Consider the following 55,699-nt stretch of genomic DNA (forward strand, 5'->3'; position numbering starts at 1 on the left):
AGTCCGGCACCTTGAAGCCGTCCGCGACCCACTTGCGCAGGTCGGCGACGAGGGCGCGGTGGTACGCGGCGGCGTGCGGCAGCAGCGGGGACAGCGTCTGAACGGCGTCGACGGCCCGCTCCACGGCGGCCTCGACATCGACGGGGGCGGGGGCTCCGGCCGCCTCGAAGTCGATCGAACCGTCCTTGGACTGCCAGGGGCGGATCTCCTCCACGGCGGCCTTGAGCGCGGGCCACGCAGGGTGGTCGACCACCCGCGTCCCAGCGGTTATCACGGCACCGCCGGCACCCGGCACAAGAGTTTCCGTCATGTCACTTCCTCCACAGGAGAACCTCACGTCAAGACAGCGTATGCATGTGAGGCTCTCCCACTCAAGAGGGAATGCGGGAAATTATCCTGCCCGACCCCCTTCTCCACCGAAATTCTTCCCGTTCGTATGGGTGGAGGCCACCACTCCGCCTAGGGACTCCAGGGCTCGAAGGGGCATCCAGGGCTCCTGGAGCGCCGCCGGTCGAATACCTCACACACCCCAGACGGAGGGGCCCCGGGCGCCCGTTTTGCCCGTGAAGTGCGGGATCACCTTCTCCCCCCACTGCCGGATGGTCTCCAGACAGGCCTCCTGCGGCACCGTGCCCATCTGGATCAGGCACATCACCTCGTCGGCGCCCGCCCGCCTCAGCCGCTCGACGTACGCGATGGCCCCGTCGGCGCTTCCGTAGGCGTGTTCGGCGTTGAAGGTGGCGGTGGCGTTGGGCCGGACCGGGATGTCCAGCTCGTGCAGCCGGGCGACGACCTGCTCGGCGGCCCCGCGCATCCGGGCCTCCTCGTCACCACCCTCCTCCACCGCCTCGTCCGGGACGCCGGCGCCCCCGTACCAGTGGCCGATGGACTGGGCGAAGAAGCGCTGGCCCCGCACCCCGATCCGCCGGGCCTCCTCGGGGTCGTCGAGCACGATCGTCGGGCAGAGCACGGAGAAGTGGTCGTTGACGACGGTCGAGACGAACGCACTGCCGTCCCGGGCCTCGCGCGCCCCGTCGTACACGGCCCGCATCCCCGCGACGGCCTCCGGCCCGGCGAAGCCCATCACCAGCGCCCCGACCCCCAGCTCGGCGGCCCGCACCAGGGTCTCGCCCCGGCTGCACGCGAGGAAGAGCGGCGGGTGCGGCCTCTGGGCCGGGCGCGGCAGGATCGGGTGCGGGTCGATGTCCACGAGCGGGCCGTGGTACTCCAGCTCCTCCTCCTGCCAGGCCCTGCCGATGATCCGCAGCGCCTCTTCCACCTCGGCCGTGGTGCGCAGCGGGTCGACCCCGCAGAGCGAGGTCTCCTGCGCCGTGCCACCGCGCCCGGCACCAAGGTCCAGGCGGCCTCCGGAGAGCAGGTCGAGCATGGCGGCGCGCTCGGCGACCCGGACCGGATGGTTGAAGTTGAAGGGCATGCACACGACGCCGTGCCCGATGCGTATGGTGTGCGTCCGGGCCGCGACGAAACTCAGGAAGACCTCCGGGGCGGACAGGTGGGAGTACCACTTCAAGGAGTGGTGCTCGACGGCCCAGATCCGGTCGAATCCCATGCGTTCGGCGAGCACCGCCTGCTCGACGCAGTCGCGGATCACCTGGTGCTCCCGTTCCACGGTCGGGTCGGCGAGCTGAGCTTCGAAGATGACGGAGAAAATCACGGTGCCTCCAGGATCGCGTCCACTGCCCGGACTCACTTCTATTCGAAATATGACTAGTAGTCAGACCTCGAACAAGCAAGAGCTCCCGCCGACCGCGTGGGCCGTCCTCGGCCTGCTGTCCTTCCCCGGGGAGCGCACCGGGTACGAGCTGAAGAAGTGGGCGGACTCCTCCCTGCGCTTCTTCTACTGGTCGCCGGCCATCAGCCAGATCTACGCGGAACTGCGGCGGCTCGAGGAGCTCGGCTACGCGGCCTCCGCGCGCTCGGGACCCGAGGAGGCCCGCGCCAAGCGCCGCTACGCCATCACCGACGCGGGGCGCGCCGCCCTGGCCGGCTGGGCCTCGGACACGGCCGAGGCCGGCCCGCCGGTGCTCAAGCACGGGCTGCTGCTGCGCGTCTGGCTCGGGCACCTGGCGGAGCCGGAGCGGCTGCGCGCGATGGTGGAGGAGCACATGGACCGGACGCTGGCCGAGCTGGCCGCCGTACGGGAGGCCATGGGGCACGCGGCCGAGGTTCCGGAGTGGGCCTTCCCCGCGCTGGCCCTGCGCTGGAGCGAGCGCCAGCACCTGGCCGAACTGGAACTGGCCGAGGCCCTGCTGGCGGACCTCGCGCAGGCCCGGCCCGTCGGCTTGGCGGCCGGGGCCCCCGCGGACCCCGTCCGTCAAGCCGGTGAGGACTCGCCCACGCCCGGGTGACGCGGCGGCGGCTCCCCGGCGCCGCCCGGCGCGCACGGCCCTGTCGGGAAGCGGCCGGAGGGCTTCCGCGAGGCCGTGCACGGCCGGTCCCCTCGTGACCGCGGCGCACTAGCATGCGACCTCACCGCGCGCGGCCGGAAGGGACACCGTGAACGCGCGCCGAGCCGCCGTCGACGGAAGCGAGAGAACCTTGACTTTCCTCACCATCGGTCACCGCGGGGTCATGGGCGTCGAACCGGAGAACACCGTGCGGTCGTTCGTCCGTGCGGAACGCTGCGGGATGGACGTGATCGCGCTGGACGTCCGTCTCAGCAAGGACGGCGCCCTCGTCGTCCTGCACGACGCCGAGGTCGACCGCACCACCGACGGCTCGGGCGCCGTCGCCGACCTGACCCTGGCCGAACTGCGCGGGCTGGACGCCGGCGACGGCGAACGCGTACCGGTCCTCGAAGAGGTGCTCGACACCGTGCGGCCCCCGCTCCTGGTGGCGGTGCACGACCGGGGCTCCGCCCGGGCGCTCGCGGAGCTGCTCGTGCGCCGGGACCTGACCTCGCGGGTGGAGGTGGCCTCCGCCGACGGTGGCCTCCTCGCCTCGGTCGCCGACCGGGCCCCGGGCGTCCGCACCGTCCTGCGGGTCGCCGGGCACCGCGAGGGCGTCGTGGACCTGGGCCGGGCGGCGGGGGCGCGCACCCTCGCGCTCGACATCCGCCGGATCTGCCTGGAGACGGTCGAGGCGGCGCACACGGCCGGACTGCGGGTGACGGGCTGGACGGTCAACACGCTGGACCAGCTGCGGCTGGCGCGGGCCCTGCAACTGGACGGCGCCGCCACCGACTTCCCGGAGATCCGCAGCACGGGCCGCTTCACCGCGTGAGCGGCCGGAAGCGCCGCGACGCCGGAGCGGTCCCGGCGCTGGTCCTCAGAGGGCCTTGACGAGCAGCTCGAAGGCCAGGTCGTCGCGGAGCGGCACGCCGAAGCGCTCGTCGCCGTAGGGGAAGGGGCTCAGTTCGCCGGTGCGCTCGTAGCCGCGGCGCACGTAGTAGGCGATGAGCTCCTCCCGTACGTTGACCACCGTCATCCGCATCTCCTTGGCGTCCCACGTGTCGCGGGCGCGGCGCTCGGCCTCCGCCATGATCTCCTTGCCGAGGCCTGCGCCCTGGAGACCCGGGCGGACGGCGAACATGCCGAAGTAGACGTGGTCACCACGGTGTTCGAGCTGGCAGCAGGCGATCAGCTCGCCGGCCCGCTCGACGACGAGGAGGACGGCGTCCGGCTGGGCGATGACCGCGCGGACCCCCTCGGGGTCGGTGCGCTGCCCGTCGAGGAAGTCGGCCTCGGTGGTCCAGCCGGCCCGGCTCGCGTCCCCCCGGTAGGCGGACTCGACGAGAGCCACCAGCTCCGGTACGTCGGCGTCCACGGCGCTGCGGAAGCTCAGGGCTGCGGAGGGGGCGGTCGGCATCGGGAGGGCTCCGTTCGGTACGGCGGCGCGCGCGGGCGCCGGGTGCGGCAGGGAGAGCCTAACGCGGGGCGTCGTGAGCGCGGCGTGAGAGGGCCGCCGGGCGGGCATCCCTTCCGGTGACGCCGACGAACCGGGAGGTTCCGCCGTGCACGGTCCCGCGATGCCCCTCTCCCCCTTCTCCGCCCCCGCCGTCTGCGCCTGGCTGCTGGTCCTGCTGTGCGCCGCGAGCGGTACGTACTGTCTGCTGCGGGCGCGCAGAGCGGAGCGGCGGGCGCGCGGGGCGGCCGGCGGCGAGGCGGTGATGGGCCTGGGGATGGCGGTGATGGCCGTGCCCGTGGGGACCGGCCCCTGGGGGCCGCCGCTGCTGCTCGCGGTCTTCTGCGCGGCCTCGGTCCACGCCCTGTGGCTGCTGCGCGACGGGGTGCACCACGCGCACCACCTGGTGGGCTCGCTGGCCATGGCCTACATGGCGCTGACGATCGGCGGCGGGCCGGAGCACGGGCACGGCCGGGCGGGGCTGCCGCTGGTGACGGGTGCGCTGCTCGTCTACTACGCCGGGTACGTGCTGCTCGGCGGGGCCCGGCTGGTGACGGCGGGCGGCGGCGCGCTGCCGGCCGCGGCGGGGAGCGCGGCGAAGGCGGGGGCCGCGACGGGCGGGGGCGGGGGTGCGGGAAGCGGCGTGGACGACCTCACGCGGGCCTGCCGACTCGCCATGGGGACGGGGATGTTGGCGATGCTGCTGATCATGTGACGCCCCGCCGGAGCGGGAGCCGGACGTGTCCTGCGTCACCAATGACCCGGGACCGTACCCGCGGGAAGTGCGCCGCTCATAGGCTGGCGGACATGATGGTCCCCGCCGCCCTTCTGCTGCTCGGCGCTCTGACCGCGTTCCTCGCGCCCCGCCTGCTGGCCCGGGCCCGATGGCCCGAGCGTGAACCCGTCGTCGCGCTGTGGGCGTGGCAGTGCGTGGTGGGTGCCACCCTGTTGTGCCTGGCCCTGTCGATGCTGCTCAGCGCGGCCGCCGCCTGGCAGGCGGTGCGCGGCCGGCTCTTCGCGGCGGCGCCCCACGGGGTGGTCGACGCGTACGGGCTGGGGGCCGAGGGCGGGCCGTGGGCCACCGGGACCGCCCTGGCGCTGGCCTGCGGAGGGCTGTGGACCGGGGCGATGCTGGCCCGGGAGGTGCTGCGGGCGCGGACCCTGCGGCGCACGAGCGGGGCCGAACTGGAGCTGCGTGCCCCGCTGTTGCCCGGCGAGGACCCCGCGGCGACGAAGCTGGTGGTCCTGGAGGGCCCGCGTCCGGAGGCCTGGTGGCAGCCGGGAGCCGCCCCCCGGCTGGTGGTGACCACCGCGGCGCTGGGCCGGCTCAAGGGCAGCCAGCTGGACGCGGTGCTCGCGCACGAGCAGGGTCACGTGACGGCGCGGCACGACTGGCTGCTGCACTGCTCGCGGGCGCTGTCGCAGGGGTTCCCGCAGGTGCCGGTGTTCGCGGCGTTCGAGGCGGAGATGCACCGGCTGGTGGAGCTGGCCGCCGACGACATGGCCTCGCGGCGTTACGGGCGCCTGACGGTGGCCCTGGCCCTGGTCGGACTGAACGAGGACCGGGGCGTCTTCGGCCCCTGCCCGACCCAGGCCCACGTACCGCAGCGGGTGCGCCGGCTGCTGACGCCCGTCCCCCGTCTCTCGGCGGGCCGCCGGCTGCGGCTGACGGCCCTGGCCACCCTGGTGCCCGCGGTGCCGCTGCTGGTGGCCTTCGTACCGGGGCTCAGCGCGCTGGCGTAGGACGGGGCCCGGGGGCGGCCGGGGTCAGACCTGCTCGGTGGGACGCACCAGCAGCTCGGCCACGGCCACGTGCCGGGGGCGGGTGACGACGTAGCCGATCGTGTCGGCGACGTCCCGGGCCCGGAGCCGTTCGATCGCGCCGAACCGGCGCGTGAGCGCCTCCTGGACCTCCGGGCTGTTGTGGTCGCGCAGCTCGGTGTCCACACTGCCCGGCTCCACGACGGACACCCTGACGTGATGGCCGGCGGTCTCCTGGCGCAGGGCCTCGCTGAAGGCGACGACCCCGTACTTGGTGGCGCAGTAGGCGCTGCTGCCGGCGAAGGCGACGCGGCCGGCGACCGAGGACACGTTGACGACGTCGGCGACCCGTCGGGAGCCGTCGGCGGCGGCCGCGGCCAGGTGGGGCAGGGCCGCATGGGTGGTGTTCATCAGTCCGGTCAGGTTGATGTCGACCATGCGCCGCCACTCGTCGGTCGTGGCGGCGGCGGCCGGCCCGAGGATCATCAGGCCGGCGTTGTTGACGAGGGTGTCGAGCCGTCCCAGTTCCGTGACCGTCCGCTCGACGGCCTCGCGCACCTGCGCCTCGAACGCCATGTCGGCGGCGATGACGAGCGCGGTCCCTCCGGCGGCGCGCAGGCGAGCGGCCAGTTCGTCCAGCCGGTCGGCGCGCCGGGCGACGAGCGCCACGGCCGCGCCGTGGCCCGCCAGGACCTCGGCGGTGGCGGCGCCGATGCCGCTGGAGGCGCCCGTGACCAGGGCGACCGTTCCTTCGAGTACCGCGTCCACGGCGCTTTCCTCCTCCGGCTCGGGAGACCGCTCCACCTGGCCAGAATGCGCCCGTGCGCGGTCGCCCGCCCGGCGGGGGGCGGCACGGCGGGCGGCGGCACGGCGGCAGGGCGTCGTGGAAGAAGGGGTTCCGCTGGAGCCGTGGTGGAGGACGGCCGGAGCGCGCGGAGGAAGGGGAACGCAGAAAGAGGGGGAAGGGGTGCCTGCCCGGGGTGATCCCCCGCGTCACCCCGGGCAGACGGTCCCGCGCGCTGAGTATATTGGCTCGGAGCCAGTCAACGCAGGAGTAAGCATGTCCCCGCGCAGCGCATCGGTCAATGAAGAATTGCGCAGACGTTCCCGGGAGCGGCTGCTGCAGGCCACGGTCGAACTGGTCGCCGAACGCGGCTACGAGGCGACCAAACTCGGCGACATCGCCGACCGGGCGGGCGCGGCCCGCGGCCTGGTCTCGTACTACTTCCCCGGCAAGCGCCAGCTGCTGCAGTCGGCCGTGCACCGGCTGATGCACCTGACGCTGGAGGCGGGGCTGGAGCGCGAGCCGCGCAGCGACGACGGCCGCGAGCGGCTCGCCCGTGCCGTCGACGCGATCCTGGGGCTGGCCCGTGACCAGCCGCGGCTGATGCGCACGCACATGGCGGGGATCCTCCAGGCGGACGGGTTCATCCAGTGCCCCGAGCAGCAGCGGCTCGCGGCACTGCTGCGGGACACCGTCGTCCGGTACGGCTCGCGGGACGTGGACACGGACTATCCGCTGCTGCGGGCGCTGCTGATGGGGGCCGTGGTGGCGGTGCTGCTGCCGGGGGCGCCGATGCCCGCGTCCCGGCTGCGGGCGGAGCTGTTCCAGCGGTACGGGCTGGACTGGGAGCTGGGCGTCCCGCCGGACGGCGGACCGCCCGGCGGAACCTTCCCCGGGTAGTTCCGGGCGGGGCCCGTCAGTGGTACTCGGGCTGGCTCTGCACGTTGAGCCGGTCCATCCGGACCCACTTGGCGCTGTCGGTGCGCCAGTCGTCGATCCGCAGCACGTCGAGCCCCTTGGCGATGTCGTTCGAGTAGATGTGGCCGTTGTAGTAGTAGGCCGACCAGGAGCCGCCGAGGCCGAGCTTGTCGGTGGTCAGCGGGCCGCGCTCGAAGTAGCCGATCTCCTTGGGACTGGTGGAGTCGGTGAAGTCCCACACGGACACACCGCCCTGGTACCAGGCCTGGACCATGATGTCGCGGTCTCCGCCGACCGGGATCAGCGAGCCGTTGTGGGCCACGCAGTTCTCGGTGTCCGCCTGGGCGCGCGGAATCTTGAAGTAGCCCTTGAAGACCAGTTTGCGCTGGTCGCCGCGGCCGGTGATGTCGTAGATGCCGTCGGCGCCCCGGTTGGGCCCGATGGCGTCGTTGCAGGTGGCGCCGCCCCCGCCGCCCAGCTCGTCGGTGAACACCACCTTGTCCGCGCGCTCGTTGAAGGTCGCGGAGTGCCAGAACGAGAAGTTGACGTTGTCCTGTACCCGGTCGATGACGCGGGGCCGCTCGGGCTCGCTGATGTCGAAGAGGATGCCGTCGCCCATGCAGGCACCGGCGGCCAGGTCCTCGGAGGGCAGCACGGTGATGTCGTGGCAGCCGGTGGTCTTGGTGACTCCGGGGTTGGTGGGCGCGCCGGGGTTGCCGCCGTCCGGGAAGAGCACCGGGAAGGCGACGACGGCGGCCTTGGTCGGTGCCTTCTTCGGGACCTTGACGACCGAGATGCCGTCGTGCGGCGGCTGGCAGTCCGGGAAGGCCTCACTGGGCGAGTAGGAGGCGACGTAGAGGTAGATGTCGCGGCCCCCCGGCACCAGGGTGTGGGTGTGGGAACCGCAGGCGGTCTCGACGGACTTGATGTACTTGGGGTTCTTCTTGTCCTTGATGTCGAAGATCTTGATGCCCTCCCACGAGGACTTCTCCGTGGCGGGCTGCGAGACGCTGTTGCACGAGTCGTCGCTGCGCGAGGAGTCGGTGGAGAGGAAGAGCAGGTCACCGGAGACGGAGACGTCGTTCTGGCCGCCGGGGCACAGGACCCGGGTGACCACCTTCGGGGACTTGGGATCGGCGATGTCGTAGATCGTGAAGCCGTCGTAGTTGCCGGCGTACGCGTAGTTCCCCTGGAACGCCAGGTCGGAGTTGATGGTGTTGGGGTTGGCGCTGGGGATGTTGGCCAGGGGCTTGATGTTGCGGCTGTGCACGATCTCGTCCTTGCCGGGGATCTCTCCGGGTGCGAGTTCGCGGTCCTGCGCGGGGCCGGCGCTCTGCCGGGAACCCGTTCCCGGCGCGAGGTCTCCGGGGTCGGGGGTGGCGGCCGCCGGTCCGGCGGTGGCCAGGAGCGTAGTGAGGAGTCCGGCGGCGGCCAGGGCCACCCCCAGACTCCGGTGGCGCACTCGGACGGTGTGCAACGTGGTCACTGTGCCTCCCGTGGGGGCCCGTACGTTTCGCTCCTCCTGGGAACGGAACCTGGACCCCGGCAGTATCTTCCTCTCCATGGACATGGCAAACGCATTACTCGGCCGATTCCTGGGGGCGGCTCTGGCCGCCGCACTCCTCCTCACACTGACCGGCTGCCAGGACGACGACGGCGGCGGCGGACGGGCCGCCGAAGGCTCCGCGGTGGTCGTCGCCCCCGGCAAACCGGGCGAGAAGTCCCGCACCCTCACCCCCGAACAGGCCGCGAAGGAACGTCCCGACGACACCCCCAACGCCGCCGACCAGACCTACGTGCGGCACATGACGGAACACCACCGCCAGGCCCTGACGATGAGCGCCCTCGCCCCCGACCGGGCCTCCTCCGACGCCGTCAAACGCCTCGCCGAGCGCATCACGGCCGCGCAGCGGCCCGAGATCGGGGCCATGGAGAAGTGGCTCTCCCGCTACCCCTCGCCCGGCTCCGACGTGGCACCCCACGACCACGGCGCGATGCCCGGCATGGCCACGGAGCAGCAGATCGAGGAGCTGACCGGGGCGAGGGGCAGCGACTTCGACCGGCTCTTCCTGAAGCTGATGACCGCCCACCACGAGGGCGCCGTGAAGATGGCCGGCGAGGCGCTGGCCGGGGGCAACAACGGGGCCGTCGAGGAGATGGCCAACGAGGTGGTGGCCACCCAGACAGCCGAGATCCACCGGATGCGCGCGATGGGCTGACGGGCCGGGGCCCCGGTGTCATGCTGGGAGCACCTGCGGGAGGAGCTCCGCCGTGCTTCGTGTCGCCGTCGTCGGTTCGGGTCCCAGTGGGGTCTACGCCGCTCAGGCACTGGTCCAGCAGCGGGAGGTACCGGGCGTCCGCGTCGACGTGCTGGACCGGCTGCCGGCGCCGTACGGCCTCGTACGGTACGGGGTGGCCCCCGACCACGAGAAGATCAAGTCGCTGACCGGAAGCCTGCGGTCGGTGCTGGAGGACGAGCGGATCCGCTTCCTCGGGAACGTGGAGGTCGGCAGCGAACTCCTGTCCACCGCCGGGCTGTTGGAGCTGTACCACGCGGTGGTGTACTGCGTGGGCGCGGCGCGCGACCGGACGCTGGGCATCCCCGGCGAGGAACTGGCCGGGGTGCACTCCGCGACGGAGTTCGTGTCCTGGTACAGCGGGCACCCCGACGCCCGGCCCTTCGACCTGGCCGGGGTGCGCTCGGCCGTGGTGGTCGGGGCCGGGAACGTCGCGGTGGACGTGACCCGGATCCTGGCCCGGGGCGTGCCCGAGCTGCGGCCGACCGACATGCCGCAGCCGGCCCTGGGCGCGCTGGCGGAGAGCGGCCTGCGGACCGTGACGATGGTGGCCCGGCGCGGCCCGTCGCAGGGCAGGTTCACCACCAAGGAGCTCCGCGAACTGGGCACGCTGGCGGAGGTGGACACCCGGGTGGACCCCGCCGAGCTGGCCCTCGACCCGGCCTGCGCCGAGCCCGGCGACCCGGCCGCGGCGGCCGCCCTGCCCGCGGTGGCCCGGCGGAACGTGGAGGTGCTGCGCGGGTGGGCGCGGGCGGCTCCGGACCCCGGGGCACGGCGGTCGATCTCGCTGCGCTTCTACCTGCGCCCGGTCGAGCTGCTCGGCGGCCCGGAGGGCCGGGTGCGCGGGGTCCGCTTCGAGCGGACCGCCCCGGACGGCCGCGGCGGGGTGCGGGGTACGGGCGCGTACGAGGACCTCGACGCCGAACTGGTACTGCGCTCGGTGGGCTACCTGGGCGTGCCGCCGGCCGGGCTGCCCTTCGACGCCTCCACCGGGACGGTGCCGCACGCGGCGGGCCGGGTGCTGCGCGCGGGCCGGGCCTCGGTCGGCGAGTACGTGGCGGGCTGGATCAAGCGGGGTCCGACCGGGGTCATCGGCACCAACCGGCCGTGTGCCAAGGAGACGGTGTCCTCGTTGCTGCAGGACGCGGGCCCGCTGGCCCGGCGCGAGCTGCCGGCCGATCCGCTCACCGCCCTGCGCGCGGCCGGTCTGCGTCCCGTGGAGTGGCCGGGCTGGCTGGCCATCGAGGCGGCCGAGGAGGACCTGGGCCGCTCGCTGGGCCGCCGCTCGGTCAAGATCCCCGACTGGCCGGGCCTGCGCGCCGCGGCGGGCATCGCCTGAACCGTCCGTCCCCGAGGGACTCCCCCGCCTCGAACGCCCCCTACGCCACGGACGCGCCGGGGGCATCGGAGGCGTCGAGGGTGGAGCCGCGGGCGCCGAGCCGGGCCTCTTCGGCGGCGGCGGCACGCAGGACGCCGTCCAGGAGACCGGGGAAGAGCGCGTGGAGTTCCGTGCGGCGCAGACCGTTCATCTTGGCCGTGCCGCGGTAGGTCTGGCGCACGACCCCGCTCTCGCGCAGGACGCGGAAGTGGTGGGTGGTCGTGGACTTGGTGACCGGCAGGTCGAAGTGCGAGCAGGAGAGCTCGGCTCCGGTGGCCGCGAGATCGCGCACGATGGACAGCCGCACCGGGTCGGACAGGGCGTGCAGGACGCCTTCGAGGCGGATCTCGTCCGGCTCGGGGTGGGCCAGGGTGCGGGCGGTGTCCCGTTCCGTCATGTCCGGCTCCTCTCGTTCGGATCGGCCTCCGCCGGGCGGCGGCGGACCCCATCGTACGAGAACCGTCGTAGGACGGGTGGGGGTGCGGCGCGGGCGTGGGGAACTCCCGCGCCGCACCCGGTTCACCAGGAGCGGTGGTACTGGGCGGGCATGCGCAGTTCCCCGCCGAGTTCGGCGGCGGCGCGGCGGGCCCAGTAGGGGTCGCGCAGCAGCTCGCGGCCGAGGAGGACGGCGTCCGCCTCACCGTTGGCCAGGATCTTCTCGGCCTGCTCAGGCTCGGTGATCAGCCCGACGGCGGCCACGGGGAGCGCCGTCTCCTTCTTGACGCGGGCCGCGAAGGGCACCTGGTAGTCGGGGCCGACGGGGATCTTCGCGTGCGGGGCGAGGCCGCCGGTGGAGACGTCGAGCAGGTCCACTCCGTGCTCCAGGAGCAGGGCGGACAGCCGGACGGTGTCGTCGGCGGTCCAGCCGTCCTCGTCCAGCCAGTCGGTGGCGGAGATCCGGAAGAGCAGCGGCAGCTCCTCGGGCCACACCTCCCGTACGGCGTCGACGACTTCGAGGGCGAAGCGGGTGCGGTTCTCGAAGGAGCCGCCGTAGGAGTCGGTGCGCCGGTTGGTGTACGGGGAGAGGAACTGGCCGATCAGGTACCCGTGGGCGCCGTGGATCTCCAGGACCTGGTACCCGGCGGCCAGCGCGCGCCCGGCGGCGGCGGCGAACTGCCCGGTGACCTCCCGGATCTCCTCCACGGTGAGGGCCCGCGGCTCCGGGTCGCCCTCGGCGAACGGCACGGCGCTCGGCGCGACCGGGGTCCAGCCGTGCGCTTCGGGTCCGACGGAGCGGCCGCCCTTCCAGGGCCGCTCGGTGGACGCCTTGCGGCCGGCGTGACCGATCTGGATCCCGGGAACGGCGCCCTGGGACTTCACGAAGTCGGTGATCCGGCGCAGGGCCGCGACCTGGGTGTCGTTCCAGATGCCCAGGTCGTAGGGGCTGATGCGGCCCTCGGGGGAGATGGCCGTGGCCTCCTGGACGATCAGTCCGGTGCCGCCGGTGGCGCGGGCCGCGTAGTGCGTGAAGTGCCAGTCGTGCGCCACGCCCGCGTCGGGGCCGGCGGGCTCGGCGCTGTACTGGCACATCGGCGCCATCCAGATGCGGTTCGGCACGGTCACCGACCGCAGGGTGTAGGGCTGGAAAAGGGCGGCGAAGGCGGCGGGTGCAGCACTCATGGGGCTCTCCAGATGTCACCGGACGCGCGCCGGGACCGGCGCTAAGTACGAGGAACACCGTACTACGAAATCTCTCGTAGTACGAGACCTCCCGTACAAGCGGTCCGCCGGGGCGCCGCGCGCCGCCCGGCCGACGTCGGCGGCCGGGTGCAGACTGGCCGAAAGCCACCAGGGTGGGCGAGGGCGTCCGGAGGTGCCGGCCATGACCGACGTGCTGTTGCTCGCGGGAACGCGCAAGGGGCTGTTCATCGGCCGCCGCCGGGACGCCGGCCCCTGGGAGCTCGAAGGACCCCTCTTCAACGCCCAGGCCGTGTCCGCCGTGGCCATCGACGGACGGGGGCCCGCACCCCGGCTGCTGGCCGGCGGCGACAGCTCGCACTGGGGGCCGTCCGTCTTCACCTCCGACGACCTGGGAGCCACCTGGCGGGAACCGGCCGCGCCCGCCGTGCGGTTCCCCAAGGACACGGGCGCCTCCCTGGAGCGGATCTGGCAGCTGCAGCCCGCGGGCCCCGAGGCCCCGGACGTGGTCTACGCCGGGACCGAGCCGGCCGCCCTGTTCCGCTCCACCGACCGCGGTGCCTCCTTCGAGCTGGTGCGGCCGCTGTGGGAGCACCCGACCCGCTCCGCCTGGGTTCCGGGCGGCGGGGGCGAGGGCCTGCACACCGTGATCACCGACCCGGCCGATCCGGCGGCGGTGACGGTGGCCGTCTCCACCGCCGGGGTCTTCCGCACCCGCGACGGCGGGGCCCGCTGGGAACCGTCCAACCACGGTGTGTCGGCGGTGTTCCTGCCCGACCCGCACCCCGAGTTCGGCCAGTGCGTCCACAAGATCGCCCGGGACGCCGGGACCTCCGGCCGGCTCTACCTCCAGAACCACTGGGGCGTGTACCGCAGCGACGACGCCGGCACCGAGTGGACCGACATCGGCGCCGGACTGCCCTCCGACTTCGGCTTCGCCGTGGCCGCCCACCCCCACCGCCCCGACACCGCCTACGTCTTCCCGCTCAACGCCGACTCGGACCGGGTCCCGGCGCAGCACCGCTGCCGGGTCTTCCGCACCCGGGACGCGGGAGCCCACTGGGAGCCGCTCTCGAAGGGGCTGCCTTCCGGGGACCACTACGGCACGGTGCTGCGCGACGCCCTGTGCACCGACGACGCGGACCCGGCCGGCATCTACTTCGGCAACCGCAACGGCGAGCTGTACGCCAGCCACGACGACGGCGACAGCTGGCAGCAGCTGGCGGCCCACCTCCCTGACGTCCTGTGCGTCCGGGCCGCCGTACTGCGCTGAACGGGACCGGCTGTCGGTGTGGGCCAGTAGAGTGATCACCCATGGCAGCAAGACCGTTGAACGAGATCGTCGAGCCGGGCTGGGCCCGGGCCCTGGAGCCGGTGGCGGGGCAGATCGCCGCGATGGGCGACTTCCTGCGCGGGGAGATCGCGGCCGGGAGGACGTACGTCCCCTCCGGCGCGAACGTCCTGCGCGCCTTCCAGCAGCCCTTCGACGAGGTGAAGGTGCTCATCGTCGGGCAGGACCCCTATCCCACCCCGGGACACGCGATGGGCCTGTCCTTCTCCGTGGCGCCCGAGGTGAGCCCGTGGCCGCCCAGCCTGGACAACATCTTCCGCGAACTGCACGCGGACCTCGGCACCGGCCGGCCGCTGAACGGCGACCTGACCCCGTGGACCCGGCAGGGCGTCCTGCTGCTGAACCGCGCGCTCACCACCGCGCCCCGCAAGACCGGCGGCCACCGCGGCAAGGGCTGGGAGGCGGTCACCGAGCAGGCGATCCGAGCCCTGGCGGCGCGCGGAAAGCCGCTGGTGTCGGTGCTGTGGGGGCGCGACGCGCGCAACCTGCGGCCGCTGCTGGGCGAGCTGCCCGCCGTGGAGTCGGTCCACCCGTCCCCGATGTCCGCGGCCAACGGCTTCTTCGGCTCGCGGCCCTTCAGCAAGACCAATGAGCTGCTGGTCCGCCAGGGTGCGGAGCCCGTCGACTGGCGCCTTCCGGCGGTCAGTTGAACCTTATATGACATTGAGCTACGACATTCCATGGATAAATACGGACAGAAGCCGCCCGAACAGGCCCTGCCCGAACACCTCGTTCCGATGAACCAGTAGCATGCGGCGCCATGAGCTCCCCCACTGGGCCCGCCAACGGCCTGCCCGTACGAATGCCGCGACCCCGCCAGACCGGGCGGCACCGCCGGCCCGAGCCCGCGGTGGCGCCCGAGGGCGCGCCCGCGCTGGTGCTCGCCGTGCCCGGTGCCCCCTCCGCCGCCTCGCGCGGCCTCGCGGAAGAGATCATCAGCATCGGCCGCTCCGAGCTGCCCGGCCTGGACGCCCGGATCGGGTACCTCGAAGGTGACGACGCCGAGGGGGCCGAGTTCCCCTCGCTCTCCGGCGTGCTGACCGCCGTCGCGAACGAGCGGACCGCGCGCGCCGAGTTCGCGCGCGCCGCCGGGCACGAGGTGCCCGCGCCGACCGGCCCCGACGCCGTGGTCGTGCCCCTGCTGGCCGGCCCCGACGGCGACCTGCTGCGCCGGGTCCGCCAGGCGCTGATGGACTCCTCCGCCGCCGCCGAGCTGGCCGACGTACTCGGTCCGCACCCGCTGCTCGCCGAGGGCCTGCACGTGCGGCTCTCCGAGGCCGGTCTGGCCCGCGCCGACCGGGCCCGGCTGTTCACCGTGGCCACCGCGGCCGACGGCATCATCCTGGCCACCACCGGCGGTGAGGAGGCCGTCCAGGCCGCCGGGATCACCGGCATGCTGCTGGCCGCCCGCCTCGCGGTGCCCGTGATCGCCGCCGCCCTGGACCAGGAGGGCTCGGTGGCCGCCGTCGCCGCCGAGCTCCGCGGCTCCGGCTCCGCACAGCTGGCCCTGGCGCCCTACCTGATCGGCCCCGAGGCCGCCGAGGGGCTGCTGGACACCGCCTGCAAGGAGGCCGACTGCGCCGCCGCCGAGGTGCTCGGTGCCTACCCGGCGCTCGGCAAGCTCGCCGTCGCCCAGTACAGCGCCGCCCTCGGGATCACGCTGGGCGCCGCCGCGCACTGAGGTCCCGTACGACACCGCGAGGGCCCGCCCCGGATCCGGGGCGGGCCCTCGCGGTGTCCGTGGACCGTCGCCGGGCCCACGGCTCCGGGGTCAGCCGAAGACCACGCAGGAGGCCGCCGGTACGGCCACGGAACCGGCGCGGCGCGGATGCCCGGTCAGCGGGTCGACCTCGAACCAGGTGACGTCGCCGGAGCGCTCGTTGGCCGCGTAGAGCCGGCGCCCCGAAGGATCGGCCGCGAGATCGCGCGGCCAGTGGCCGCCGCAGGCGACCGTGCCGGTGAGCTGCGGCTTCTCCGGGCCTCCGGCGAGCGAGAAGGTCACGAGGGTGTCGGCGCCGCGGACGGCGGCCCACACGAAGCGCCCGTCGGACGAGGCCACGATCGCGGAGGGGTAGGCCCGCGCGGCCCCCGGAGCGCCCGCTGAGGCGACCGGAACCTCGCCGACCGGTTCCAGGTGCCCGGAGAGCGCGTTCCAGCGGCAGACGGTCAGCTGCGGCTCCAGCTCGTGCAGTACGTAGACCACCTCGCCCGACGGGTGGAAGGCGAGGTGGCGCGGCCCGGTGCCGGCGCGCAGCACGGCCTCCCCGTGCACGCGCAGCGCGCCGGCGGCCGGGTCGAGCGCGCAGATCCGTACCGAGTCGGTGCCCAGGTCCACGCTCAGCACCCACCGGCCGGTGGGGTCGGGCAGCACCTGGTGGGCGTGGGGCGCCTCCTGCCGGTCGGTGTCGGGGCCGGTGCCCCGGTGGGTGAGGACGGAGGCGGGCCCGTGGAGGGCGCCGTCCGGGCCGAGCGGCAGACTGCTGACGCTGCCCGAGCCGTAGTTGGCGGTGAGCAGCCGGCGCCCGGCCGGGGCGAGGTGGGTGGGCCCGGAACCGCCGACCCGGACGGGCGCCCCCAGGGGGGCCAGCCCCCCGGCCACGGGGCGGAACGCCGCCGCCAGGCCCCGTTCGGTCTCGCCGACCGCGTAGAGCACGCCGGTGCCCCGGTCGAGCGCGAGGTAGGAGGGGTCCGGCAGGGAGCGCTCGGCCGCCAGCGGGGTCAGCGCCCCGGTGGCCGGATCCACGGCCGCGGTGGTGATGCCGCGGCCGCCCCCCGAGGTGAACGAGCCGATGTAGGCCCGGTGTCCGCCGCTGTGGTCCGTGCTGTCCGCGTCGTCCACGGGTGCCCCTTCTCCGCCGTTCCGGATCCGTACGGGCCGACCGTAACAGAAGGTCTAGACCAAATCCTCGCCCCTGGCGCGTTCCTGGGCACCGGCGTGGTGCACGTACGCGGTGGCGCTCGGCCGGTCCTCGTAGGTCCGGTGGAAGACCGGGGTCGCCGCACCGGAGATCGGCGGGACGATCCAGGACCAGTCCGCGCCCACCTCGCGCCCCTTGCGCTCCTCCCGTTCCAGGTGGGAGAGGAACCGCCGGGACTCGGTGTGGTGGTCGGCGATGGTGACCCCCGCCTCGTCGAAGGAGTGCAGCACGGCCCGGTTGAGCTCGACCAGGGCGCGGTCCTTCCACAGCGAGCGGTCGCTGGTGGTGGCCAGGCCGAGCCTGCGGGCCACGGCCGGCAGGAGGTTGTAGCGGTCGGTGTCGGCCAGGTTGCGGGCGCCTATCTCGGTGCCCATGTACCAGCCGTTGAAGGGGGCGGCCGGATAGTGCACCCCGCCGATCTCCAGGCACATGTTGGAGATGGCGGGAACGGCGTGCCAGCGCAGGTCCCAGTCGCCCCAGTCGTCGTGGCGGTCCGGATGCCGGATCGGCACCTCCAGCACGGCGTCGGCGGGGGTGTCGAACCAGCGGGGCTTGTCGTCGACGCCCTGGACCACGAGCGGGAGGAGGTCGAAGGGGGTGCCGGCACCGCCCGCCCAGCCGTGCCGCAGCAGGGCCTCGGTCAGCGGGGCGTTGCGGGCGTCCCCGACGGTGATGGAGTGGTGGTCGCCGTAGCCCGCGTAGCGCACCAGCTGCTCGTTCCAGATCAGCGGGCCGGGGCGGTCCGGGGCGTCCGGGGCGAAGACCGTGATCGTGGGGCGGATCCGGCCGCCGTTGGTGGCCTCGCGCAGGTGCTCGAAGCACTCGTCGGCTATGTCCTCGGCCTCGGTGAGCGCGCGGCGGTCGCGCACGCGCAGCGAGTTCCAGTAGAGCCTGCCTATGCAGCGGTTGCTGTTGCGCCAGGCCACGCGGGCACCGTGGACCAGTTCCAGGGGGGTGTGCCGGTAGGTGCCGGTGTCCGCGAGCTCCGCCCGTACCTCGGCGAGGCGGGCCCGCGGATCGCCCGCCTCCGGATTCTCCCGGTGGAAGAGCCGGATGAACTCCTCGGCTTCTTCCCACACCTGCGCGGCGCTCGCGTACTGCTGGAGAATTTCCATTCCGACCGGTTACCCCCTGTCCGACCAGATCCACCCTGTACGTGCCGGATGAATGGGCAATAAACAATCACCCGTTGTACATGTCGCAGGTCAGTGCAGTGAGCGGAGCAGGCAGGGAACACTCGTCCGAGTGGTCTTCGCCCGTTGGCCTGCGGTGGGGCTCCGGCGGTCGTACTATCCGCCGCAGCCTCAGTCGCAGGGACGGGTCATGAACAGGGCGCGCTCCCCCGCCGCGGGCGTGCCGTCATAGAGGGCCGTGTCCAGGCCGCAGAGGGTGAATCCCATGCGCCGGTAGGCGTGGACGGCGGGCGTGTTGACGCTGCTGACCTCCAGCCAGAGGTGCGCGGCACCCCGTTCGCGGGCGAACCCGGCGGCGAGGTCCATGAGGGCCCGGCCGATCCCCCGGCCCCGATGGCCGGGGGCGACCTCGATGTCCTCGACCGTGAGCCGCCGGTTCCAGGAGGCGTAGCCGACGGCGGCGAAACCGCACAGGACCCCGCCGTCCAGGGCGACGAAGGTCCGGGCGTCCTCGTCCCCGTCCCCGCTGTCGCCGTCGCCGTCGCCGTCGCCGTCGGGGAGGTCCGCGTCGCCCTCGTCGGGCGGGAACACCTTGTGCAGCGGCGGATCGACGGGGACCTCCCGGACGGCGAAACCGTCCTCGGAACCGATCACCTCGAACACGGTGTCCGTGTGGAAGGACCCGTCGAGGGCCTCCATCGCCTTCCGGTCCCCGGGCCTGGCGGTGCGGTACTGGAGCGTCATGCCCCGACGGTAGCCAGCGGGGCGCGCGGGTCGGTGCGCAGGGGCGCGGCGAGGGCCGTCAGGGCCTCCTCCAGGCCGTGGAGGTGGGCCAGCGCGGGCTCTGCCGCGGCCGGGCGGGGCGCGGTCCGCGGGGCGGCCGGACCGGCGGTGCCCTGCGGGGCGGTGAGCGCCTCGACGGCCGCCTCCACGCGCCAGCAGGCGGCGGCGAGCCGGGCGTCGTGCGAGGCCTGCGGGTCGGCGGCGACGGCCACGAGCCCGCGCACCTCGCGGGCGCAGTCGTCGAGCAGCGCCAGCACCTGCCGGGCGCGGGCCTTGCGGGCGCGCAGCGGGCTCAGCGGATGGACCAGCGGCGCGAGGGCCATCCGCACCCGGCCCAGCAGCAGCTCCAGCTCGGCGGCGTGGGGGGCGGGATCGGCGTCCGGGTCGCCCGCGAGCCGGTCGAGGGAGGCCGCGGTGGACGCCCGTACGCAGTGCAGCGCGCGCTGGATCCAGGCGTCGTTGGCCGCGTGCGTGGTGACCGGGAGGACCAGGACCACGGCGAGCGACGCGCCCAGGGCGCCGACGGCCGTCTCCTGGAAGCGGAGCAGCAGCAGGCCGGGGTGCAGGACGCCGAGGAGCCCGTAGAGCAGACCGGCCATGACGGTGACGAAGAACATCATCCAGGAGTACGAGGGCGCGGCCGTGTAGAAGATGCCGAAGACGCAGACCGCGACCAGGGCGGCGGTGGGCGCGGGCGCTCCGTGCAGCGGTACGGCGATCAGGAGCCCGGCCGCGATGCCGATGACGGTTCCCAGCACCCGGCGGAACCCGCGCACCAGGGTCTCGCCGCGCGAGGCGGTGTTGACGAAGATCCACCAGGCGGTGCCGACGGCCCAGTACCAGCGGTCCTCGGACAGCGCCTGGCCGACGGCGAGGGCGAAGCCGCAGGCGGCGGTGGCCTGGAAGGCCTGCCGGGTGGTGGGGCGGGCCAGGCCGGTGCCGGGCAGGCCCGGCGGGGCGGCCGGGGGCGGGGTGCGGCGCTCGATGGGCCACAGGACGAAGCGCGCGGCCCCTGCGGACAGCAGCGCCAGTCCGACGGCCGCGAACAGCTCCGGGAGCTGGGCGGGCACGGCGTGCAGGAACTGGGTGACGAAGAACATCATGAAGGCGAAGACGCCGAGGGCGTGGCCGCGCGGTCCCCAGCGGCGGGCGTACACCCCGGCGAAGACCACGGCGAGGAAGCCCGCGTCCCGGGCCTGCGGCATCCCGTGCAGGGTGGTGGCCAGCGCCAGGACCGGGAATCCGGCGGCGGGCAGCAGGGCGGTGGTCACCCGCTGGGCGCGCACGTCCGCGTCGAGGACGGTGAACAGGGCCAGCAGGGCGGCGAGTCCACCGGTGATGGAGGCGGTCAGGGAGAGCCCCGCCAGTTCGGCCGCGACGACGGCGAGTCCCACGCCGACGACCGCGCGCAGTGAGTTCCTGAGTCTGGTGCGCCCCGGGTCCGGAGCCACGAACATTCTCTTCACGGCGGTGTGCCGCCCCCCTTGCGATGGAGCACGCCGGGCCGCCTGCCGCCCGGGGGTGGTGGGCGGTGTGGGGGCACGGCGAAGGCGCCACGGTCCGGACCGGCCTCGTTGCCGTCCGGCGCTGCGTGGCGCCGTAAGTACATGGATACGCCACAGATAACCATCCGGAGGCCCACTGGCTCAAGCGGGCCCCCCGCCACTGGGCCATTGGCACAGCCCGAGCGGCCGGAAATCGACCGGGATGCGGCCGGCGGACCAGGACGGCCCGAGGGCGGGTACGTTCGGCCGTACGGGGTGCGGCTCTGGCCACAGAGGCTGCGACGGGGGCCGTGCCCCGGCGGGCCGCGCGCGGGCGTCGGACGGGGCTGTCGGTCGGGGCTGTCGGTCGGGGGCGTCAGCCGGTGTTGGGCACCACGGCGGTGAAGAGGGCTCCGTCGGGGTCGCGCAGGGTGACCGAGCGGCTGGTGCCCGTGGTGTGGACCGGGGAGGCGACGGTCCCGCCGAGGGCCGTCGCCCGCTCGACGGCGGCTTCGAGGTCGGGGACGTGGAAGTGGGTGTGCCAGCGGGGGCGGACGTGCGGGTCGGGGTCCGCCTCGACCGCGCCGCCGGTGATCCGGGCGACGGTGTCCCGGCCGTGCCGCAGGACCACGCGGTCGTGCTCGTAGGAGACGGTGCAGCAGCCGGGACTGTCGTCGGCCCAGTCCAGGACCTGTCCGTAGAAGATCGCGGCGGCGAAGGCGTCGCGGGTGCGCAGTTCGAGCCAGGCGGGGGCGGAGCCCCGTCCCACGCTCCAGTCGGGGATGACCCCGCCCTGCCAGAAGCCGAAGACGGCGCCGTCGGGGTCGGCCGCCAGGGCGGCGCGGCCCGTACCGAAGGGGAGCGGGCCGACGGCCACGGTCGCGCCGCGTTCGCGCACGCGCGCGGCGGTCACGTCGGCGTCGTCGACGGCGAAGTACGGGGTCCAGCCCACGGGGAGACCGGGCGAGGGGGCCGGCGCGCCGATGCCCGCGACGGGGGTCCCGTCCCGGAAGGCGACCGAGAGGCCGTCCCCGGTGTCGCGGAACTCCCACCCCATCACCGAGGCGTAGAAATCCTGGCCCGCGGGGAGGTCCCGGGTCATCAGGCTGACCCAGCAGGGCACGCCCGCGAGCTCATGGCTGGATGTCGACACCGGTCCCACGTCTCCTCTGCCGCGCGGCGTACGGAACCGGCCCACCGTAGCCCTGCCGGGCCGTGGGGACGGTGAGGCTCGGCAGCGCCCGCCCGATCGGACGCAGCGCGCCGGGCGGGTGGCCGGGGGCGGCGGAGCGGGCCGGGTGGGGGGAGTCGGGGCGGCGTGGGGGTGCCGACCGGTTTCGAGGCGGGCATACCTTTCATACGTGCGGACATGTGCGCGCTCGGCCTTGGGTTGAAGGGATCATCCGGTGGCGTTTCCTCACATTCCTCAGATCGGCGGACGCGAAGCCTCCGCCCCGTGCGCGACCGCGTGGGCGGTGGGCGTGGTGATGGTGGTGACTCCTTGTCCGGCACGGGAGGCGCACCGAGTACTGGCCGCCGCGGCCGCGGCGGCGCACATCGGCGTCGAGGGGCTGGCGGCGGCGATGGCCGCCGCGGCGTGGGGCGTGAAGGCGCCCAAGGGGGTGGAGCGGGCCCTGCGGCGGGCCGTCGAGGCGGCCCGGACGGCGGGGGCCGACGGCGCCGGGGCGGGGACCGCTCCGGCCCGGCCGCTGGTACCGAGCCGGGAGCGGACGCGGGAGGCCCTCGGCCGCTTCCGGGGATGCCGGGCATGGCTGTGGGCCGACCCGGCGGACGCGGACGCCCGCCGGGCGATGGACGACGCCATGTACACGCTGTGCGTCCTGATGGGCCGCCCCACGGCGCACGAGGCGCTCCGCGCCGCGGAACTCCGCCTCGCGGACGGCGCCCACCACGCTCCGCGGGGACGGGACGAGACCGGCCTCGCCGTCTGACCCGCCGGTCCGGGTCGCCGGTCCGGGTCGCCGGTCCGGGGCCGCAGACGGGGACGCCCCGGACCGGACGCCCCGGACCTCCGTCAAACCTCCCGAGCGGCGGATTCCCCCGGTCGGCCGAAGTCCGGTGGCCGCTCGGCCGATCGGGGGCTCTCATGGGACAGCGGGCGGTTTTCCGCCCACCCACGCAAGCGCGGAAAGGCGTCCTCATGTACGAAATGCGCGCTGAATCCCCGGACGGCCGGGGTGAACTCCTGTGGCACGTCCTCGCCAAGGATCCTTCCTCCGGCACCCTCTGCGGCCGGCTCGCCCCGCCACCGCCCGCCGTCCCCGCCATATCCGTCGAGACGACCGGCGAACGCTACTGCGCGCCCTGCATGACGGCCTTCCGCTCCGCGGTGCAGGCCCATGCCGACAACGCCCTGAGCCCCGAAGCCGCGTAGCCGGCCGCCCGGCGCGTCCGCCGCACCCGGCGCGCGCCGCACCCGTCGAGCCCCCACGGGCCCGGACACCGGAGGTCCCCGGTGTCCGGGCCCCCTGCGTGCGCCGTCGTCCCCGGTTCAGGCGTCGTCGGGGACGTGGAGGTGCAGTACGCAGATGTCGTCGCGGTGGCGCGGCCGCAGGGCGGCGAGGGTCCGGGCGAGGGTTTCGCCCCGGCCCTCGCGCACGAGGCGCAGGGCGGTGTCGGCGAGCCGGGCGAGGCCGGTCCCGATGTCCTCCCCCGGGTCCTCCACGAGGCCGTCGGTGTACAGCAGCAGGTGGTCCCCGGGCAGCAGATCGGTCGCGGACTGCCCGTACCGCGACCCGAAGGCGGCGCCGAGCAGGGCGCCCTTCGGCTGCGGGAGGTAGTCCGCCCCGTCGCCGCGGATCAGCAGGGGCGGCAGGTGCCCGGCCCGTACCCAGGTCAGGCGCCGGTCCGAGGGCCGGTAGCGGCCCATCACCATGGTGGCGGTGGCCGTGCTGCTCCCGGATTGGTCGGCGGCGGTGTGGAGCAGCAGCCGGTTGAGCCGGTCCAGGACGTCGGGCAGCGCCGACCCCGTCACGGTCATCCCCTTGGCGGTGAACCGCAGCTGGGCCATGGTGCCGACGGCCGGCAGCCCGTGGCCCGCGACGTCCCCGACGACGAACAGGGCGCTGTGGTCGGGGAGTTCGATGGCGCTGTACCAGTCCCCGCCGACGTTGATCCCGCTGTCGGCGGGCGCGTAGGCGACGTCGACGCAGAGGCCGGCGAGTTCCAGGGACTGTTCGGGGATGGGCAGCAGGGTGTTCTGGAGGCTGGCGGCGAGCGCACGCTCCGCTTCGAACCTGCCGCGCTGGACGAGGACGTCGCGTTCGCTCTCCAGCAGGGCGAGCTCGGCGTCCTGCCGGGCGGTGACGTCCTGGAGGAGTCCGTGGACCTCGACCGGGTGGCCGTCGGCGTCCGTCTGTGCCTCGGCGACCATCCTGACGTGACGCACTCCGCGGGGGGTGTTGATGCGGAAGGCCTCGTCGACGGACTCGCCCCGGCCCAGCAGCCGGGCGACGGCCGCGCTCACGGCGGGCCGGTCCGCCGTCGGCAGGTGGTGGGGCAGGTCCTCCAGCCGGACCGGCCCCAGGGCGGGGTCGCGGTCGAAGATCGCGTAGACCTGCTCGGACCAGACGGCGGTCCGCGCCACCGGGTTCCAGCCCGCCCAGCCGAGGTTGCCCAGCCGCTGCATGTCCGCCAGGCGGCGGACCTCCCGCTCGTCGCCGTCGTGGCGGAGCCAGGAGACGACCAGGTGCTCCCCCAGCACGGTCGCCCGGACCGAGTACACGGACCGCTTCGGGACGCCCGCGAGCACCTCCTCGTAGGTGAACGGCTCGCCCTCGTACGGCCTCCCCGTCGTCAGCGCGTCCAGGTAGCCCTCCCACACGGCGGTGCCCGCCACCGTCGGATACGTCTCCAGCACGCGCAGGCCCACGAGCTCCCGGCCCCGGCGTCCGGCCACGTCGGCCGAGTCCGGGGCGGCCGCGTCGATCCGGTAGTCCTCCACTTCGCCGTCGGCCCCGCGCAGTGGGGTGAGGAGGACCGCGGGGCCGGACAGGGCGTCGAGGATCCCCTGGACGGCGTCCGGCCCGGCGGGGGCCCCTCCGGGCTCCGCCCCGTCGCCGGGCGGGGTGGGACCGGGGCGGCGTTCGAACGTGCGCAGCAGGCCCCCGCAGAGCCGTACGGCGCGCCGCAGCAGGTCCCTGGCGGGCGGGTCGAAGGGCTCCGGCCCGGTCCGCAGGAAGCCGATGACGGCCCCGGGCGCACCGTCGCGGGACATGGGCAGCCAGGCGCGCGCGGGCCAACGGCCCGGTGGGCCGATCAGCGGGTGGCGCCGGGCGTCGCGGACCGGATCCTCCAGCCACACCGGCTCGCCGTCGGCGAGGGCCTGGAGGGCGGCGAGCCCGCCGAACGGCGGGACGCGGCGCCACTGGCCGGCCACCACCTCGCCCACACCGGCGTGGCCCACCAGCTCCAGGGCGCCGCCGGAGGTGGCCACGTAGATCATCACGCCGTCGAGGTCCGGGACCTCCGTCGGGGCCAGCTCCCCGCGGAGCAGCTCGGCGACGTCGTCGCCGGTGCGCGCGCCCACCAGCCCTTCGGCCAGCCGGGCCAGGACCGTGGCGGCGGCCGCCGGACCGGGGGTCCCACGGGTACGGACGGACGGCGTGGCCGGCGTCGGCGGGGGCGCATCCGATCCGGACGGCGGCGGGGTGCCCGCGCCCGCCCGGCCCAGGGTGATCCAGCACTCTTCCAGGACGCTCCGGCCCCGCCGTGCGGCGCGCTCCAGGAGCAGTTCGTGGGCGGCCTCGGCCGAGATCCCCAGCCGGCCCATGAGCACGCCTTCGGCCCGCTCCACCACGACCGCGGTCGCGATGACGCCCTTCAGGTCCACGATCTCCGCGCGCAGCCTGGCAACGGTCCTGGCCAGCGCGAGGACCTCGGGTGCCGTGCCCTCGCCGACGGAGTCGGCATCGCCGTCCATGCCACGAGCATGGCACGGGGCGCCCGGCGGTGGCCCGCCGGTCAGGCGGGCCGGCGCCGACCGCCGAGCCCGTACGGGGGGGTACGGGCTCCGGTCGCCGGGGTCCGGAGCGGCGGCGACCATGAAAGGGTGCACGGCGCATCGGTGGACGTTCTGGTCGCGGGCGCGGGCCCGGTGGGGCTGACCGCGGCGATCGAGCTGCGTCGGCGCGGGGTCGGCTGCCGGCTCGTGGACCGGCTGCCGGAGCGGATGCCGTATGCGAAGGCGGTGGGCATCCAGCCGCGCACGCTTGAACTGTGGGACCGGATGGGGCTGGTGCGGGCCGTGCTGGACGCCGCGATTCCGATGCGCGGGCAGCTGGTGTACGTCGACGGCCGGGAGCGGGACCGGTTGGAGCTGGCGCTGCCGCCCGACGTCCCCTACGGTTTCGCCGCGCTGCCGCAGAACGAGACCGAGCGGCTCCTGGAGGAGTTCCTCGCCCGTTTCGACACCCGGATCGAGCGGCGCACCGAACTGGCGTCCTTCGCGCAGGACACCGACGGGGTGACCTGCCGGCTCGTCGGACCGGACGGCGAGGAGGAGGTGCGCGCCCGGTTCCTGGTGGGGTGCGACGGGGCCCACAGCACGGTCCGCAAGGGGCTCGGCCTCACCTTCGAGGGCGGGGCGTTCCCCGAGGAGTACATGCTGGCCGACGTGGTGGTGGACTGGGACCTGCCCCACGCGTACGGGGTCCGGTCCCTGCACCACGATGCCAGCGGCGCCCTGGACGACCTGCTGGTGTGCATTCCCCTGCCGGGTCCGGGCCGGTACCGGGCATCGATGCTGGTGCCGCCGGAGCTGTCCTCCCCGTCGGTCGGCGAGGACGGGGTGGCACACGGCCTGGAGGGCGGCCGGGCTCCCGGGCTGTCCCATGTGCAGGCGGTCCTGGACCGTCTGTCGCCGCAGCCGGTGACCGCCTCCGACCTGCGCTGGTCCTCGGTCTTCCGGATCAGCCACCGGATCGTCGACCGGTACGGGGACGGGCGGGTCTTCGTCGCCGGGGACGCGGCGCACATCCATCCCCCGACCGGCGCGCAGGGCATGAACACCGGGATCCAGGACGCCTGGAACCTGGCGTGGAAGCTGGCCCTGGCCGTCGGGGGGACCGCGCACCCGCGGTTGACGGCCAGTTACGACGCCGAGCGCCGGCCGGTCGGCGAGGAGGTCGTCGGGCGGACCGTGCGGCACGCCAACCAGGGGGTGCCGGCCCTTGCCGGGGACCTGACCACCGTACTGATGCGCGAGGCGCAGCTGCTCGTCGGCTATCCGGACAGCCCGCTCGTGCGCCCTGCGGATCCGGACGGCACCGGCCCCGCTCCGCGCCCCGGCGATCGCGCTCCCGACTGTGACGGGCTGGTCGGGCGCATCGAGAACCGGCCCGTCCGCCTGTACGAGCTGTTGCGGGGCAGCGAGCACGTGCTGCTGCTCTGCGCCGACGGCCCGCAGGCCCCTTGCGTCCCCGAACTCGCCGCTCTGACCGGCGGGTTGCCCGCGGGACGGCTCACGGCGTACGCGGTCCTCACCGAGGGCGGGACCGCGCCCGCCTGGGCCCCGATGCCGGTGTACCTCGACGGGCTCGGCGAGTTCCGCCGGGTGTACGGGGTCCGGGAGCCGACCGCCTTCGTGGTCCGGCCGGACGGCCACCTCGGGGCCCGGCTGTGCCCGCCGGCGGCCGGGGAGCTGTCGGCGTACCTGTCGGGGGTGTTCGGAAGCTGAGCCACCGGGGCCGGGCCACCGGGGCCGGGTCACCGGGTCGCGGTCCTAGGGACTCTCCGCGACGGCGGCCGGGGCCGGAACCCGGCGGACGACGGCGGCCATCCCCGCGGCGCCCAGCACCGCCAGCAGGGCGGCCGCGCGCAGGACGGTCTCGATGGCGGAGCCGTCCGAGGCGGCCCCCGCGACGGAACCGCTGATCACCTCCAGGACGGTGGAGGCGACGGCCACCGCGACGGCCCCCAGCAGGACGAGGGAGGTCAGCACGAGACCGGAGGCCGCCGCGAGGCGGCCGGGCGGGACGTAGGACTGGGTGGCCACGTTGGTCAGTGCCCAGCCGAGGCCGACGCCGACGCCGACCACCGCGAACACGGCGGTGTAGACGACGAGCGAGTTCACCAGCGTCAGGACGAACAGGCTGACTCCGCTCAGCAGCATCCCGGCGGCCATCAGCCGCTCGGGGCGCACGCGCAGGGCGAGGTGGCCGGACCAGTAGCTGGCGGCTCCGGCGCCGACCGACAGGGCCAGGAAGATCAGCCCGGAGTCGAGGGGCGAGAGCCCGCGCGCCTGCTGGAGGTAGAGGGCCGAGAACACGGCGACGAGGCAGTACACGACGTTGGACAGGGATCCGGCGAGGGTGACGGCGACGAAGGGGCCGTTGTGCAGGAGTTCGAGGTCCAGCAGGGGCTGCGGGCTGCGCCGCTCGATCAGGACGAACACGGTCAGCAGGACCGCGCCGCCGACGAAGCAGCCCAGGGTCGCCGCGGAGCCCCACCCCCAGTTCGCGCCCTGGTCCACGCCGGTCATCACGGCCGTCAGGCCGCCCGCGAGGGTCACCACGCCGGGCAGGTCCAGGCCGCGTCCGGCCTCCTCGTCCCGGGTCTCGGGGACGTAGCGCAGCAGGAGCAGGGCCGCGGCGAGGGCGAAGGGCACGTTGAGCAGGAACACGGCGCGCCAGCTGACGTGTTCGGCGAAGGCCCCGCCGACGAAGGGTCCCAGGGCGGTCCCGATGGCGCTGAAGGCGAGGACGGTGCCGACGGCGCGGCCCTGCCGTTCGTCCCGGAAGTACGCGGTGACCACGGCGACGGACACGGGAAGGACCAGTGCGGCGGTACACCCCTGGACGAAGCGTCCGGCGGTGAGCCAGGCCGTGTTCTGCGCGGCGGCGCACACCACCGAGACGAGGGCGAAGCCGGTGAGCCCGCAGACGAGGATCCGCCGTCTGCCGAAGAGGTCGGCAGCCCGGCCGCCGGTGACCATCAGGGCGCCCAGGGTCAGCATGTAACCGCTGACCAGCCACTGGAGGTTGGTGGTGGGGGTGTCGAACTCGCGCCCGATGACGGGGAGCATCAGGTTGAGGGCGAACCAGTCCATCTGGACCAGGAGCATCGAGATCGCGGCGGCCGCGATCACCGCCCGGTCCCGGCCGTGGAACAGCCCGCGCCCGCCGCCCGTCCCGTTCGCCTTCGCCATGCCGTCCTCCCCCGCCCTACGTCTCGTCCGCGGTCGGCACGCAGAGCACCGGGACGGGCGAGAGGTGCAGCAGCTTGTGCGGGGTGGAGCCGAGGAGGGCGCCGCGGATCGGGCTGTCGCCCCAGGTGCCGACGATGATGACGCGGGCGTCGTGGCGTTCGGCGGCGTCCAGCAGCGCCTGGGCGGGTTTGTCGTCGACCACCTCCACGGTGGAGGGGACCCCGGCCTCGTCGGCGGCCCCGACGGCCCGCGCGAGGGCGCTGCGGCCGGCCTGGAGGACGGCCTCGCGGTGGGCCCGGTACTCCTCGCCGGTGGCTCCGGGCGCGGCGGCTCCGTAGACGAGGACCAGCGGTTCCCCGAAGGCGGTGGCGACCTCCAGCGCCACGTGCAGGGCGCGTTCGGCGCCGGGGGACTCGTCGTAACCCAGGACCACGGACATCCGGCCTCCTCAGGACTTCCTGCCGCGTACGAGGGCCGGGTCGACCACGCTCCGGCGCTCCTGCCAGAACCTGCCGTCCCGGATCCGCCAGAAGCACATGAGGAGGAAGCCGGCGACGGCGATCCCGATGCCGATGACGAGGGGCGGGCCGAGGCCGAACCAGGAGATCCCGCCCGCGGAGTTCGCCGGGTTGGACATGTCGCCCACGGACTCCACGAGCAGCCAGGTCAGCAGGCCCGCGCCGACCAGCGGGCCGAGGCCGATGAGGAGGAAGTTGTGCGCGCTCTCCAGCAGGTGGCGGCGGTAGTAGACGGCGCAGGCCACGCCGGTGAGGGCGTAGTAGAAGGCGATGAGCAGGGAGAGCGCGGTGAGGGAGTCCAGGAGGGCGTTCTCGCTGATCTGGTTGACGGCCAGGTACCAGGCGATGGCGATGGCGGCGACCCACCAGGTGCTCACGTCGGGCGTGCGGAAGCGGGGGTGGATGTGCGCGAGGTGGTGCGGCAGGGCGTGCCGGCGGGCCATCGACAGGGCGGTCCGGGAGGCGGGGATGATCGTCGTCTGGGTGGAGGCGAGGGCGGAGGTGCAGACGGCGAGGAGCACCATCCAGTCCCAGCCGCCCATCACCTCGTGCGCGAGGACGGCGAAGAGGGCCTCTTCCTCGCCGGCGTTCTCGGCGAGGAACTGCGTACCGGCGTAGGCGACGACGGCGTAGCCGACGGACAGGTAGGTCACCAGGAGGACGATGGTGGACCAGATGCCCGCCTTGCCGGGCGCGGTGGCGGAGTCCTCGACCTCCTCGGTGAGGTTAACGGCCGACTCCCAGCCCCAGTAGATGAAGACGCCGAGCAGCAGTCCCCCGGTGAGCGCGGCGCCGCCGGCGCCGAAGGGGTTGAGCCAGCTCAGGGAGGGCGGGATGCCTCCGAGGGTGCTGGTGCCGGCGTAGACGCGGTAGAGGGCGACCACGGCGAACGCGAGCAGGAAGAAGACCTGGGCGAGGATCAGGACGTCCTGGAGCCGGGCGGACATCTCGGTGCCGATGACGCAGACGGCGGTCATCGCGAGGATCACCAGGACGCTCAGGCCCTGCCGGACCAGCTGGTTGGCGGCCAGGCCGTCGAGCCCGGCGGCGAGCAGGCCGAAGTGGACGGCGACGTCCGCGAGGGAGCCGATGACGAGTACGCCGGTCATGGTGATGGCCCAGCCGCCGAGCCAGCCCGCCCAGGGGCCCATGGCGCGGGTCACCCAGGAGAAGGTGGTGCCGCAGTCCTGGTCGACCTTGTTGAGGTAGTAGAAGGCGGCGGCGATCAGCAGCATGGGGACGAAGGACGCGAGCATCACGCCCGGCGCGTAGACGCCGACGAGAGCCACGATCGGTCCGATGACGGCGGCCAGGGAGTAGGCCGGCGAGGTGGAGTTCAGACCGATGACGAGGGCGTCGAGGAAGCCGATGGCGTTGGCCTTCAGGCTCGCGTCGGCGTCGGGGAGGGTGCTGCCCGGTGCGCCGTGGTCGCCGTCGTCCATGTACGCATCGTCACGCACCCGGCCCGGCCGCGCGAGGCGGACGGGCCCGGCCGGGGGCGTGCGGTGCCGCGGTTCAGGGGCGGGTGTTCCACCCGGCCACGACCGGAAGTCCGTGTTCCGTGGACAGCACGCTGACCGTGCCGGTGCGCAGCAGGAAGAGCCGGCCGTCCTCGGGGGGCAGGCCGAGGTAGCGGGCGGTCAGGACGCGCAGGAAGTGTCCGTGGGCGACGAGCACCACGTCGCCCCGGTCCTCGCGCAGCGTCGCGGCGGCCCGCGCCAGCACGCGGTCCGCGCGGGCGCCTACCTGGGCGGCGCTCTCCCCGGGGTGCTCGGCGTCGCCCTGCGGGACCCCGTCGGTCCACAACGACCAGTGGGGCACGGTCCGTTGGATCTCGACGGTGGTGACGCCCTCGTAGCCCCCGTAGTCCCATTCGTGGAGGTCCGGGTCGGGGACCCCGTCGGGGAGTCCGGCGAGATGGGCGGTGGCCACGGCCCGGCTCAGCGGGCTGGTCAGCACCAGGGCGGGTTTCCGGTCGTGGAAGAAGGGGGCCAGCGAGATGGCCTCCTCCACCCCGCGCGCGGTCAGCGGCACGTCGGTGAGGCCCGTGTGCCGCCCGTTCGCGCTCCAGGCCGTCTCCCCGTGGCGCACCAGCAGAAGATCACTCATGCTCCGGACCCTAGCTCGATCTCCGGCTCCGTCACAGGCTCACGGCCCGGCGGGCAGGGGCCGGGCCGCCCGCCCGGGGCCGGTCGAACTTCCCCGTCCGCTCCCGCATGTCGCCTTCCGCCGGACCGGGGGCCGTGTCAGTGTCGGGCGTCATGGACGTGAACACCCTCAGCCCCCTCCCGCGTGCCGCACGGGCCGGGGGCTGAGGGGTGGACGCGCGGGCGCTGCGGCCTTCCCTGACGGCGCTCATGCTCGCCCTGACCGCGGTCACCGGCCTGATCGAGGCGGTGAGCCTGCTCGCCCTGGGGCCGGTGTTCACGGCGATGCAGACCGGCAACGTCCTCTTCCTGGCCTTCGGGGCGGCCCATCAGGGGAACCTGCCCTCGCTGCCGGCCGCCGTCTCACTGGTGGCCTTCGCGCTGGGTGCGGTGTGCGGGGCCCGGATGGAGTCGGCCGCGGAGGGCCGGGGCTGGCGCTGGATGTGCCTGGGTCTGTACGCCGAGACGGCGTTGATCCTCGCCGCGGCCGTCGGCGGGTGGCGGGTGACCCCGCGGTTCGGCGACCCGGGGACGCCGCACCTGGTGGAGGCGGCGCTGCTGTCGATGGCCATGGGCATCCGCAACGTGACGAGCATGCGGGTGAACGTGCCCGGTGTGCCGACCACGCTGGTCACCCGGTCCATGACCGGCCTGCTGGCCGGCTCGGCGCTCGGGCGCGACAGTGCCTTCGGCTACGGGAGCGGAGCCTGGGCGCGGCGGGGACTGGCGGTGCTGGCCATGTTCACGGGCGGCCTGACGGGGGCGCTGCTGGTCCGGGCCGGGTGGAGCGTGGGCGAGGTGCTGCTCCCGGCGGCGGTGGTGGTGGCGGGGGTGACGGTGGTGCACCGGACCCTGTTGCCGCTGCTGCACACCCGGTAGCCCGGCGGGCACCCGGCAGCCCGGCGGGCACTCCCCCTCCGGTCATTCGCTGCGAAAACGCTGCAACTTTCCTCCGCCCCCGGCGGTGGCGACGCTCGTGTCATGGACGACCCTCCCCGCACCACCGACCGGGACACCGCCCTCTCCGCCGGGTTCGCGGCGGGGGACGAGGGCGCCGTGGAGGCGGTCTACCGGCGCTGGCGGCCCCTGGTGCACTCCCTCGCCCGGCGTTCCCTGGGCGACGACCGCGAGGCCGAGGACGTGACCCAGCAGGTGTTCCTCGCCGCCTGGCGCGGCCGTGACGGCTACCGGCCCGGTCCGGGCGGGCTCGGCGCCTGGCTCACCGGGATCACCCGGCACAAGGTGGCCGACGCGCTGGAGGCCCGCGCCCGGCGGGCCCGTGCGGTGGCGGCCGCCGCCGTCGCCCTCGCCGGCGGCCCGCACCCGCTCGGCCCGCACCCCGGCACCCACGGCTCGGCCGGATGGCCCGGCCCGGAACAGGCCCTGGACCGGCTGCTGGTGACCGGGGAGCTGGCCCGGCTGCCGTCGGCGCAACGGCACGTGCTGTGGCTGGCGTTCTACGCCGACCTCAGCCAGAGCCAGATCGCCGCCCGCACCGGCCTCCCGCTGGGCACCGTCAAGAGCCACATGCGGCGGGCGCTGCGCGTCCTGCGGCGGGCACTGGACCCCGACCGGCCCCCTGCCCCGGTCCCGGCCCGGCTGCCAGCGCAGCGATGACGGCGACGCCCGACCGCAGCCCGAACAGCCGCTCGGTGCGCGGTTGCGGATGCGGCCCGTCCCAGCCGGGTCCGGCCAGCAGCAGCGCCGACTGGCCGCGCGCCCCCGGCGGCCCCCACGCGATGTCGGCCACCGAACGGACCAGGGCCCGGTCCGCCGTCGTACGGGACTGCGACCAGAGCACGGCCGCACAGGGCCCCGTACGCCGTACCGCGTCCCGCAACGCCTCGGCGGGCAGGGCCGGGCCGAACATCCGTACCGGCACGCCCAGTTCCCCGAGCGCGGCGGCCAGTGCCTCGATCGGCAGGCTGTGCAGTTCCCCGGGCGCGCAGGCGAGGAGCACCGGGGGCGTGTGCGACCGCTCGGGGGCGGGACGCACCCGGTGCAGGGCGGCGGAGACGTGCCAGGACAGCAGGTGCTCCACCTCGATGTAGCGCTCCCCCGCCGAGGCCCATTTGCGGCCCACGGCGTGCAGGGTCGGCGCGATGATCTCCTCCCACGCGGTGACCGGGCCGTGTTCCGCGACGGCGGCGTCCAGCAGGTCCGCCACCGCCGGCGCGTCCAGGCGTACGGCGGCCCGCGCGAGCCCCCTGGCCTCCGGCCGCACCTCCCCGAGGGGGAGGGCCCCGGGCCCGCCCGGCGTCACGGCAGCCGCCCCCTCCCCCGCGCGGGCGGCGGGTGCTTCGCCGAGCGCGGCCCGCGCCGCCTCGGACGGGGGCACGCCCCGCGCGGTGAGCCGGCACATCTCGTCGAGGCGGGCGATGTCCTCGGGGGTCCAGCGGCGGTGCCGGCCGTCCTCGCGGCGGGCCGGGCCGATGGCGTAGCGGCGTTCCCAGGAACGCAGGGTGGTCGGCGAAACCCCCAGGCGGCGGGCGACGGCGCCCGTGCTCAGGGCGGGTTCGGGGGGCGGCGGCACGGGGGCCGGCACGGGGTCCACCCGGCTCACGATACGGTGCCGGGCCGCCCCTCGCGGAAGCGGCCGAGGCCGTCGGCGAGGTCCACGACGGGGTCCGGGTAGTCGAAGCGGGCCCGTTCCAGGCCGGGCAGCCGCCAGGGCTCGTGGACGCGGGGCGCGGGCAGGTCGGCGAGTTCGGGCACCCAGCGGTGGACGTAGCGGCCCTCGGGGTCGTAGCGCAGGCCCTGCCGGACGGGGTTGAGGACCCGGTTGGGGCGGGTGTCGGTGCCGGTGCCGGCCACCCACTGCCAGTTGAGCTGGTTGTTGGCCACGTCCCCGTCGACGAGGAGGTCCATGAAGTGGCGGGCGCCGGTGCGCCAGTCCACGTAGAGGGTCTTGGCGAGGAAGCTGGCGGCCAGCAGGCGGCCCCGGTTGTGCATCCAGCCCTCGTGGCGCAGCTGGCGCATGGCCGCGTCCACGACCGGGTAGCCGGTGCGGCCGTCCTTCCAGGCCTGGAGCTCCTCCTCCGCGTCGGGGCCGGTGCGCCAGCGGTCCTGGCGGGCCCGGTAGTCCTCGGCCGCGGTCTCGGGGCGGGCGGCGAGGACCTGGTGGTGGAAGTCGCGCCAGCACAGCTGGCGGACGAAGGCCTCGGCTCCGGGGCCGCCGGCGGCGCGGGCGCGGTGGACGGCCTCGGTGGGCGAGAGGGTGCCGAAGTGCAGGTGGGGAGAGAGCTTCGAGGTGGCGTCTCCGGCGAGGTCGTCGTGGGTGTCCTCGTAGCGGGTGATGCCCGAGCGCAGCCAGTTGGTCAGCAGCCGGCGGGCCTCGGTCTCGCCGCCGCGGGCGAGGCCCGGGGAGGTGCCGGTGACGGCGGAGCGGCGGGGCAGCGGCTCGGAGCCGAGGTCTTCGGGGACCCGTACGGTGCGGGGCGCGGGCTCCGCCTGCCTGAGGGGCAGTTCCGTCCAGCGGCGCAGGTAGGGCGTGAAGACGGCGAAGTGGTCGGCTCCGGAGCCGGAGGGCAGCACCGCCCCCGGGGCCACCGCGGTGACCACGGTGTCGTGGACGTAGAGCCGTCGGCCCTGGGCTTCGAGGGCCTCGCGCAGGCGTTCCTCGCGGGCGTGGGCGTAGCCGCTGACCCCGGCGGCCATGTGCACCTCGTCGGCGTCGGCCTCCTGGACCAGGGCGCAGACCTCGGCGACGACGTCCCCGGAGCGCAGCAGGAGGCGGCCTCCGCGCTCGCGCAGGGCGGCGTCGAGGTCGGCGAGGCAGTCCGCGAGGAAGGCGAGCCGGTTGGGCGCGGCGAAGGCGGAGTCCTCGATGGCGCGGTCGCGGACGAAGAGCGGGACGACCCGGTCGCCGGAGGAGAGGGCCGCCCGCAGGGGTGGATGGTCGTGCAGGCGCAGGTCGGAGGTGTACAGGACCACGGCGGTGTTCATGCGCTCGGCTCCGCGTCAGGGCTGTGGGCGTCGGTTGTCGGGGGTTCTTCGGCGCGGGGGCCCGTTCCGGATGCGGCGGCGGGGGGCGGAGTGGACCCGGGGGCGGGGGACGGCGCGGGCCCCGATTCCGAAGCGGCCCGTTCGGCGGCGCCGGCGATGTTGCGGGCCATGCCGCCGAAGACGACGGCGTGGAAGGGGGACACGCTCCACCAGTACAGGTGTCCGAGCAGCCCGTGCGGGTGGAACAGGGCCCGCTGCCGGTACCGGGCGCGCGGCGGGCCGGGGTCCGGGGCGGTACCGGACGCGCCGCGCGGGTCGGGGTCCGCGGCGGAGCCGGGCGCGCGGGGGTCGGGGTCCGCGGCGGAGCCGGGCGCGCGGGGGTCGGCGTACAGCTCCAGCCAGGCCAGCCCCGGCAGCCGCATCTCGGCGCGCAGGCGCAGCAGGCGGCCCGCTTCGATCTCCTCGACCCGCCAGAAGTCGAGGGAGTCGCCCACCCGCAGCCGGGCGGCGTCGCGGCGCCCGCGCCGGATGCCGACCCCTCCGACGAGCCGGTCCAGCCAGCCCCGTACGGCCCAGGCCAGGGGGAAGGAGTACCAGCCGTTCTCCCCGCCGATGCCCTCCACCACCCGCCACAGCGCGTCCGGCGGGGCGTCGACGGGCAGTTCCCGCTCGTCGGTGTAGAGGCTGCCGCCCGCCCAGTCGGGGTCGGTGGGCAGCGGGTCGCTGGGCGCGCCGGGCAGGGAGGCGGAGGACCAGCGGGTGGTGACCTTGGCCTCGCGCACCCGTTGGAGGGCCAGCGCGAGGGCCCGGTCGAAGCCGATCGGGGAGCCGGGCGGGTCGGGAACGTACGCGGCGATGTCGTGCTCGTCGCAGACCACCTCGTGGCGCAGGGATTCGGCGAGCGGCCGGGCGAGCGCGCGCGGGACGGGGGTGACGAGGCCGATCCAGTGGCTGGAGAGCCGCGGCGTGAGCATGGGGACGCGCACGATGAGCCGTCGGGGCAGCCGCGCCACGGCGGCGTAGCGGCGCATCATCTCCTCGTACGTGACCACGTCCGGTCCGCCGATGTCGAAGGAGCGGCTGACCTCGGGGGGCATGGCGGCGCTACCGACGAGGTAGCGCAGGACGTCGCGGACGGCGATGGGCTGGATGCGGGTGCCGACCCAGCTGGGGGTGACCATGACGGGCAGCCGCTCGGTGAGGTAGCGCAGCATCTCGAAGGACGCGGAGCCCGAGCCGATGATGACGGCGGCGCGCAGGACGGTGGTGGGCACCCCGGAGGCGAGGAGGATCTCACCGACCTCGGCGCGCGAGCGCAGGTGCGGGGAGAGCGCTTCGCGGGGGACGTCCGCGGGGACGAGGCCGCCGAGGTAGACGATCCGGCGGACTCCGGCCGCGCGGGCCTCTTCGGCGAAGGTCCGGGCGGCGGCGCGGTCGCGGTCCTCGAAGCCGTGGCCGGTGCCGAGGGCGTGGACGAGGTAGTAGGCGACGTCGATGCCGCGCAGGGCCGCCGCCAGCGAGGCGGGGTCGGTGACGTCCCCGCGCACCACTTCGGCGCGGCCCGCCCAGGGGTGGTCGCGCAGCCGCTCCGGGGAGCGGGCCAGGCAGCGGACGCGGTGTCCGGTGTCGAGGAGTTCGGGCACCAGGCGGCCGCCGATGTAGCCGGTGGCCCCGGTGACCAGGCAGTGCGGGCCGGTCATGGGCTGTCTCCGCTCGTCGTTCCCCCGCCGTCGGCCGCCCCCGGGCCCCTCACGGGCCCGTAGGGGATTCGGGGGGACCGGCGCTTTCGGATGCGGCGGGGCCCGGACCCGGCGGGGCCCTCCCGGACGGTGACGCCTCACCGTGACGCCTCACGGTGACGCGTCGGTGACGTTTCGGCGCCCCGGCGGGCGGCGTGTACGGGACCCAGCCTGCCTTCCCCCGTACGGTTTCGCCCCACGACACATCCGACACCCCCTCCGGCTCCGAAGTGAGCGTGAAGGAGGGAGCGAGATGACCGAGCGAGGACGACCGCGCACGGCCGTGATCGGCGGGGGCGTGTCCGGGCTGACGGCGGCGTACGTGCTGGCCAGGAGCCATGCGGTGACCCTGTACGAGGCGGACGACCGGCTGGGCGGGCATGCCCACACCCATGCGGTGAAGGGCCCCGACGGCCTGGTCCGGGGTGTCGATTCCGGTTTCATCGTCCACAACGACCGCACCTACCCGCACCTGCTGCGGCTCTTCGGGGAGCTGGGGGTGGCCACCCGCCCCACGACCATGAGCCTTTCGGTGCACTGCGAGGGCTGTGGGCTGGAGTACGCGGGGGCGCGCGGGCCGAGGGGGTTGTTCGCCCGGCCCGGGAGCGCGCTGCGGCCCGCCTACCTGCGGATGCTCGCCCAGGTGCCGGTCTTCCACCGGCGGGCCCGGCGGCTGCTGGCCACGCCGCCCGGGGCCGGACCGGAGCCGACCCTGGGCGAGTTCCTGGAGCGGGGCGGCTTCGGGGCGTACTTCACCGGGCACTTCGCGATCCCGCTGGTGGCCTCGGTGTGGTCCTGCCCGCCGGGCGGGGCGCTCGCGCATCCGGCCCGCTACCTGTTCCGGTTCCTCTCCCACCACGGCATGCTGTCGGTCGGCGGCTCGCCGCGCTGGCGTACGGTCGAGGGCGGTTCGGCGCGGTACGTGGAGCGGGTCCGCGAGGCGCTGGGTCCGGGCGCGGTCCGCAGCGGCGTCCGGGTGCGGTCCCTGGCCCGCACCCCGGGCGGGGTCTGGCTCACCACCGCCGACGGGGCGTCGGCCGCGTACGACTCGGTGGTGGTCGCCGTCCACGCCGACCAGGCGCTGCGCATGCTGGCCGATCCCACCGACGCCGAGCTGGCGGTGCTCGGGGCCTTCCGCTATTCCCGCAACCGCACGGTGCTGCACACCGACGACTCCGTGCTGCCGCGCGCGGCGGGGGCGCGGGGCTGCTGGAACTACCGGCTGTCCGGGTGCCGGCCGGCCGGGGAGGTTCCGGTGCAGGTCAGCTACGACATGGACCGGCTCCAGGGGCTGGCGGCTCCGGAACCGTACGTGGTCACGCTGAACGCCGGGACCGGGCGGGTGCGGCCGGAGCGGGTGGTGGCGGAGATGGACTACGAACACCCGCTGTACACGCCGGATTCGGTGGCGGCGCAGCGGCGGCTGCCCGAGCTGTCGGGGCCGGTGACGGCCTTCGCGGGGGCCTACCACGGCTGGGGCTTCCACGAGGACGGCTGCCGTTCGGGCGTGGCGGCCGCCGCCGCGCTGGGGGTGGACTGGTGAGCGGCGGGCCGCGCGCGCCCCGGGCGGCGGGCGGCGCGCTGTACGAGGCCGACATCCGGCACGTGCGCACCGGCGGGCACCGTTACGCCCTGCGCCACCGCACCTTCCTGTGGCTCGTGGACCTGGACGCGCTGCCCGTGCTGCCCCCGCCGCTGCGGGGGCTGGCCCGGTTCGACGCGCGGGACCACTTCGGCGGCGGCCTCCCCTCGATCCGGGCCGGCCTGGACGGCTTCCTCGCGGCGCGCGGGGCCGCTCTGCCGCCGGGGTCGAGGGTGCTGATGCTGGCCCACGCCCGGGTGTTCGGGTACGTCTTCAACCCGCTCTCGGTGTACTGGTGCCACGGCCCGGACGGGGCGCTGCGGCAGATCGTCGCCGAGGTGCACAACACGTACGGGGAGCGGCACTGCTACCTCCTCGGCCCGGAGGCCGCCCGGGAGGCCCGCGTCCCCAAGGAGTTCCACGTCTCCCCCTTCCTGGAGGTGGACGGGGACTACCGGATGCGGCTGCCCGAGCCGGGTGAACGCCTCGACCTGACCGTCCGGCTGGCGGGCGGGGCCGACGGCACCCGGCTGACGGCGACCGTGCGCGGCCGGCGCCGCCGCGCGGGTGCGCGCGGCCTGCTGCGCGCCCTGGTGCGCCGCCCCTGGCCCACGGCCGCGGTGGCGGTGGGCATCCGATTCCACGGCGTCCGGCTGTGGCTGCGCGGGCTGCCCGTGCTGCCGCGGCCCCGCCACGTACCCCAGGAGGGTGTGAAGTGACACTGACGACGCTTCCGGACGTGCCGCCCTGTTCCCGGACGAGGGCGGCCGTGGGCCGGCTGATCATCCGCCGGGCGCTGGACCGGCTCCCGCTCCAGGTGAACATGGGCCCCGAGGGACGCCTGGGGCAGGGTGGCCCGGCGATGGCGGTCCACGACCCGGCCGCCTTCGAGCGTCGGATCACCGCGGAGGGGCTGATCGGGTTCGGCGAGTCGTACGTCGCCGGGGAGTGGGACGCCCGCGATCCGGTGGCGGTGCTGACCGTCCTGGCGGGGCACGTCTCCGCGCTGGTCCCGGCGCCGCTCCAGCGGCTGCGGGGGCTGTGGGCGGCCCGGCAGCCGGTGGAGCGGCGCAACACGCGGGCCGGTTCCCGTACCAACGTCGAGTGGCACTACGACCTGTCCAACGAGCTGTTCGCCCAGTTCCTCGACCCCACGATGACGTACTCCTCGGCGGTGTTCCGCGCCCTGCCCGCCACGGTGGCCGAGCTCCCCGCCGCCCAGCACCGGAAGATCGACATGCTGCTGGACCTGGCCGGTGTGGGCCCGGACACCCGGCTGCTGGAGATCGGCACGGGCTGGGGCGAACTCGCGGTCCGGGCGGCCCGGCGCGGGGCCCGCGTGGTGACCCTGACGCTCTCGGGGGAGCAGCGGGAGCTGGCGCTGCGGCGGATCGCGGCGGCGGGTGTGGCGGACCGGGTGGAGGTGCGGCTGTGCGACTACCGGGACGCGCACGGCTGGTACGACGCGATCGTCAGTGTGGAGATGATCGAGGCGGTCGGCGCCGAGTACTGGCCGGTGTACTTCCGCGCGCTGGACCGGCTGCTGGAGCCGGGCGGGCGGGTGGCGCTCCAGGCGATCACCATGCCGCACGAACGGATGCTGGCCACGAAGGACACGTACACCTGGATCCAGAAGTACATCTTCCCCGGCGGGCTGCTGCCCTCGGTGCGGGCGGTGGAGGAGATGGCGCGGGAGCACACCGGGCTGCGGGTCGTGCGTTGCGAGGGCTACGGGGCCCACTACGCGCAGACCCTGCGGCTGTGGCGGGAACGGTTCGCGGAGCGGTCCGATCGGGTGGCGGAGCTCGGCTTCGACGAGCGGTTCCGGCGGATGTGGACCTTCTACCTCGCCTACTGCGAGGCCGGGTTCGCCTCCGGGTACCTGGACGTCCACCAGTTCCTGCTCACGGGCGGCGAAGGCGGCGGACGGTGAACTGGGGTCCCTTCGGGGTCAACCTGGCCGTGGCGGCGGGCGTGGCCCTGGCCGTCATGCTCCTCGCGTTCGCGGTGGGGGTGCGCAGGGGCACCCACCGGGTGGTGGACGTGGCCTGGGGCCTGGGCTTCGCGGCCGTCGCGGTGGCCACGTACGGGATGTCGGGCGGGGGCGGCGGGCGCGGACTGCTGCTGACCGTGCTCACGGTGGTGTGGGGGCTGCGGCTGGCCGGGCACATCGCGTGGCGGGGACGGGGGCGCGGGGAGGACCCCCGGTACGAGCGGATGCTGGCGCGGGCCCCGGGGAGCCGGAACCTGTACGCGCTCCGGATGGTGTACCTGCTTCAGGCGGCGCTGGTGTGGCTGGTGTCGCTGCCGGTGCAGGCGGGTGCGTACGTCGACCACGGGTGGGGCGCGGGCGGCGACGCGGTCGGCCTCGCGGTGGCGGGGAGCGCGCTGTGGTCGTGCGGGATCGTCTTCGAGGCGGTGGGCGACCACCAGCTGGCCCGGTTCACCGCGGATCCCGCGAACCGGGGCGGGATCATGGACCGGGGGCTGTGGTCGTGGACCCGGCATCCGAACTACTTCGGCGACTTCTGCGTCTGGTGGGGTCTCTTCCTGATCGCGTGCGGGTCTCCGCAGGCGGCCGCGGTGTCCGTCGTGTCCCCGCTGGTGATGTCGTACCTGCTGATCGCGGGGAGCGGGAAGCGGCTGCTGGAGCGGCACATGGCCGACCGGCCGGGCTATGCCGCGTACCGGGCCCGGACGAGCGGGTTCCTGCCGTGGCCGCCGAAGCGGGGCGACGTCCTGGGGCACGGTCGCGCCGGAAAGGGGTGATCCCGGGCCATTGGTACATTTCTGCCATGGCGGTGGACGAACTCGACACCCTGATCCTGCGCCTGCTGATCGAGCAGCCGCGCACCAGCGTCCGCGAGTACGCCCGGATCCTCGGGGTGGCCCGCGGCACCCTCCAGGCCCGGCTGGACCGGCTGGAGCGGACCGGGGTGATCACCGGAACGGGCCCCGTGCTCTCGCCCGCCGCACTGGGCCATCCCGTCCTGGCCTTCGTGCACATCGAGGTCACCCAGGGGCACCTGGACGAGGTCGGCGACGCGCTCGCCGCCGTCCCGGAGATCATCGAGGCCTTCTCGATCACCGGCGGCGGGGACCTGCTGACCCGCGTGGCGGCCCGGGACAACGCCCATCTGGAGGACGTGATCCAGCGGCTGATCCGGCTGCCGGGGGTGGTCCGCACCCGTACCGAGGTGGCCCTGCGCGAGCGGGTGGCCCACCGGCTGCTTCCGCTGGTCGAGTCCGTGGGCCGGGAGGCGGCGGGACGAGCGGTCCGCAAACCCTGACAGGATGGCGTGGACAGGCACCCGACGGACAGGACGGGCAGAGCGCATGATCTCCGTCATATTCGATCTCGATGGCACCCTCGTGGACAGCGAGCCGAACTACTACGAGTCGGGCCGCCTCACCCTGGAGCGTCACGGGGTCCCCGATTTCACCTGGGAGCAGCACGCCCGCTTCATCGGCATCGGCACCCTGGAGACACTGGAGATCCTCAAGGAGCGCCACGGGCTCGACGCCCCGGTGGAGCAGCTGCTCGCGGAGCAGAACGCCGCCTACCTGGAGCTGGCCCGCGCCCGCACCGAGGCCTTCCCGCAGATGCGCAGGTTCGTGGAGCTGCTGCACGCGCGGGGCGTACCGATGGCGGTGGCCTCCGGCTCCTCGCGCGAGGCGATCGACGCGGTACTGGCGGGCACCGGGCTGGACGCGCTGCTGACCACGGTGGTCTCGGCCGAGGAGGTCGCGCGGGGCAAGCCCGCCCCGGACGTGTTCCTGGAGGCGGCCCGCCGGCTCGGCGCCGCGCCGGCCGACTGCGTGGTCGTGGAGGACGCGGCGCCGGGCGCCCTGGCCGCGCACGCCGCCGGCATGGCCTGCCTGGCGATCCCCTACGTTCCGGACACCGCCGGCGATCCGGCCTTCGCCGGCGCGGGCCTGCTCTTCGCGGGCGGGCAGCGGGAGTTCAGCGCGGAGAAGGCCCACGCGTGGCTGTTCTCCCGCACGTCCGACTGAGCCCCTCGCCCGCCCTTCCGGACCCCGCAGCGGGGGTCGAAAAACGGCCTGAACTGCCCCCGGGAACTGCCCCCTCGGCCCGCCCGCCGCTCCTACGCTCGGGCCCTCGGCGGCGGGAGAGCGCGCCGCCCGGACCAGGAGAGGGCTCCATGGACATGAACCGGAACAAACTGGCGGCCGGCGGCGCCGCGGTCGTGATGGCGGCGGGGATCGCGATGACCGCGGTCGGCACGGCGAACGCGGCTCCGGGCGGCGCGCGCATCACCTCGGTGGAGCAGCTGCACCAGAACCTCGCGCGGGCGGTGGAGCACGAGCAGGCCCTCGGGCTCCAAGGAACCCTCGGCGACCCCGTCGGCCGCGAGGTCCTGGCGTCGAGCGACGCCGTCGACGGCTGACGGGCCGGGTGAGCACCGTGGGTAGCGAGCAGACGGCGACGGCACCGGCGGCACCGGCGACCTGGTGCCCGAGCGGCGAGGCCCGGGCCCCCGAGTCCGTGGTCCTCGGCGTGCGTTCGGCGGCCGACGGCCGGGTGGTCTACCTCGCCGATCCGGTCCCGGCGTCCGAGGTTCTCGGCACCCTCCCCGAGGGGATCGAGCCGACCCGGGTCCTGCGCTTCGCCTCGCACTGCGTCTCCGCCTGCGCCAACCGGCGGGGCGACGACTGCTCCCTGGTGGAGCGGGTCCTGACCCTGCCCTCGGCCACGGCGGACACCCGTGCCGTCCCGCGGTGCCACCTGCGTACGCGGTGCCAGTGGTGGCAGCAGTCGGGGGTGGCCGCCTGCCACCGCTGCCCGGCCGTCACCACGGCCACCTTCCGGGAGGACGAACTCGCCACCCTGGTGGCGGACCCGTCCACGACACCGGAGCAACTGGCCGCCTGGATAGCGGATTCCGCCTGACCTCCGGCACACCCCGAACGGCACGGCGGCGCACCGCGCGTGACCTGATGCGAAGCCCCCGTGCGGCGACGTTCCCCCGCCGCCGCACGGGGGCTTCGCTGCCGGGCCGGCGGGAGGGGAAGAGCGGCGGGCCGCCCCGAGTTAGTAGAACCGTGAACGAAATGGTGCGGGGCGCGGCAGAGGTGGACGTGGTGGTCGTCGGGGCCGGACAGGCGGGCCTGTCCGGCGCGTACCACCTGGCCAGGGCGGGGATCGAGCACGTGGTCCTGGACCACGCCCCGCGGCCGGGCGGCGCCTGGCAGTTCCGCTGGCCCTCGCTCACCTACGGCAAGGTCCACGGCATGCACGCGCTGCCCGGCATGGAGCTGGTCGACGCCGATCCGCTGCGGCCCTCGTCCGAGGTGATCGGCGCGTACTTCGCGTCGTACGAGGAGCGCTTCGGCCTGCGCGTCCGCCGGCCCGTGGACGTGAAGGCGGTGCGCGACGCCGGCGACGGGCCGGCCGGCCGGCTGCTCGTCGAATCGACGGCGGGCACCTGGTCGGCGCGGGCGCTGGTCAACGCGACCGGCACCTGGGACCGGCCGTTCTGGCCGCGCTACCCGGGCCAGGAACTGTTCCGGGGCCGACAGCTGCACACGGCGGACTACCCCGGGCCGCAGGAGTTCGCCGGGGCCCGCGTCATCGTGGTCGGCGGCGGCACCTCGGCGGTGCAGCACCTGCTGGAGATCGCCGAGGTCGCTGCGGAGACCACGTGGGTCACGCGCCGGCCCCCCGTGTTCCGCGAGGGGACGTTCGGGGAGGCCGAGGGCCGGGCGGCGGTGGCGCTGGTGGAGGAACGGGTCCGGGGCGGGCTGCCCCCGCAGAGCGTGGTCAGCGTGACCGGCCTGCCCCTCAACGACGCCGTCCGGGCGGGGCTCGCCTCCGGGGTCCTGGAGCGACGGCCCGCCTTCGACCACCTGACCGCTTCCGGGGCCGCGTGGTCGGACGGCAGCCGGGTGGAGGCCGACGTGATCCTCTGGGCCACCGGCTTCCGGGCCGCCGTCGACCATCTGGCCCCGCTGCGGCTGCGCGAGCCGGGCGGCGGCATCCGGGTCGAGGGCACCAGGGCCGTCCGGGACGAGCGCGTCCACCTGGTCGGCTACGGCCCGTCGGCCTCGACGATCGGCGCCAACCGCGCGGGCGCCACCGCCGTCCGCGAGATCCGTCGCCTGCTGGACCGGGAGCCGGCCGCCCCACGGGTCGGCGGCGCCGGGTGAGGACCAGCCCGGATACACGGGACGTCCGCCGGGCCGGGGCACCGGCACCGGCCGTGGCCCTGGCCCTGGCCCTGGCCCTGACCCTGGGGGCTCAGGATGCCCGGGGCGCGGGCGCTCCCGCCGCAGCCCGGAGGCGGTTGAACTCCGCCACGTGCTTCTTGTGCTCCTCGTAGGTGGCCGAGAAGCGGGTGTCGCCCGGTTTCACCGTGACGAAGAACAGCCAGTCGCCCGGGGTCGGCGCGACGGCCGCCGCCATGGCGCGCAGCCCGGGGCTGTCGATCGGGGTGGGGGGCAGGCCCTGGCGTTCGTAGGTGTTGAACGGGTGGTCGATCCGGGTGTCACTCAGCCTGGTGTCGAGGGTGCTGCGGTTGAGCGCGTAGTTGAGGGTGGAGTCCATCTGGAGCGGCATCGACTTCGCCAGCCGGTTGTGCACGACGCGCGCGACCTTGCCCATGTCCGCCGGGGTCTGGACCTCCGCCTCGATGATGCTGGCGAGGGTGGCCGTCTGGTACGGGGTCATCCCGTGCGCCTTGCCACCGTCGGCGACGGCCTTCGTGGCGAGGTTCCGGTTCGCCGTCTCCACCATGTGCGCGAGCAGCGCGGTCGGGGTGGACTTCGAGGTCACCGGGTACGTGGCCGGGAAGAGGTAGCCCTCCGGGTTGCCCTTGGCCTCCGCCGGCAGGGCCAGTGCGGTCGTGGCGACGGCCTTCTTCGTGGCGCCGGCCGGGAGCCGGAGCTCATGGTCGATGGCTGCGTAGACCTGCGGGGCCCGCCAGCCTTCGGGGATCAGCAACCGGCGCGGCTTCTCGGGCGGTTCCTCGCGCGGCAGCAGCGGGATCAGGACGGCCGCCCCGAGCCCGAGCAGCATGCCGAGGAAGAGCGCCAGGCGGCCCCGGCGGGTCAGCCGGGAACGGCGCGGCGGCGGCCGGTACTCATCATGCATACGGGCACGCTAGCCCGCATACCGCCCTCTTTACGGCATTACCCACCCAATCAAGTCATATGATCACACGTTCACCGGAGCCGGCATCGGCTCCCCCGGCATCCCCCGGCCCACGCCTTCGGCCGCACCCGCGGCCGCGCTTTCGGCCACGCTTTCGGTCGCGACTTCCGACCTGCCCGTGGTCGTGCCCGCGGTCGTGCCCGCGGTGTCGTTTGTGGTCGTGCCCGTGCTCTTGCCCGCGGCAGGCTCGCGCACTCCGGGCGCCGCCTGTGCCGCGTCACGGTCCCTGCGGACCAGCGCGGCGTAGCGGCCTCCGGCCCCAAGCAGTTCCTCGTGGGTGCCGCGCTCGGCGATCCTGCCCGCGTCCAGGACCACGATCTGGTCGGCGTCCCGGACGGTGGACAGCCGGTGCGCGATGGTGATGGTGGTGCGGCCCCGGGAGAGGTTGTCGATGGCCCGCTGCACGGCGTGCTCGGTGCGGGTGTCGAGGGCGCTGGTCGCCTCGTCGAGGATGAGCACCGGCGGATCGCGCAGGATCGTACGGGCGATGGCCAGCCGCTGCTTCTCGCCCCCGGAGAAGCGGTAGCCGCGCTCGCCGACCAGCGTGTCGTACCCGTCGGGCAGGGATTCGATGTGGTCGTGGATCTGCGCCGCCCGCGCCGCCTCGGCGATCTCCTCGTCGGTGGCGTCCGGTTTGGCGAAGCGCAGGTTGTCCCCCACGGAGGCGTGGAAGAGGTAGGTCTCCTGGGAGACCACGCCTATGGAGCGGGCCAGCGAGTCGAAGTCGAGGTCGCGCACGTCCACCCCGTCGAGGGCGACCCGGCCTCCGGTCACGTCGTAGAGCCGGGGCACCAGGTAGCTGAGGGTGCTCTTGCCCGAGCCGGTCGGGCCCACCACGGCGAGGGAGCCGCCGGCCGGGACGGTGATGTCGATCCCGGTGAGGGTCGGGCCGTCCTTGGCCTCATAGGAGAAGTGCACGTCCTCCAGGCGGATCTCACCCTTCGCCCGGTCCAGCCTCACGGGAGCCTCGCGCTCGGTGATGTCCACCGGCAGGTCGAGGTACTCGAAGATCCGGGCGAACAGGGCGAGCGAGGTCTGGATCTGCACACCCGTCGAAAGGAGGCTCACGGCGGGCCGGAACAGGCCCTGCTGGAGCGTGACGAAAGCGACGAGGGTGCCGACGGAGAGCGAGGGCGCACCGGTCTGCATGGCGATGCCCGCGGCCCAGTAGATGAGCGCGGGCATGGCGGCCATGACGATGCCGATGGTCGACATCCGCCAGCGCCCGGCCATGCTGGAGCGCACCTCCAGCCCGACGAGCTTCTCGGACTCCTCGGAGAAGGCCTTGGTCAGGGAGTCGGACCGGCCCATGGTGCGGCCGAGGAGGATGCCGCTCACGGAGAGGGATTCGGTGACGGTGGCCGCCATGGCCGCCATCTGCTTCTGACGCTGCGTGGTGATCTTCTTGCGCTCGCGGCCCACGCGGCGGCTGATCCACACGAAGAGCGGCAGCAGGAGCAGGGAGACCAGGGTGAGCCGCCAGTCGAGCGCGAGCATGGCGACGATCGAGGCGATGACGGCGGTCAGGTTCGACACGAGCGAGGTCGCCGTCGAGGTGACGGTCGCCTGCATGCCGCCGATGTCGTTGGCTATCCGGGACTGCACCTCGCCGGTGCGGGTGCGGGTGAAGAAGGCCAGCGGCATCCGCTGGAGCTGGGCGTAGACGGCGGTGCGCAGGTCGTGCATGACGCGCTGGCCGACGGTGGTGGAGATCAGGGTCTGGAGCACACCGAACACGCTGGTGACGACGGCCGTGAGGATCATGCCCAGCGCGAGCAGGCTCAACAGGCCCGTACGTCCCTCGGGGATCGCGACGTCCAGGATCGCCTTGAGCAGGAACGGCGAGGCCACGCCGACCAGCGAGGAGGCGCCGACCAGGGCGCCGACCACGGCCAGGCGCCCGCGGTAGGGCCTGAAGAGGCCGAGGATCCGCCGCAGCTCGCGAGGCCGGTCCGCCGGAGCCGGGCGGGAGGGGTCGAGGGATTCGTTCGATGGGGTCCACTTCGGTTCTTCGGGGCGCATGGGCCTCCTTCTGACGAGACTCCGATGAGCATAGCTCATTGTTACCTATGCTCACAATGAATCCGGTCCTGGTACTGTTTCCCAGTATGAGCACCGGTTCCGAGACCGACATCCGCGACTCCGCCGCCGACCCCACCCCCGACTCCACCGACGGCGTACTCGCCGAGCAGCTGCTGCGCCTCACGCGGCGGCTCCACCGCATCCAGAAGCGCCACATGGAGCCGCTCGGGATCACCCCGGCCCAGGGCAGGCTGCTGCGGCTCGTCGCGCACTACGGGGGTGACCGGCCGCCCCGTATGGCCGATCTGGCCACGCGCCTTGAGGTCGTGCCCCGGGCCGTGACCACCCTCGTGGACGGCCTGGAGGCGGCCGACTGCGTGCGCCGCGCCCCCGACCCGGCCAACCGCCGCGTCATCCGGATCGAGCTCACCGAAACCGGTCGCGCCACGCTGCGCCGTCTGCGCAGCGCGCGGACCGACGCCGCGGAGGAGATCCTGGCTCCGTTGACCGCGCCACAGCGCGAGGTGCTCGGCGGCCTGCTGAACGCGCTGGCCGACGCCCCGGCCCAGGGCGGCTGCTGAGCCGGGGGCCGCCGGCGCCCGGGACGGACGGACCAGGACACGGAGGGGCCCCACATGCCGCTGCTGGAACCGAAGCCGGGCGCGCTGCGCCCGCACAGCCCCGGCGCCCCGGCACCCGACCGGGTCCCCGACCGCATGGCCCCGGGCACCCCCTCGGTGCTGCGCGCCGAGCTGACCGGGCTGCTCGGCGCCGAGAAGGTGCTCTGGAAGGTCTCCGACCTGGTCCGCTACGCCACGGACGCCTCCCCGTACCGGTTCGTGCCGCAGGTCGTGGTGATCGCCGAGGACATCGACGACATCTCGGCCGTCCTGTCCTACGCGCACGGCAGACAGCGCGAGGTGGTCTTCCGCGCCGCCGGAACCTCGCTCAACGGCCAGGCCCAGGGCGAGGACATCCTGGTCGACGTCCGCCGCCACTGGGCCGGGATCGAGGTCCTGGACGACGGCCGGCGCGCCCGCATCGGGCCCGGCACCACCGTCCTGCGGGCCAACGCCGCCCTGGCCCGGCACGGCCGGATCCTGGGGCCCGACCCGGCCAGCGCAATCGCCTGCACCCTCGGCGGAGTGGTCGCGAACAACGCCTCCGGCATGACGGCGGGGACCACGAGGAACTCGTACCGCACCCTCTCCTCCCTCACCCTGGTGCTGCCGACCGGAACCGTCGTCGACACCGCCGACCCGCTCGCGGACGAGGAGCTGGCCCGCGCCGAGCCGGCCCTGTGCCACGGGCTGATGGAGATCAAGCGGGAGATCGAGGCCGACCCGGACCTCGTCGCCCGGATCCGCGCCAAGTACGAGATCAAGAACACCACCGGCTACCGGCTCGACGCCTACCTCGACGGCACCACCCCCGTGGAGGTCCTGCGCGGTCTGATGGTCGGCTCCGAGGGCACCCTCGGCTTCATCTCCGAGGTCGTCTTCGACACCCTCCCCCTGGACCGCGAGCTCACCACCGGCCTGCTCTTCTTCCCCTCCCTGCCCGCCGCCGCCGCGGCCGTGCCGCTGTTCAACGCGGCCGGGGCCCTCGCCGTGGAGCTGATGGACGGCAACACCCTGCGCGCCTCCGTCAGCGTCGCGGGCGTGCCCGCCGACTGGGCCGAGCTGCCCAAGGACACGGCAGCGCTGCTGGTGGAGTTCCGCGCCCCGGACGCGGCGGGCCGCGCGGAGCACGAGCGCCGTGCGGCCGGGGTGCTGGCCGGACTGGAGCTGGTGGCCCCCGTCGCCTCCGTCACCAACACCTTCACCGGCGATCCCGCGGTCGTCTCCGGCTACTGGAAGGCCCGCAAGGCCTTCGTCACCGCCGTCGGCGGGGCCCGCGCGCCCGGCACCACCCTGATCACCGAGGACTTCGCGGTTCCCCCGTCCCGCCTCGCCGAGGCCTGCGAGGCGCTCCTCGTGCTGCAGGCGGAGCACGGGTTCGACGCGGCCGTCGCTGGTCACGCCGCCCACGGCAACCTGCACTTCCTGCTCGCCTTCGACGCCTCCGTGCCCGCCGACGTCGACCGGTACGCGGCCTTCATGGAGGCCTTCTGCCGGCTCACGGTCGAACGCTTCGACGGCTCGCTGAAGGCCGAGCACTCCACGGGCCGCAACATGGCCCCCTTCCTCGAACTCGAATGGGGCCCGCGGGCCACCGACCTGATGTGGCGCACCAAGCGGCTCGTCGACCCGGACCTCGTCCTCGCCCCGCGCATCCTCCTCGACCGCGACCCCCGGGCCCATCTGCGCGGACTGAAGACGATCCCGCGGGTCGAGGCCGTGGCGGACCCCTGCATCGAGTGCGGCTTCTGCGAACCGGTCTGCCCCAGCGAGCACCTGACGACCACACCGCGCCAGCGGATCGTGCTGCGCCGCGAGATGATGCGCCAGCCGCCCGGCTCCCCCGTCCTCGACGGCCTGCTCGACGCCTACGGGTACGACGCCGTCGACACCTGCGCGGGCGACTCCACCTGCGCACTGGCCTGCCCCGTCGGCATCGACACCGGCGCGCTGATGAAGGACTTCCGCCACCTGCGGCACAGCCCGCGCGAGGAACGCGCCGCCGCCCTGGCCGCCCGGCGGTTCCGGACCGTCGAAGCGGCCGCGCGGCTGGCCGTGGCCGCCGCCGACAAGATCACCTCCACGGTCGGGGACCGCCCCCTGACGGCCGTGACGGAGGCCGCGCGCAAGGCCGTACGGCCCGGCCTGGTGCCGCTCTGGCTGCCGCAGATCCCCGGTGCCGCCGCCCGCGGACTGCCCGCGACCCGGCGGGTGGGCGCGTCCGCGGTCTACTACCCGGCCTGCGTCAACCGCGTCTTCGGCGGGCCCGCGGGCGATCCCGGGCCCTCCCTGCCGGAAGCGGTGGTGGCCGTGTCGGAGCGGGCCGGGAAGCCGGTGTGGATCCCCCGCGACGTCACCGGCACCTGCTGCGCGACGATCTGGAACTCCAAGGGGTACGAGGAGGGCAACCGGGTGATGGCCAACCGGATCGTGGAGGCCGCCTGGGGCTGGACGGCCGGCGGCCGGCTGCCCCTGGTGGTCGACGCCTCCTCCTGCACCCTCGGCATCGCGCACGAGGTGGTCCCGTACCTGACGGAGGACAACCGGACCCTGCACGCGGAACTGCGGGTCGTCGACTCCGTCGTCTGGGCGGCCCACGAACTGCTGCCACGGCTGGAGGTGCTGCGCACCGTCGGGTCCGCCGTCCTCCACCCCACCTGTTCGATGCGCCGTCTGGGTGACGAGGCCGAGCTGCGCGCGGTGGCCGAGGCCTGCGCCGACGAGGTGGTCGTCCCGGACGACGCCGGCTGCTGCGCCTTCGCCGGCGACCGGGGGATGCTGCACCCGGAGCTGACGGCATCGGCGACGGCCCGTGAGGCCGCGGAGGTGACGGCCCGGCGGTTCGACGCGCACCTGTCGGCGAACCGCATGTGCGAGGTGGGAATGGACCGGGCCACGGGGCGGAGCTACTCCTCGGCGCTGCTCGCGCTGGAGCGTGCCACGCGCCCCTGAGCGCGCCCGCGCGGGCTCCGGTCCGGCGCCCGGCCGCCCGCGTTTCCGTATCCCCGAAACAGCGCCGGCGCACCCCCGTGCACCGGAAAATCGATTGCCGGGGCCGGTCCGGGAAGACGAACCTTGCGGGGTTCCGCCTACTCGACCAGTCATGGGGCGTCATGCAGATCAGTGATCTTCCGTATCCGGATCCCGGAGTACCGGACGCCCGCACCGGCCCGAGGTTCCTGCTGTGGCTGGGCCGGGGGCAACTCGGCGGCCAGGCCCGCAGCCTGGCCTGGGGGCTCCTGCACTTCGGCGGCGTCGCCGGACTGCCCTACGCCGTGGGACTCGGCGTGGACGCGGTCGTGCGCCGCGACGGCGGCGGGCTGCTCCGCGTCGGCGCGCTGCTCCTGCTGCTCGGCATCGCCATCTCGCTCGGCGACGCGATGCTGCACCGCACCGCCGTCACCAACTGGATCACGGCGGCCGCGCGGGTCCAGCAGCTGCTGGCCCGCAAGACCGCCGAACTGGGCTCCGCCCTGACCCGCCGGGTCGCGGCGGGCGAAGTGGCGTCCGTGTCAACGGGTGACGTCGAGAAGATCGGCTGGTTCGTCGAGGCCGTCTCCCGGTTCCTCGCCGCCGCCCTGACCGTCGTCGCGATCTGCGTCGGCCTGCTCTTCTACGCGCCCGCGATCGGCGGGGTCGTCGCCGTGGGCGTCCCGGTGCTCGCCCTGTCCGTCCTGCCGTTGCTGCCGCGCGCCACCCGGCGCGCGGACGTCCAGCGCGAGAAGGCGGGCAAGGCCACCGAGCTGGCCTCCGACACCGTCGCCGGCCTGCGCGTCCTGCGGGGCATCGGCGGTGAGGAACTCTTCCTCGGGCGCTACCGGGAAGCCTCGCAGGAGGTCCGCAGGGCCGCCGTGCGCAGTGCCAGGATGTGGGCGCTGATCGCGGCCGTGCAGGTCCTGCTCCCGGGCGCCCTGATGATCACGGTGGTCTGGTACGGGGCCGTCCTCGTGACGGACGGACGGCTCGTGGTGGGTGAACTCGTCGCGGCCTTCAGCGCGGTGGCCACGATGCTGTACCCGCTGCGGCACTTCCAGGAGATCGCGATGGCCTACTCCTTCTCCCGGCCCTCCGCCGCGCGGGCGGCGCGGGTGCTGTCGCTGACGCGCACCGGGGACGGCGGCCCGGCCGACGCGGGCGCGGCGGCTCCGGCGCCGGGCGGGGACCTGTACGACCCCGAGACGGGGGTGCTGGCCCCGGCCGGTGCCTTCACGGCGGTGGTGTGCGGGGACCCGGACCTGGCGGGCCGGCTCGCGGAGCGGCTGGGGGGGCATCCGACGGACTCCGTCGCCGGGGCGCGCTCCGCGCTGCTCGGCGGGGTCGCGCTGGACGAGCTCGCGCTGGACACGGCCCGCGAGCTGGTCCTCGTACAGGACAAGGACCCGGTGCTGCTGTCCGGAACGCTGCGCGAGCTGTTCGACGTACCGGCCTCCGGGTCCGTGACGCCGGCGGCGGCGCTGGAGGCCGCGCAGTGCGACGACGTCCTGGACGCGCTGCTGCAGTCGGCCCCCGACACGGTGCGGGACCCGATGGACGCCCGGATCACCGAACGCGGCCGCTCGCTGTCCGGCGGGCAGCGCCAGCGACTGGCGCTGGCCAGGTCACTGGTGACCGACCCGGAGGTGCTGGTGCTGGACGAGCCGACCTCGGCGGTGGACTCGCACACCGAGGCGCGGATCGCCGACGGGATCGCGGCCCTGCGGTCCGGGCGCACGACGGTGGTGCTGGCGTCCTCGCCACTGCTGCTGGACCGTGCCGACCGGGTCGTCCTGGTCCACGAGGGCCGGGCCCTGCCCGCGGGCACGCACCGCGAGCTGCTGCTCGGCGAGCCGCGCTACCGGGCGGTCGTCACCCGCGAGACGGACGAGGAACAGCGGCGCGCCGGGATCGGCCTGGCGGGGCCGGCAGAGGAACTCACAGGGATCGAGGAATCCGCATGATCAGCGTGGCGCCCCCGGAGTACGATCCGGCGGCCCCCGAAACGGCCGCGACCCTGCCCGTGGGCACGTCGGCGACCGTACGGGGCTATGTGCGCGGCCTGCTGCGCCGGCACCGGCGGGCCTTCGTGGTGCTGGTCGGGGTCAACGCGGTTGCGGTGGTCGCGTCGATGGTGGGCCCTTCCCTGCTGGGGCGGGTCGTCGACGAGCTGTCGTCGGGGGCGCGCGAGCTCCATCTGGGGCGCGTGGCGCTGCTGTTCGCGCTGGCACTGGCCGTCCAGACGTTCTTCGTACGGATGGTGCGGTTGCGCGGGGCGATGCTCGGCGAGGAGATGCTGGCCGATCTGCGCGAGGACTTCCTGGTGCGGTCGGTCGGGCTGCCCCCGGGCGTCCTGGAACGCGCCGGGACGGGCGACCTGCTCTCCCGGATCACCACCGACATCGACCGGCTGGGCAACGCGATGCGCGAGGCCGTGCCGCAGCTGACCATCGGCGTGGTCTGGGCCGGGCTGCTCTACGGGGCGCTCGTGGTCACCGCCCCGCCGCTGGCGCTGGCCGCCCTGGTGGCACTGCCGGTGCTGGTCGTCGGCTGCCGCTGGTACTTCCGTCGGGCGCCCTCGGCGTACCGCTCGGAGGCGGCCGGGTACGCGGCGGTCTCGGCGGCGCTCACGGAGACGGTGGACGCGGGACGGACCGTGGAGGCGCACCGGCTGGGGCACCGCCGGATCTCGCTGTCGGAGCGGCGGATCAAGGAGTGGACCGCCTGGGAGCGGTACACGCTGTACCTGCGGACGGTCCTCTTCCCCGTCGTCAACATCACCTACGTGACGATCCTCGGCGCCGTGCTGATGATCGGCGGGTACTGCGTGCTGCGGGGCTGGATGTCGGTCGGGCAGATGACGACCGGGGCGCTGCTGGCGCAGATGATGGTCGACCCGATCGGTCTGATCCTGCGCTGGTACGACGAACTCCAGGTCGCCCAGGTCTCGCTGGCCCGGCTGGTGGGCGTGCACGAGATCGAGCCGGACGCCGGGGACGGCGCCGTGGCCCCCGGGGGCCGGGAGGTGCGGGCGCAGGAGGTCCGGTTCGGCTACAAGGAGGGCGTGGACGTCCTGCACCGGGTGTCGATGTCCGTGCCGCCGGGCACCCGGATGGCGCTGGTCGGTCCCTCGGGCGCGGGCAAGTCCACCCTGGGCCGGCTGCTGGCGGGCATCTACGCGCCCCGGACGGGTGAGGTCACGCTCGGTGGCGCGAGGCTGTCGCGGATGCCGGCGGAGCGGGTGCGGGAGCACGTGGCGCTGGTCAACCAGGAGCACCACGTCTTCGTGGGATCGCTGCGGGACAATCTGCGTCTCGCCCGTTCGGGTGCGGCCGACACCGAATTGTGGGCGGCGCTGGACGCGGTGGACGCGGACGGCTGGGCGCGGGCCCTGGAGGCGGGACTGGACACCGAGGTGGGGTCCGGCGGGAGCGCGCTGACTCCGGCTCAGGCCCAGCAGATCGCGCTGGCCCGGCTGGTGCTGGCCGACCCGCACACGCTGGTGCTGGACGAGGCGACCTCGCTGCTGGACCCGCGGGCCGCCCGGCACCTGGAGCGTTCGCTCGCGCGGGTGCTGGACGGCCGGACGGTCATCGCGATCGCCCACCGGCTCCACACGGCGCACGACGCGGACGTGATCGCGGTGGTCGAGGCCGGCCGGATCAGCGAGCTGGGCTCGCACGACGAGCTGGTGGCGGCCGGTGGGGCGTACGCGGCCCTCTGGCGCTCCTGGCACGGCTGATCCGACCCGCGGCGCCCGGCTCCCGAAAGCCGGGGCCCGGGGAAGGCGGGGCCGGGGGGCCCGGGGCACCTGCCGGTCCCGGGCCTGCCTCCGGGGGCGTACGGTCCGGGGCGTACCGGTCTAGATGAAGCCGAGGGCCGCGGCTCCGCCGAAGCCGCCGAGGAGCATGAAGACCGGCATCAGGACCTTGAGCTCCACCCAGCTGCCGGCGCGGAAGCGCATCGCCTTCGGAGGGCCGATCGGGTACCAGCGCTTCCCCTTGATGGGGAGGGGCCACAGGATCGGGCAGCCGGAGACGGTGAGCGCGTCGCCGATGTCGTGGACGAGGGCTCCGAGCAGGATCGGCAGGCCGAGCCACAGGTACTCCTGGCCGGGGCCGGTGAACAGCCAGCCCGCGCCGTTGCCCGGCTGGTCGAGCACTCCGGCCAGGATCCAGGCGCTCGTGGCGCCGAGCAGCCAGACCAGGACGTCGCTGGACATCCGGGCCGCCCGCCACAGGAGGCCCTCGACGGCCAGCACCAGGTGGACGAAGAGCAGGGCGAGGACGCCCCAGCGGTCGGCGACGACCGCGAGCGCGGAGGATCCGGCGCCTATCAGGACCGCCCAGAGCCAGGTGTGGGTCAGGGTGCGGTGGCCCCCGGTGCGGCGGGCGTCGCGCGGGGCGCGGGTGGCTTTGTAGACGGCGTAGGAGATCTTGTCGACCACCTCGCACAGGCCCCGGGAGAGGGGGCCGAAGGCGCGCGAGATCGTCGCCGACTTGTGGT

The 55,699-nt window shown here is 74.5% G+C and carries 51 protein-coding genes and 1 pseudogene (2 of these 52 only partly in view); 28 read left to right on the forward strand and 24 right to left on the reverse strand.

All coding sequences use genetic code 11. The features are described 5' to 3' along the window. Both ABZW32_RS02905 and ABZW32_RS02910 read right to left on the reverse strand, forming a co-directional pair. A protein-coding gene (locus ABZW32_RS02905; RefSeq protein ID WP_356210327.1) for a DUF6421 family protein crosses the window boundary here: on the reverse strand, positions 1-310 show its start. 1,097 nt of this gene lie to the left of the window's left edge; only the first 310 of its 1,407 coding nucleotides appear in the window; it begins with the start codon at positions 308-310; its stop codon lies off the left edge, out of view. A 210-nt stretch (positions 311-520) separates the two neighbouring features. Beyond that, the gene (locus ABZW32_RS02910; protein WP_356210330.1) at positions 521-1,675 is read right to left on the reverse strand and encodes an LLM class flavin-dependent oxidoreductase; all 1,155 of its coding nucleotides are present in this window, start codon (positions 1,673-1,675) and stop codon (positions 521-523) included. A 49-nt stretch (positions 1,676-1,724) separates the two neighbouring features. On the opposite strand from ABZW32_RS02910, the gene ABZW32_RS02915 reads away from it, so the two are divergent. Together ABZW32_RS02915 and ABZW32_RS02920 are read left to right on the forward strand one after the other, a co-directional pair. Further along, positions 1,725-2,369 carry a PadR family transcriptional regulator gene (locus ABZW32_RS02915; protein WP_356210333.1) on the forward strand — a complete coding sequence of 215 codons (645 nt, stop codon included), beginning with the start codon at positions 1,725-1,727 and terminating at the stop codon, positions 2,367-2,369. A gap of 190 nt (positions 2,370-2,559) precedes the next feature. Then, complete coding sequence (locus ABZW32_RS02920; RefSeq protein WP_356210336.1) at positions 2,560-3,243, forward strand: glycerophosphodiester phosphodiesterase family protein; 684 nt, start codon at positions 2,560-2,562, stop codon at positions 3,241-3,243. A 45-nt stretch (positions 3,244-3,288) separates the two neighbouring features. Here the strand turns inward: ABZW32_RS02920 and ABZW32_RS02925 are convergent, their stop codons facing one another. Further along, positions 3,289-3,828: a GNAT family N-acetyltransferase gene (locus ABZW32_RS02925; RefSeq protein ID WP_356210339.1), complete on the reverse strand. Its 540-nt coding sequence runs from the start codon at positions 3,826-3,828 to the stop codon at positions 3,289-3,291. 160 nt (positions 3,829-3,988) lie between these two features. Between ABZW32_RS02925 and ABZW32_RS02930 the strand changes: the two genes are divergently transcribed. Further along, entirely contained in the window at positions 3,989-4,579 is a 591-nt protein-coding gene (locus tag ABZW32_RS02930; protein ID WP_356210342.1) for a DUF5134 domain-containing protein, read from the forward strand. 92 nt (positions 4,580-4,671) lie between these two features. Next, positions 4,672-5,607 carry a M56 family metallopeptidase gene (locus ABZW32_RS02935; RefSeq protein ID WP_356210345.1) on the forward strand — a complete coding sequence of 312 codons (936 nt, stop codon included), beginning with the start codon at positions 4,672-4,674 and terminating at the stop codon, positions 5,605-5,607. 24 nt (positions 5,608-5,631) lie between these two features. Here ABZW32_RS02935 and ABZW32_RS02940 read toward each other — a convergent pair whose 3' ends face one another. Then, on the reverse strand, positions 5,632-6,393 hold the full coding sequence (locus ABZW32_RS02940) for an SDR family NAD(P)-dependent oxidoreductase (protein WP_356210348.1): 762 nt from the start codon (positions 6,391-6,393) through the stop codon (positions 5,632-5,634). Positions 6,394-6,685: 292 nt separating this feature from the next. Between ABZW32_RS02940 and ABZW32_RS02945 the strand changes: the two genes are divergently transcribed. Beyond that, entirely contained in the window at positions 6,686-7,309 is a 624-nt protein-coding gene (locus ABZW32_RS02945) for a helix-turn-helix domain-containing protein (RefSeq protein WP_356210351.1), read from the forward strand. A gap of 16 nt (positions 7,310-7,325) precedes the next feature. On the opposite strand, the gene ABZW32_RS02950 is transcribed toward ABZW32_RS02945, so the two are convergent. After that, entirely contained in the window at positions 7,326-8,813 is a 1,488-nt protein-coding gene (locus ABZW32_RS02950) for a hypothetical protein (protein WP_356210354.1), read from the reverse strand. Positions 8,814-8,889: 76 nt separating this feature from the next. Between ABZW32_RS02950 and ABZW32_RS02955 the strand changes: the two genes are divergently transcribed. Together ABZW32_RS02955 and ABZW32_RS02960 are read left to right on the forward strand one after the other, a co-directional pair. After that, positions 8,890-9,546 carry a DUF305 domain-containing protein gene (locus tag ABZW32_RS02955; protein ID WP_356210357.1) on the forward strand — a complete coding sequence of 219 codons (657 nt, stop codon included), beginning with the start codon at positions 8,890-8,892 and terminating at the stop codon, positions 9,544-9,546. A gap of 52 nt (positions 9,547-9,598) precedes the next feature. After that, positions 9,599-10,963 carry an FAD-dependent oxidoreductase gene (locus ABZW32_RS02960; protein ID WP_356210360.1) on the forward strand — a complete coding sequence of 455 codons (1,365 nt, stop codon included), beginning with the start codon at positions 9,599-9,601 and terminating at the stop codon, positions 10,961-10,963. Between the two features lie 40 nt (positions 10,964-11,003). Here the strand turns inward: ABZW32_RS02960 and ABZW32_RS02965 are convergent, their stop codons facing one another. Both ABZW32_RS02965 and ABZW32_RS02970 read right to left on the reverse strand, forming a co-directional pair. Further along, positions 11,004-11,399: a helix-turn-helix transcriptional regulator gene (locus ABZW32_RS02965; RefSeq protein WP_356210363.1), complete on the reverse strand. Its 396-nt coding sequence runs from the start codon at positions 11,397-11,399 to the stop codon at positions 11,004-11,006. A 122-nt stretch (positions 11,400-11,521) separates the two neighbouring features. Next, positions 11,522-12,622: an NADH:flavin oxidoreductase/NADH oxidase gene (locus ABZW32_RS02970; protein WP_356210366.1), complete on the reverse strand. Its 1,101-nt coding sequence runs from the start codon at positions 12,620-12,622 to the stop codon at positions 11,522-11,524. 202 nt (positions 12,623-12,824) lie between these two features. Between ABZW32_RS02970 and ABZW32_RS02975 the strand changes: the two genes are divergently transcribed. The 3 genes from ABZW32_RS02975 (at position 12,825) to ABZW32_RS02985 (ending at position 15,672) form a co-directional block, all read left to right on the forward strand. Beyond that, complete coding sequence (locus tag ABZW32_RS02975; protein WP_356210369.1) at positions 12,825-13,913, forward strand: exo-alpha-sialidase; 1,089 nt, start codon at positions 12,825-12,827, stop codon at positions 13,911-13,913. 41 nt (positions 13,914-13,954) lie between these two features. After that, on the forward strand, positions 13,955-14,641 hold the full coding sequence (locus ABZW32_RS02980) for a uracil-DNA glycosylase (RefSeq protein ID WP_356210371.1): 687 nt from the start codon (positions 13,955-13,957) through the stop codon (positions 14,639-14,641). 110 nt (positions 14,642-14,751) lie between these two features. Beyond that, positions 14,752-15,672, forward strand: coding sequence for a hypothetical protein (locus ABZW32_RS02985; protein WP_100661109.1), 921 nt, complete (start codon positions 14,752-14,754; stop codon positions 15,670-15,672). Between the two features lie 90 nt (positions 15,673-15,762). Here the strand turns inward: ABZW32_RS02985 and ABZW32_RS02990 are convergent, their stop codons facing one another. The 5 genes from ABZW32_RS02990 to ABZW32_RS03010 all read right to left on the reverse strand — a co-directional run bounded on the left by ABZW32_RS02990 (position 15,763) and on the right by ABZW32_RS03010 (position 21,411). Next, positions 15,763-16,830 carry a lactonase family protein gene (locus ABZW32_RS02990; RefSeq protein ID WP_356210373.1) on the reverse strand — a complete coding sequence of 356 codons (1,068 nt, stop codon included), beginning with the start codon at positions 16,828-16,830 and terminating at the stop codon, positions 15,763-15,765. Positions 16,831-16,884: 54 nt separating this feature from the next. Next, on the reverse strand, positions 16,885-18,024 hold the full coding sequence (locus ABZW32_RS02995) for a nitric oxide synthase oxygenase (protein WP_356210375.1): 1,140 nt from the start codon (positions 18,022-18,024) through the stop codon (positions 16,885-16,887). A gap of 189 nt (positions 18,025-18,213) precedes the next feature. Continuing rightward, positions 18,214-18,786 (reverse strand): GNAT family N-acetyltransferase, encoded by a 573-nt coding sequence (locus ABZW32_RS03000; protein ID WP_356210378.1) that lies wholly within the window; start codon positions 18,784-18,786, stop codon positions 18,214-18,216. Next, entirely contained in the window at positions 18,783-20,282 is a 1,500-nt protein-coding gene (locus ABZW32_RS03005) for an FUSC family protein (protein ID WP_356210463.1), read from the reverse strand. The genes ABZW32_RS03000 and ABZW32_RS03005 overlap by 4 nt, the downstream gene beginning before the upstream one ends. 403 nt (positions 20,283-20,685) lie before the next feature. Next, a complete protein-coding gene (locus tag ABZW32_RS03010; RefSeq protein WP_356210465.1) occupies positions 20,686-21,411 on the reverse strand; it encodes a VOC family protein in 726 nt (241 codons plus the stop codon). 304 nt (positions 21,412-21,715) lie between these two features. On the opposite strand from ABZW32_RS03010, the gene ABZW32_RS03015 reads away from it, so the two are divergent. Together ABZW32_RS03015 and ABZW32_RS03020 are read left to right on the forward strand one after the other, a co-directional pair. After that, positions 21,716-22,261: a DUF5133 domain-containing protein gene (locus ABZW32_RS03015; protein WP_356210380.1), complete on the forward strand. Its 546-nt coding sequence runs from the start codon at positions 21,716-21,718 to the stop codon at positions 22,259-22,261. A gap of 218 nt (positions 22,262-22,479) precedes the next feature. Further along, a complete protein-coding gene (locus tag ABZW32_RS03020; protein ID WP_356210383.1) occupies positions 22,480-22,704 on the forward strand; it encodes a hypothetical protein in 225 nt (74 codons plus the stop codon). 117 nt (positions 22,705-22,821) lie between these two features. Here ABZW32_RS03020 and ABZW32_RS03025 read toward each other — a convergent pair whose 3' ends face one another. Continuing rightward, on the reverse strand, positions 22,822-25,251 hold the full coding sequence (locus ABZW32_RS03025) for a SpoIIE family protein phosphatase (RefSeq protein ID WP_356210384.1): 2,430 nt from the start codon (positions 25,249-25,251) through the stop codon (positions 22,822-22,824). A gap of 129 nt (positions 25,252-25,380) precedes the next feature. Between ABZW32_RS03025 and ABZW32_RS03030 the strand changes: the two genes are divergently transcribed. After that, positions 25,381-27,006: an FAD-dependent monooxygenase gene (locus tag ABZW32_RS03030; RefSeq protein WP_356210387.1), complete on the forward strand. Its 1,626-nt coding sequence runs from the start codon at positions 25,381-25,383 to the stop codon at positions 27,004-27,006. Between the two features lie 45 nt (positions 27,007-27,051). On the opposite strand, the gene ABZW32_RS03035 is transcribed toward ABZW32_RS03030, so the two are convergent. The 5 genes from ABZW32_RS03035 to ABZW32_RS03055 form a co-directional block, all read right to left on the reverse strand. After that, positions 27,052-28,476 (reverse strand): MFS transporter, encoded by a 1,425-nt coding sequence (locus tag ABZW32_RS03035; RefSeq protein ID WP_356210389.1) that lies wholly within the window; start codon positions 28,474-28,476, stop codon positions 27,052-27,054. 16 nt (positions 28,477-28,492) lie between these two features. Continuing rightward, positions 28,493-28,915, reverse strand: a complete 423-nt coding sequence (locus tag ABZW32_RS03040) for a universal stress protein (protein ID WP_356210392.1) — start codon at positions 28,913-28,915, stop codon at positions 28,493-28,495. Positions 28,916-28,924: 9 nt separating this feature from the next. Beyond that, positions 28,925-30,436 carry an APC family permease gene (locus tag ABZW32_RS03045; protein WP_356210394.1) on the reverse strand — a complete coding sequence of 504 codons (1,512 nt, stop codon included), beginning with the start codon at positions 30,434-30,436 and terminating at the stop codon, positions 28,925-28,927. A gap of 73 nt (positions 30,437-30,509) precedes the next feature. After that, a complete protein-coding gene (locus ABZW32_RS03050; protein ID WP_356210396.1) occupies positions 30,510-31,103 on the reverse strand; it encodes a histidine phosphatase family protein in 594 nt (197 codons plus the stop codon). Between the two features lie 31 nt (positions 31,104-31,134). Beyond that, positions 31,135-31,257 carry a hypothetical protein gene (locus ABZW32_RS03055; protein WP_356210398.1) on the reverse strand — a complete coding sequence of 41 codons (123 nt, stop codon included), beginning with the start codon at positions 31,255-31,257 and terminating at the stop codon, positions 31,135-31,137. A gap of 94 nt (positions 31,258-31,351) precedes the next feature. Here ABZW32_RS03055 and ABZW32_RS03060 point away from each other — a divergent pair, with 94 nt between their 5' ends. Together ABZW32_RS03060 and ABZW32_RS03065 are read left to right on the forward strand one after the other, a co-directional pair. Further along, positions 31,352-32,020 (forward strand): YoaK family protein, encoded by a 669-nt coding sequence (locus ABZW32_RS03060; RefSeq protein ID WP_356210400.1) that lies wholly within the window; start codon positions 31,352-31,354, stop codon positions 32,018-32,020. A 102-nt stretch (positions 32,021-32,122) separates the two neighbouring features. Then, a complete protein-coding gene (locus ABZW32_RS03065; protein ID WP_356210402.1) occupies positions 32,123-32,758 on the forward strand; it encodes a sigma-70 family RNA polymerase sigma factor in 636 nt (211 codons plus the stop codon). Here ABZW32_RS03065 and ABZW32_RS03070 read toward each other — a convergent pair. Genes ABZW32_RS03070 through ABZW32_RS03080 form a run of 3 tightly spaced genes read right to left on the reverse strand, consistent with a single transcriptional unit; the run spans position 32,658 to position 36,786 of the window. After that, positions 32,658-33,695 (reverse strand): MerR family transcriptional regulator, encoded by a 1,038-nt coding sequence (locus tag ABZW32_RS03070; protein ID WP_356210404.1) that lies wholly within the window; start codon positions 33,693-33,695, stop codon positions 32,658-32,660. The two genes, ABZW32_RS03065 and ABZW32_RS03070, sit on opposite strands and share 101 nt — an antisense overlap. A 5-nt stretch (positions 33,696-33,700) precedes the next feature. After that, positions 33,701-35,086 (reverse strand): deoxyribodipyrimidine photo-lyase, encoded by a 1,386-nt coding sequence (locus tag ABZW32_RS03075; RefSeq protein WP_356210406.1) that lies wholly within the window; start codon positions 35,084-35,086, stop codon positions 33,701-33,703. Then, positions 35,083-36,786, reverse strand: coding sequence for a DUF2867 domain-containing protein (locus ABZW32_RS03080; protein ID WP_356210408.1), 1,704 nt, complete (start codon positions 36,784-36,786; stop codon positions 35,083-35,085). Before ABZW32_RS03080 ends, ABZW32_RS03075 begins: the two co-directional genes overlap by 4 nt. A gap of 292 nt (positions 36,787-37,078) precedes the next feature. On the opposite strand from ABZW32_RS03080, the gene ABZW32_RS03085 reads away from it, so the two are divergent. From ABZW32_RS03085 to ABZW32_RS03125, 9 genes are all read left to right on the forward strand, one after another. Continuing rightward, entirely contained in the window at positions 37,079-38,368 is a 1,290-nt protein-coding gene (locus ABZW32_RS03085) for an FAD-dependent oxidoreductase (RefSeq protein WP_356210410.1), read from the forward strand. Then, the gene (locus ABZW32_RS03090; protein WP_356210412.1) at positions 38,365-39,126 is read left to right on the forward strand and encodes a DUF1365 domain-containing protein; all 762 of its coding nucleotides are present in this window, start codon (positions 38,365-38,367) and stop codon (positions 39,124-39,126) included. The genes ABZW32_RS03085 and ABZW32_RS03090 overlap by 4 nt, the downstream gene beginning before the upstream one ends. Before the next feature lie 2 nt (positions 39,127-39,128). Continuing rightward, a complete protein-coding gene (locus ABZW32_RS03095) occupies positions 39,129-40,340 on the forward strand; it encodes a cyclopropane-fatty-acyl-phospholipid synthase family protein (protein ID WP_356210467.1) in 1,212 nt (403 codons plus the stop codon). 56 nt (positions 40,341-40,396) lie between these two features. Beyond that, positions 40,397-41,176: a DUF1295 domain-containing protein gene (locus tag ABZW32_RS03100; protein WP_356210469.1), complete on the forward strand. Its 780-nt coding sequence runs from the start codon at positions 40,397-40,399 to the stop codon at positions 41,174-41,176. A gap of 26 nt (positions 41,177-41,202) precedes the next feature. Continuing rightward, positions 41,203-41,697, forward strand: coding sequence for an Lrp/AsnC family transcriptional regulator (locus tag ABZW32_RS03105; RefSeq protein WP_356210414.1), 495 nt, complete (start codon positions 41,203-41,205; stop codon positions 41,695-41,697). Between the two features lie 46 nt (positions 41,698-41,743). Then, positions 41,744-42,421, forward strand: coding sequence for an HAD family phosphatase (locus ABZW32_RS03110; protein ID WP_356210416.1), 678 nt, complete (start codon positions 41,744-41,746; stop codon positions 42,419-42,421). A gap of 149 nt (positions 42,422-42,570) precedes the next feature. After that, complete coding sequence (locus ABZW32_RS03115; RefSeq protein ID WP_356210418.1) at positions 42,571-42,816, forward strand: hypothetical protein; 246 nt, start codon at positions 42,571-42,573, stop codon at positions 42,814-42,816. A gap of 17 nt (positions 42,817-42,833) precedes the next feature. Further along, positions 42,834-43,319, forward strand: a complete 486-nt coding sequence (locus ABZW32_RS03120; protein WP_356210420.1) for a hypothetical protein — start codon at positions 42,834-42,836, stop codon at positions 43,317-43,319. A gap of 152 nt (positions 43,320-43,471) precedes the next feature. Next, a complete protein-coding gene (locus tag ABZW32_RS03125; RefSeq protein WP_356210423.1) occupies positions 43,472-44,575 on the forward strand; it encodes an FAD-dependent oxidoreductase in 1,104 nt (367 codons plus the stop codon). Positions 44,576-44,666: 91 nt separating this feature from the next. On the opposite strand, the gene mltG is transcribed toward ABZW32_RS03125, so the two are convergent. Together mltG and ABZW32_RS03135 are read right to left on the reverse strand one after the other, a co-directional pair. Beyond that, complete coding sequence (gene mltG, locus ABZW32_RS03130; protein ID WP_356210426.1) at positions 44,667-45,518, reverse strand: endolytic transglycosylase MltG; 852 nt, start codon at positions 45,516-45,518, stop codon at positions 44,667-44,669. A 282-nt stretch (positions 45,519-45,800) separates the two neighbouring features. Next, a pseudogene (locus ABZW32_RS03135) lies at positions 45,801-47,600 on the reverse strand (ABC transporter ATP-binding protein); the annotation flags it as partial. An 86-nt stretch (positions 47,601-47,686) separates the two neighbouring features. On the opposite strand from ABZW32_RS03135, the gene ABZW32_RS03140 reads away from it, so the two are divergent. The 4 genes from ABZW32_RS03140 (at position 47,687) to ABZW32_RS03155 (ending at position 54,935) form a co-directional block, all read left to right on the forward strand. Further along, positions 47,687-48,181, forward strand: coding sequence for a MarR family transcriptional regulator (locus ABZW32_RS03140; RefSeq protein ID WP_356210428.1), 495 nt, complete (start codon positions 47,687-47,689; stop codon positions 48,179-48,181). Positions 48,182-48,235: 54 nt separating this feature from the next. Continuing rightward, entirely contained in the window at positions 48,236-51,172 is a 2,937-nt protein-coding gene (locus tag ABZW32_RS03145; RefSeq protein WP_356210430.1) for an FAD-binding and (Fe-S)-binding domain-containing protein, read from the forward strand. Positions 51,173-51,333: 161 nt separating this feature from the next. After that, entirely contained in the window at positions 51,334-53,157 is a 1,824-nt protein-coding gene (locus ABZW32_RS03150; protein ID WP_356210432.1) for an ABC transporter ATP-binding protein, read from the forward strand. Beyond that, positions 53,154-54,935, forward strand: a complete 1,782-nt coding sequence (locus ABZW32_RS03155; protein ID WP_356210434.1) for an ABC transporter ATP-binding protein — start codon at positions 53,154-53,156, stop codon at positions 54,933-54,935. Before ABZW32_RS03150 ends, ABZW32_RS03155 begins: the two co-directional genes overlap by 4 nt. Before the next feature lie 120 nt (positions 54,936-55,055). On the opposite strand, the gene ABZW32_RS03160 is transcribed toward ABZW32_RS03155, so the two are convergent. Next, a protein-coding gene (locus tag ABZW32_RS03160) for a metal-dependent hydrolase (RefSeq protein ID WP_356210437.1) crosses the window boundary here: on the reverse strand, positions 55,056-55,699 show its 3' portion. It continues 148 nt past the right edge of the window; the window shows 644 of its 792 coding nt (coding positions 149-792); its start codon lies beyond the right edge, outside the window; the stop codon is at positions 55,056-55,058.

The organism is Streptomyces sp. NPDC004667, assembly GCF_040609475.1.
Taxonomy (GTDB): domain Bacteria; phylum Actinomycetota; class Actinomycetes; order Streptomycetales; family Streptomycetaceae; genus Streptomyces.

Bases quoted from the DNA above. Each gene is read 5' to 3' on its own strand.
- ABZW32_RS03065 (WP_356210402.1), top strand. From the start codon at position 32,123: ATGGACGACCCTCCCCGCACCACCGACCGGGACACCGCCCTCTCCGCC.
- ABZW32_RS03010 (WP_356210465.1), bottom strand. From the start codon at position 21,411: ATGACCCGGGACCTCCCCGCGGGCCAGGATTTCTACGCCTCGGTGATG.
- ABZW32_RS03150 (WP_356210432.1), top strand. From the start codon at position 51,334: ATGCAGATCAGTGATCTTCCGTATCCGGATCCCGGAGTACCGGACGCC.
- ABZW32_RS03060 (WP_356210400.1), top strand. From the start codon at position 31,352: ATGCTCGCCCTGACCGCGGTCACCGGCCTGATCGAGGCGGTGAGCCTG.
- ABZW32_RS02980 (WP_356210371.1), top strand. From the start codon at position 13,955: ATGGCAGCAAGACCGTTGAACGAGATCGTCGAGCCGGGCTGGGCCCGG.
- ABZW32_RS03085 (WP_356210410.1), top strand. From the start codon at position 37,079: ATGACCGAGCGAGGACGACCGCGCACGGCCGTGATCGGCGGGGGCGTG.
- ABZW32_RS03000 (WP_356210378.1), bottom strand. From the start codon at position 18,786: ATGACGCTCCAGTACCGCACCGCCAGGCCCGGGGACCGGAAGGCGATG.
- mltG (WP_356210426.1), bottom strand. From the start codon at position 45,518: ATGCATGATGAGTACCGGCCGCCGCCGCGCCGTTCCCGGCTGACCCGC.
- ABZW32_RS03045 (WP_356210394.1), bottom strand. From the start codon at position 30,436: ATGGACGACGGCGACCACGGCGCACCGGGCAGCACCCTCCCCGACGCC.
- ABZW32_RS02935 (WP_356210345.1), top strand. From the start codon at position 4,672: ATGATGGTCCCCGCCGCCCTTCTGCTGCTCGGCGCTCTGACCGCGTTC.
- ABZW32_RS03055 (WP_356210398.1), bottom strand. From the start codon at position 31,257: ATGACGCCCGACACTGACACGGCCCCCGGTCCGGCGGAAGGCGACATG.
- ABZW32_RS02915 (WP_356210333.1), top strand. From the start codon at position 1,725: ATGACTAGTAGTCAGACCTCGAACAAGCAAGAGCTCCCGCCGACCGCG.
- ABZW32_RS03050 (WP_356210396.1), bottom strand. From the start codon at position 31,103: ATGAGTGATCTTCTGCTGGTGCGCCACGGGGAGACGGCCTGGAGCGCG.
- ABZW32_RS02945 (WP_356210351.1), top strand. From the start codon at position 6,686: ATGTCCCCGCGCAGCGCATCGGTCAATGAAGAATTGCGCAGACGTTCC.
- ABZW32_RS03155 (WP_356210434.1), top strand. From the start codon at position 53,154: ATGATCAGCGTGGCGCCCCCGGAGTACGATCCGGCGGCCCCCGAAACG.
- ABZW32_RS03035 (WP_356210389.1), bottom strand. From the start codon at position 28,476: ATGGCGAAGGCGAACGGGACGGGCGGCGGGCGCGGGCTGTTCCACGGC.
- ABZW32_RS03145 (WP_356210430.1), top strand. From the start codon at position 48,236: ATGCCGCTGCTGGAACCGAAGCCGGGCGCGCTGCGCCCGCACAGCCCC.
- ABZW32_RS02970 (WP_356210366.1), bottom strand. From the start codon at position 12,622: ATGAGTGCTGCACCCGCCGCCTTCGCCGCCCTTTTCCAGCCCTACACC.
- ABZW32_RS03105 (WP_356210414.1), top strand. From the start codon at position 41,203: ATGGCGGTGGACGAACTCGACACCCTGATCCTGCGCCTGCTGATCGAG.
- ABZW32_RS03005 (WP_356210463.1), bottom strand. From the start codon at position 20,282: ATGTTCGTGGCTCCGGACCCGGGGCGCACCAGACTCAGGAACTCACTG.
- ABZW32_RS02925 (WP_356210339.1), bottom strand. From the start codon at position 3,828: ATGCCGACCGCCCCCTCCGCAGCCCTGAGCTTCCGCAGCGCCGTGGAC.
- ABZW32_RS02975 (WP_356210369.1), top strand. From the start codon at position 12,825: ATGACCGACGTGCTGTTGCTCGCGGGAACGCGCAAGGGGCTGTTCATC.
- ABZW32_RS03140 (WP_356210428.1), top strand. From the start codon at position 47,687: ATGAGCACCGGTTCCGAGACCGACATCCGCGACTCCGCCGCCGACCCC.
- ABZW32_RS03025 (WP_356210384.1), bottom strand. From the start codon at position 25,251: ATGGACGGCGATGCCGACTCCGTCGGCGAGGGCACGGCACCCGAGGTC.
- ABZW32_RS03040 (WP_356210392.1), bottom strand. From the start codon at position 28,915: ATGTCCGTGGTCCTGGGTTACGACGAGTCCCCCGGCGCCGAACGCGCC.
- ABZW32_RS03080 (WP_356210408.1), bottom strand. From the start codon at position 36,786: ATGACCGGCCCGCACTGCCTGGTCACCGGGGCCACCGGCTACATCGGC.
- ABZW32_RS03115 (WP_356210418.1), top strand. From the start codon at position 42,571: ATGGACATGAACCGGAACAAACTGGCGGCCGGCGGCGCCGCGGTCGTG.
- ABZW32_RS02955 (WP_356210357.1), top strand. From the start codon at position 8,890: ATGGACATGGCAAACGCATTACTCGGCCGATTCCTGGGGGCGGCTCTG.
- ABZW32_RS03100 (WP_356210469.1), top strand. From the start codon at position 40,397: ATGCTCCTCGCGTTCGCGGTGGGGGTGCGCAGGGGCACCCACCGGGTG.
- ABZW32_RS03020 (WP_356210383.1), top strand. From the start codon at position 22,480: ATGCGCGCTGAATCCCCGGACGGCCGGGGTGAACTCCTGTGGCACGTC.
- ABZW32_RS02995 (WP_356210375.1), bottom strand. From the start codon at position 18,024: ATGGAAATTCTCCAGCAGTACGCGAGCGCCGCGCAGGTGTGGGAAGAA.
- ABZW32_RS02985 (WP_100661109.1), top strand. From the start codon at position 14,752: ATGAGCTCCCCCACTGGGCCCGCCAACGGCCTGCCCGTACGAATGCCG.
- ABZW32_RS03110 (WP_356210416.1), top strand. From the start codon at position 41,744: ATGATCTCCGTCATATTCGATCTCGATGGCACCCTCGTGGACAGCGAG.
- ABZW32_RS03075 (WP_356210406.1), bottom strand. From the start codon at position 35,086: ATGAACACCGCCGTGGTCCTGTACACCTCCGACCTGCGCCTGCACGAC.
- ABZW32_RS02965 (WP_356210363.1), bottom strand. From the start codon at position 11,399: ATGACGGAACGGGACACCGCCCGCACCCTGGCCCACCCCGAGCCGGAC.
- ABZW32_RS02930 (WP_356210342.1), top strand. From the start codon at position 3,989: ATGCCCCTCTCCCCCTTCTCCGCCCCCGCCGTCTGCGCCTGGCTGCTG.